The sequence below is a fragment of the Achromobacter sp. DMS1 genome, from assembly GCF_001270295.1.
Window position 1 is genome coordinate 1 of record NZ_LHSJ01000002.1, and the last position, 56,108, is coordinate 56,108.

The window sequence follows — 56,108 nt, forward strand, 5'->3', positions numbered from 1 at the left end:
CCTCGTGCGCGTCGGTGTCGCGCGGCACGTCGAGCTGCACGTCCTTGGGCATGTCCACCAGCACGGGGCCGGGCCGGCCCTGGCGCGTCAGCGTGAACGCCCGGCCCACCACCTCGGCCACGTCGTCCACGCTGCGCACCTGCGCATTCCATTTGGTAACGGACCGGGAAATGCCGATGGCGTCGCACTCCTGGAAAGCGTCGGTGCCGATGGCGCTGGTGGCGACCTGGCCGCTGATGCAGAGCACGGGAATCGAATCGCACATGGCGTCCAGCAGGCCGGAGGTGGTGTTGGCCATGCCCGGGCCGGAGGTCACGAACACCACGCCGGTGCGGCCGGTGCTGCGGGCATAGCCTTCGGCGGCATGCACCGCCGCCTGTTCATGGCGCACCAGCACGTGCCGCAGGCGCGGTTCCGCATACAGGGCATCATAGAGGGGCAGAACCGCGCCCCCCGGATAGCCGAACACCGTGTCCACGCCGTGCGCGATCAGGGTATCCAGCAGGATTTTCGCCCCGTTGCCGGCGGGACGGTCTGTGGCGGGAAGGGCGGCGAGGGCGGCGGAGTGGAGGCGGTCGTTCATGTTATCTATCTTAGGCGCAGGTCCGCAGAATATTTATCTTCTTTTCCACACAATCCCGGGAAACGCAGTAAATTCATCTGCGTTCTAAAGGAATTTTGGAAAATGAACCTGGACAWCGAGCGGGTGGGCCTGGACGCCCTGGGCTGGGCCGCCGCCGCCATCGTCGGCGCGGCCGTCGTGCTGTCCCTGTTTATGATGAGCGTCACGCGGCCCGCCCGCGCCAAGACCGCCTGCGCCGATACGGCATGAGTCCGAAAATTCGCGCAATCTATCGCGTTTGAGCGTACAATAGCCTTACTTGGGGCCGATCCGGATTCGACGTGGGTCGCGAAACAACTCAGGGCATGCCGAGCACCAGTAAGCTCGTAAATCCACTGGAACACTACAAACGCCAACGACGAGCGTTTCGCTCTCGCCGCTTAATCGGTGAGCCGCTGCACTGATCTGTCCTTGGGTCAGGCGGGGGAAGGCAACTTCCCAGGGGGGCAACCCTCGAACCGCAGCAGCGACATTTACAAGGAATCGGTCTGCGCTGGGGTCACACGGTTCAGGCTTAAATTACGTGAATCGCCCTGGTCCGGCCTGTCGGTTGGCTAAGTCCAGGGTTAAATCCAAATAGGCCGACTACGCATGTAGAACTGGTTGCGGAGGGCTTGCGGACGGGGGTTCAATTCCCCCCGGCTCCACCAATACCTGAAAACCCAACCCTTATCGGTTGGGTTTTTTTCTGCCCGCTGCGCCAGTGTTGGCGCGGTTCCGGGCGCTGGGCTCTTTAGCGGCATCCCTCTGGCGGTGCCCATTTCCGGGCCGTTTGGCCCCGTTTTCTCTCTCTGTTCTCTGTCCGGCTCTTTACCGAAAAGCGCCCAAACCCTGCAAAAACGCGGGTTTGCACGCGCCCGGTTGCGTTTTTCGTCTGCTGGAGGCGATGCGACCGAGAATGCAACGGACGTAAAAAAACCGCCCGGAGGCGGCGCGCGGTGGGGGTGTTGGTCATGTGTTTCTGGCCTGGATCATCCTGCGTTGCTGTTGCCAGTCCAGCGGCAGGCTGCCGTTGCGGATCAGGTGCTCCAGCGCGATCCCGCTGTCGCCGGTCAGGCAGGCCTCGACGACGTCCGGAGCCAGATGCACCAGCCGTGCAATGATGCTGACCCGCCCGGGGTTGAGTCCTTCGGCCTGCGCGATCTCGGTCATCGAGGTAAAGCGCCCGTCGTCGAGGAGGCGCTGCCAGTGGTGCGCCAGCCCCAACGCCCGCACCAAGGCACTGTCCTGTGCTGCGATTCGGGCCTCGCGTTCCTGTGCAGACTCATCCGCGAACGCCTGTGGCGCATCGAGCGGCGTGATGATCTTGCGTCGCACACCGCGCTTGACCAGCGTCCACGGAATGAACGTCTCCATCTTCACCCCGCCAGCCGGATTGGGGATCTGGAAGGTGACGGCCTCGCCGGTGAATTTGCCGATGTCTTTCTTGGCCATGTGCTGTCTCCTACGCGAAGGACTGGATGATCTGGCGCTGCTGCTGCCAGTCGACCGGAATGGGGTTGCGCTGAAACCAGATCAGCGTGAGTCGTCGGGGTTGGCGACCTGCGAGCAGTTGTTCGACGATGTCGGGAGCCAGCAGGGTCAGGCGCAGGAGTTCATTGACGGTGCTGTGGTGCAGACCCTCGGCCCGTGCAATGGCCGAACCGCTTTCAAACTCGCCCGCGTCCAGCAGGTGCTGCCAGTGGAAAGCCCGCGCCACCGCCTCAATGAGGGTTGGGTCGTGCGCCACCGCGCCGGTGTCGGCCAGACGCCGGATGCCCCGGCGCTTGAACACCAGCGGCACGAAGGTTTCGAGGGGGCCGGAATCGTTCATTGCGCCTCCGCCTCGACCAGTTCTGCGCCGATGCTGTCCGGGGCAAATTCGCCAATCAGCGCCTTCCAGCCCAGTTCGCGCCAACGCACTTTCAGGCCACCGGGGACGAGATCCACGCGCTCGACCATCAGGTTGACGATGCGGTGGCGCTCTGCCGGATACAGCCTCTCCCACACATCGCCCAAGCGGTGCATGGCCATCACCGCAACGTCCTCGGTGATCTGTGCGCCGTTGCGCTGGATGAATTGGCAGACCGCCGTGATCGCCTCAGGGCTGGCCAGCACGGATTTGATTTGCGCGACGACCGCAGCCTCTACTTCGTCAGCCGGGATACGCTCGTAGGTCTTGCCGCCCGCCCCGTAGCGCACTTCCGACTTCGACACGTAGTAGCGGTACTTGTGCCCGTTCTTGCGCGAGTAGGTCGGGTACATCCGCTCACCGGTCGGCGCGTACAGCAGGCCGCGCAGCAAGGCATCGGTGCGCGAGCGGATCTTGGTTTCCACCGACCGTGCGTGGCCGTCCTTGGCCAGCAGTTCATGCACCTTGCCCCACAGGCCGTGGTCGATGATGGCCGGGTGCGCGCCGGGGTACCACGTGCCCTTGTGCGACAACTCACCAAGGTAGATGCGGTTGCGCAGCAGCTTGTGCAGGTACTTCTTGTCGATGCGGGCACCGTTGCGTGTGCGCCCGTCCTGCGTCGTCCAGGCCTTGGTGGTGATGCCTTCCTGCGTCAGACGGGCGGCGATCTGGGTGGGCGAGCCGATGGTCAGCATCTCCTCGAAGATGCGCCTCACCACCGCCGCCTCGGTTTCGTTGATAACCAGCAGGCGGTTCTCGACGTCATAGCCCAAGGGCGGCACGCCGCCCATCCACATGCCTTTGCGCTTGGCCGCCGCGATCTTGTCGCGGATACGCTCGCCGGTGACCTCACGTTCGAACTGGGCGAAGGACAGCAGGACGTTGAGCATCAAGCGCCCCATCGATGTGGTGGTGTTGAACTGCTGGGTGACCGACACGAAGGACACGCCGTGGCGCTCGAACACCTCGACCATCTTCGAGAAGTCGGCCAGGCTGCGCGTCAGGCGGTCGATCTTGTAGACCACCACGATGTCGATCAGGCCGCGCTCGATGTCCGCCATCAGGCGCTTCAAACCCGGGCGATCGGTGTTGCCGCCGGAGAATCCGGGGTCGTCGTAATCGTCGGCTACCGGTATCCAGCCTTCGGCGCGTTGGCTGGCGACGTAGGCATGGCCCGCTTCCTTCTGCGCGTCGATGGAGTTGAACTCCTGGTCGAGCCGCTCGTCCGAGGACACCCGGCAGTAGACGGCGCATCGCTGGCGCGGCTTGCTGTGGGGAGTGTCGTTCATTCGTAACCCTCCCCGGCGCGGCGCAGGCCAAAGAACAATGGCCCCGACCACGGGCTGCCCGCGATGTGGCGCGCGACGGCGGACAGACTTTTGAACTGCTTTCCTTCGTACTCGAAGGTGCCGTCAGCGGTGACCCGGACGTGGTGATCGCGGTCACCCCATTCGCGCACCAGCACGGTGCCAGGGGCTAGCGTAATGTCCCTGGCCTTGCGTGGCTGCTTGATCTTGGAGTGGCGCACGCCGATATTGACCAGTCGCCTACGAGTCTCAGGATCAAGCCCGCCGAAAGCTTCTTCCTGTAATTTGTAGGCGATGCGGGATTCCAGATAGACGCGATTGGTCTTGTCCGGGCGACGCGGGAAAAAGCGATCCCAAAGCGCCCAGACCTCGGCCATCGTCAAGGATGGCAAAGCCGCCACCTGCGCGGCCACTGATGTGTGTTGGTCGTTCATCACAACTGCTCCTCTTGATAGGGGGTTGTATGAACGCGCTGGTCGGGCAGGAAGCCAAGGCCAACTACTCTCTGTTTCGGCTCGTCTGCGACGAGTGTGCGGACGATGGCGGCCGCAAGGATGGTGGTGATTTCGCCAGTGCGGGCGCTGGCGGACATCTCCGAGGGAGATGCAAGTTCGAGGTTCTTCATGACGGCTCCGGGGAATAGCAACCGTCAGGGATAGTGAGCCTGATCTTCCGAAGCGGATGGCAATTCCGGGTAATCGGTGACCAAAATTTTGTGTTAACTAAACAGTTGACGACCCTGCGGCGGGGAGGTACGATCACTCCATTAACCAATCACGCAACTAGGAAACACACATGCCTTTCGGAGCCTTCATTCGCAAGAAGCGCGAAGAGAAAGAGATCCAGATGAACGAGTTCGCGCGCAAACTCGAGATTTCGCCTGCTTACTGGTCGCGCATTGAGCGCGACATGGAAAAACCCCCCAAAGACGAGCTGATCCGCAAGGCGGCTGAGCTTCTGGGGATCAATCCGGACGACGCCTTCGTCGAAGCCAGTCGCCTGCCGCCCGATATGCGCGATGACGTGGCCAGCGTGGTGCGGATGTACCGCCGGGAAGTAACGGAGAAAAAGTGAATGCCGGTTCTGACTCTCGACTACCGGCATTGCGACCGCAAGCGCCCCAAATACGTCAAGCACATCGAAATTGAAGGCATCGCCGCGCAAGCTCGTCAGCAACTGGTTGGCCCGGACGTCGATGCCATCCCCTTCAGCACGCTGTGTGAGATCAATCGTCTGAAGATCAACGGCATCGACTTCTCGCTTGAAGTCAGCACGGATTTCGACGTACATGACGACGAGGGCAACCACGTCTTCGGCATCTGTGAGTACGACCCCGGTATTCCGGACACCGCGATGGTGTGCGTCTCTCCGGTCGGGGAAAAACTCAGCGAACTTCTGGCACTCAGTACCCTGGCCCACGAACTGGGTCACGCAGTGTTCGATGCGCCAGGCTGGATCGTCGATGGCAGCAAAGGGCCTGGGTTGTTCGATGTTCTGGAACCGACTGTGCAACGTGCGTATCGCACCACCACTCCGAACAGCGACCACCTGACGAAGACGCCCGCAACTCCGGCGCAGACGGCATTGGCCCCGGAAATTCACTTCGCCGAGCTGCGCGCCAATGAGTTCATGGGTTCGCTACTGGTGCCGCGCCAGCACTTGAACGCAGCGGTTGAGGAGCTTGCCCCGGATTTCGACATTGCGCTGCACCGTGGCCCATCCCTCAACCCGGAGGTTCCCGGCACCAGCCTGCATCTCTCATCCAGTGACGCAGGCGATCTGGAGTTCTTCGAGAAGGCGCTCGCCGCTCGCTTTGGCGTCAATCCTCGGTTCGTGCAAGTGCGTCTGCAACGCTACGGTCTCATCCGTCCGGAGGGGGGTGTGCGCTGACCTTTCCTGTCCTGCCACGCCGACTCTGCGTCGGCGTTTTTTTGAATTCTCAATTAACAAATCGCGCAATCGCGCACTTTCAAAGGAAACTGCCCATGCCTACCAGCCAAACCACCACCGCCAAGAAGAAGAAATCGATCACCCCGAAGCCGCCCAGCAAGCGTGTGCGTGATCCGCAGGCTGACAACGGCCCAGTCATCGTGCCCGGGATGGAGCATTTCGTCGATCTGGTGCGCAAGGTCAAGCACCCGACACTGGTGGTGCGCCTGCTTGAACGAGCCAGCGGAGGCACGTTCCCAGATCTGATGGATCTGGTCGACGCCGCCAAGGGCAAGTTGGCGGCCGATTCCCGGCAAGCATTCTTTCACTGCGCAGCCAAACTGGATGCCGCCACTCGGCAACGTATCGAAAACGCCGTGGAACGGGTCATGCTGCTCGGTGACGACTATGGCGCGCAGGCCGTTCAGTCGCTACTCGACGAGCGGCGCGAAGACGATGCCGTCATTCTTGGAATGCCCTGCGACCGCTTCAGCCGCGCACTGCACCTGTGCATCCTTCAGGAGTTTCCTGAGGCTGGAGCACGCCGTGAAGCTCGCTTTGATCAGGCCGAGCACGAGCAGGTCATGCATCGCCAGTGGAAAAGCGAGCAGTTCTCCAGCCACTACCTTGGCCCCAAGGGGGTGGAGCCAACGAACAGCAACGACATTCAGGAAACACTGCGCACCCGCATTGCCGAACTGTTCCCGAAAGTGCCGAAGGATCAAATCCTGATCGAGCAGTTTGTGCGGCACGGGTTGTCGCATGCGCAGCGCGACGATGATGAGGATGCAGAGGAGGAACCCCAGACCCTGTTGCACACCGTATGCGCCACCTTCAATGGTTCGACTGCGCACTTCCAGCAAGTCGAAGATGGTCATGTGGTCGACCACGAGGAGCCTGCAGCGATGTCGGTGCGATTCTCATGGGAACCGGCCACCGGCGCGCTGACCGTGTTTTGCGAAGACCGTGAAAAGCGGCGTGAACTTGCCACCGTATTCCGAGACGTGGTGCTGGCGCACGAAGGGGATATTGATGACATGCCGATTCGTCAATTCGATCTGCATGGCTTTTCCACCTCAGACATGCTCAAACGGCTGGAAAAGGATCGCATCGCAGATGTCGAGCGCATCGAGATCTTGCAGATCAAAGTAGCCAAGCCCTTTGAACAATCGCAGGAGTTGAGCGGCAAGCCGGTCGTCCGCCAACTGGCGAGCAAGATGGAAATAACCCGTGACCGGCGCGATGGCCGCACCATCTATCAGGTCGCCTACGAGGATTACAGCGTCGATGATTTGACGCAGTACACACTGGCACAGGTCAAGTTGGTGATGCGCATGGCCAAGCAGCCCCACCGCAAGGCACACAACGTTGCTGTCCAGATCACCGCCCCCAACGGCCTGAATGACAAGAGCAGAACCGAAGACGACCGCAAGCGTGTACTGGAGCAGTTGATCCGCATTGGCGTATTGAGCGAATTCTGAGGGGATGCCGACGATGCCGATTCATCTGCGTTTCCTTGCCGCCATCGACCATCTGATGAACCTGGATACGCCCGTGTTGGCCTCCAGGTTCGGCCGCGATTGGCTCCAGTTCCGGCAGCGGGGATGGATTACCGAGGAAGGCTATCTCACGCACGTGATGGTGCCGTTCCTTGACTCTGAATGCGAGGTCGAAGTCGAGGCCGATCCGGATGCTCGCTGCTACCGCTACAGCAGCCCGTTGGACGGCAGAACCGTCGTGCAACCACTGCAGGAGATCGCACTCTGTGGCATTCAGATCGATCCGTGGTTGTCGGATCTGGCTTCATTGATTGGCATCGAGGATCGACGGCGATCACACCGGCCTTGCAGAACGCCCAACCATCTCTGGCATCTGGGCGATATGCGCATCAGCGGGACACATGACTTCGCGCCGATGTTTGTAGGTCGAGCATGGGCACGTGCGCCAAGCGCTGATATCTCCGCAGTGCTGGCTGATCCGGTGTGGCCGCGCGCTGGCGTGGTGCTGCTGGTGCAACGATCAGATGCAGCCTTGCCTCGAGATCATGTGCTGCGCGGACTGAATGAGTTCATCAACACGTCCAATGGCACGGAGAACTTCGATGCCGATGCTCTTGATCGGGTGCTGCGCGGCCACATCACGCCAAATGGCGAGCCTGAGCCTGCGCAATTTCTGCAAGGCAACCGCGTGAAGCTGCCTCACTTTGCATCATCGCGGCTGGTGAGCGACACGCGGGCAGCAATTCTGAAGGTGATGTGGGGTGTGGAGGGCAAGACTCCACCAGCCATGAAATGGGTCGAAGTCAAGACGAAAGTTCATTCTGCCGCCAGGTCATTTGACGAGGCCTTCGGTGACAAGAAAACGCGGGAGGATTTCCTCGCGCTCGTAAAAGCTGGCGGTTACTACCAAGTCCGACGTCAGTGAAAGTCGTAGTTTTTTCCGTAGTGCAATCCGGATTCAGTCCGTAGTTCCATGCGGAGACTTCGATGTGCCCATTTCATCTAGGAGGCACATCGAAATGCAAACCCAAGTTCCAACAACCCAAACTGGTCAGAAATCCTTCCGACCCAATTCCGGCGGTGCCGTGCGTATCGCCCTCGACGAGAACGAGCTTTCCATCCGCTGGGGACTCTCCGTCAAGACGCTTCGCCGCTGGCGGCAAGAGCAGCTTGGCCCGATTTACTGCAAGCTCGGTCGTCGGGTCACCTATCTCCTGCACGAAATCGAAGCCTTTGAGCGGCGCGTCTCACGCCACTCCAGCTTCACTCGTGCGTACCAGTGAGGAGAGCAGCCATGAAAGAACTGACTCTCTACCCCGCTGACCTCGCGAGCATGACCGTCGCCCAGCTTGTGATGCTGTCGATCACCGATTTCGTCGTTTCCGAGCGCAATGTCGATGAAGCCATCGCCTACCTCAAGCAGCTTCGCGTCAAGCTGGATGCCGCCAAGCTCCAGCGTTTCGGCGAACAAGCCCGTGCCGCGCTGCGTGAATCCGGCCGCGACTTCGGTACTGCCCACGTCAACGATGGCGCGCTGCACGTCAAGTACGAACTCCCCAAGAAGGTGACCTGGAATCAGGCCATCCTCAAGGAGATGGCCGAACGCATCGCGGCTTCCGGCGAAAAGGTCGAGGACTACATCGACGTCAAGCTGTCGGTGTCCGAGTCCCGCTACTCCAACTGGCCCACGACGCTGCGCGAGCAGTTCGCCGCCGCACGCACGGTGGAGGAAGGCAAACCCTCCATCACGCTCACGCTGGATGGAGGTGCCGCATGAGCCTGCCCATCATCTCCGCACAGCAGCGCATGGCCGAGCGCAAGGGCGTGAAACTTTTGATGCTCGGCAAATCGGGCATCGGCAAAACCTCCCGGCTCAAAGACCTCGATCCGGCCACCACGCTGTTTCTCGACGTCGAGGCCGGTGATCTGGCGGTGGCGGACTGGCCCGGTGACACCATCCGTCCGACTTCGTGGCCGGAGTCACGCGATTTGTTCGTTTTCCTCGCGGGCCCGGACAAGTCACTGCCGCCGGAGTCTGCCTTCTCGCAGGCGCACTACGACCACGTCATCGAGAAGTTTGGCGATCCGGCGCAACTGGGCCGCTACCAGACCTTCTTCGTCGACTCGATCACGCAGCTGTCCCGCCAGTGCTTCGCGTGGTGCAAGACGCAGCCCGGGGCCATCAGCGACCGCTCTGGCAAGCCTGATCTGCGCGCGGCCTACGGCCTGCTTGGGCAGGAAATGATCGGTGCGCTCACCCACCTTCAGCACGCTCGCGGCAAGAACGTGGTGTTCGTGGCCATCCTCGATGAACGCCTTGATGACTACAACCGCAAGGTGTTCGTGCCGCAGATCGAAGGTAGCAAGACTGCTCTGGAGCTACCCGGCATCGTTGATGAGGTCGTGACGCTGGCCGAAATCAAGGCTGAGGACGGCAGCGCATATCGCGCCTTCGTCACCAACACCCTCAATCCCTATGGCTTTCCAGCCAAAGACCGCAGCGGTCGCCTCGACCTGCTGGAGCCACCTGATCTCGGCGCACTGATCGCCAAGTGCGCAGGCGCAGCCAACACGCCTGCCGACGCCGCCACCCCGAACACCACCGAATCCAAGGAATAACCGCCATGTCGTCAAACTATTTCGATTTTCAGGATGCCGATCCCCAACAGTCAGGCTTCGACCTGATCCCCAAAGGCACGCTGGCCACGGTGCGCATGACGTTCAAGCCTGGTGGCTATGACGACCTGTCGCAAGGCTGGAGCGGCGGCTACGCCACCGAGTCTTTTGAGACTGGCTCCATCTATCTGGCGGCCGAGTTCGTGGTCACGGCGGGCGACTACGCCAAACGCAAGATGTGGTCGAACATCGGCCTGCACTCCAAGAAAGGCCCGACCTGGGGCCAGATGGGGCGCAGCTTCATTCGCGCCGTGCTCAACAGCGCCCGCAACGTTCACCCGCAGGACAACAGCCCGCAGGCCGCCTCTGCGCGTCGCATCCAGGGCTTCCACGAACTGGATGGCATCGAGTTTCTCGCCCGTATCGACATCGAAAAAGACGCCAAGGGCCAGGATCGCAATGTGATCAAGGTGGCGGTCGAACCTGACCACCCCGACTACGCCAAGTGGATGGGTGTGCCGCCCAAGACTTCCGGCGGCGGCACGTCCGGCGCTCCGGCGCAGGCAGCGCCTGCGTATCAGGCCCCGGCTCCGCAGCGCGCACCCGTGACAGGCAAGCCGTCGTGGGCTCAGTGAGGAGGTCGCCATGAATGCATCCATTCTCACTGCCAGCCACTACGGCGTTGTGCAATTTGGTGATCTCGATTGCGAGGCCGTCGTGCTCACCACTGGCGAGCGCGGCTACGTCCGTCGCCAGCTCATGAAGTTGCTGGGGTTTGCCGAGCGCCAAAGGGGTGACCGTTTTGCCAGCTTTCTGCGGGAATTTGCGCCTAACTCATTGTCATCATTGAACAAAAAAGAGGCGACAATTTTGCTGCCGTCGGGCCAAAAGGCTCAGTTCTTCCCCGCTGGCATCATTGCCGACGTCACATCAGCGGTCGTCAAAGCCGCCATCGACGGCACGCTGCACAAAGCGCGGCGGGGCATTGTCTCGAACTGCATGAAGATCATGCGGGCGCTGGCCACCACGGGCGAGGTCGCGCTGATCGACGAGGCCACCGGCTACCAGCACCACCGGGCACCGGATGCGCTGCAGGAGTTGATCTCCAAACTGCTGCGCCAGTCCTGTGCATCTTGGGAGCGACGCTTTCACCCGGACTACTACCGCGCCATCTACCGCTTGTTCGGCTGGAAGTACCAAGGCCACGACCAGAACCCGCCACACGTTGTTGGCCAGATCACGCTTCGCTGGGTCTATGGGCCGGTGCTGCCGGAGGACTTACTGAACGAGATCCGCAGTCGCAAGGGCATCTCGCAGAAGCACCACCAGTGGCTCTCCGATCAGGGCCTGGCACATCTGGAATCGCAGATTCACGCGGTCACGGCGATTGCACGCAGCTCGACGAACTACGCCGACTTCAAACGCCGCTGTGAGGCCGCCTTTGCTGGGGCTGCCCTGCAGTTGGGTCTGCTGCTCGATGAAATCGAGGAGGGAGCGTGAAATGCTGGGTCTGCAAACGACAGGCCCGGGGCTACGGCCACACCGACAACCGTCACGGTGTGGGCGATCCCCGGCGCTACCCCCTCGATTGGGTGTTCTGCTCTCGCCGCTGTCAAGACGCTTTTCACGCGCTGTACGGCAACTGGCAGCGTGCCAAGGAAGGCCGCATCGACAAAACGGAGGTCGCCATGATCAATCCGTCTGATGTCGAACGGGCTGCGATGCGCCAGTGCCTCAAGGCTTTTGGTGGGGCGGCGGGCGAGATTGGCTTTGACAAGCCACTGGGTGACTACTCGGAAAGCGAGGCGCTGCGCGTCATCGACGCCATCGTTACCTGCTGGTCGGAGGCGATGGTTTCCCACCACGAGGCCACCAAGTTCCCGCCCGTGCGGGGCTTGCCTGCGACGCCTGACCCGCTGGCACCTGAGGCCGCCAATCCGTTCGCGGATTTCAACGATGACATTCCGTTCTGAGGTGACTGCGATGCTGGATTTCAACTCATCTTCAAGCCTCTCGGATCGCGTCATGGCGCTGGTCGATGCCGGGATGCAGCAGGCCCGAGAACGTCAGTCTGCACGCCAGTACCTCGGGGCCTCACGTCTTGGCGTGGCCTGCGAGCGGGCGCTGCAGTTCGAGTACGCCAAGGCTCCCGTCGACCACGGACGCGGCACTCAAGGGCGGCTGTTGCGCATCTTCGAGCGCGGCCACGTCATGGAGGACTGCATGGTGGCGTGGCTGCGGGCTGCCGGTTTTGACCTGCGCACCCGCAAGGCAGACGGCGAGCAGTTCGGCTTCTCGGTGGCCGAAGGCCGCCTGCAAGGCCACGTCGACGGCGTCATCGTCGCTGGCCCCGAGGGCTTTGCTTATCCCGCGCTCTGGGAGTGCAAGTGTCTGGGCAGCAAGTCCTGGAGCGAACTGCAGAAAAAGGGCCTGGCCGTTTCCAAGCCGATCTACGCGGCGCAAGTGGCGATCTATCAAGCCTATCTCGAACTGCACGAGCACCCGGCGATCTTCACGGCGCTCAACGCCGACACGATGGAGATCTACACCGAGCTTGTGCCCTTTGACGCGGCACTGGCCCAGCGCATGTCGGACCGGGCGGTAAAGGTCATCACGGCCACCGAAGCAGGCGAGCTTCTGCCACGCGCCTTTCACGACCCGACCCACTTCGAATGCCGGATGTGCGCGTGGCAAGACCGCTGCTGGAGGACGTCATGACTGACAAGCACGCTTTGATGAATACCGTCGATCCCATGATTGATGCCAAGCAGGCTGCGGCTGCATTGCGCTTGCCGTACTACTGGTTCGCCGATCACGCGATGCGCAACAAGTACCGGATTCCGCATTACCTCATGGGCGGGCTGGTGCGCTATCGCTTGTCCGAACTGTCCGCATGGGCGGCACGCAGCGCTGCCGTCAAGAAGCGGGATGAGGAACAGGTCGCAGGATCGGGCAAGGAAGGTGTCGATGCTTGACTTCAACGACACCCAACAACCTGTCCAGTCCCGGCGCATCTTCGATGACAGCGAACGCGAGGCGCTGCGGGCAGGCTTGATCGCCGGTTTGCCCTCGGTGCTGGCCACCCTGTTTCCGGCGGGCAAGAAGCGCCGGGGCAAGTTCCTGATCGGCGACGTGCTGGGCAGCCCGGGCGACAGCCTTGAGGTGGTGCTCGATGGCGAGAAGGCGGGACTGTGGACGGATCGCGCCACAGGCGACGGCGGCGACATCTTCAATCTCATTGCCGGACATTGGGCGCTCAATATCCACACCGACTTCAACCGGGTGCTGGACGCGGCGGCCGAACTGCTCGGTCGCGCCCGTGAAATGCCGGTGCGTCGATCTGGCAAGAAAGAAATGCCCGTCGACGAGCTTGGCCCCGCCACGGCGAAGTGGGACTACCTGGATGCGAGCGGCAAGCTGATCGCGGTGGTTTACCGCTACGACCCGCCCGGGCAGAAGAAGCAGTTCCGCCCGTGGGACGCCAAGCGGCGCAAGATGACGCCACCCGATCCGCGTCCGCTCTACAACCAGCCGGGAATGGCCAGCGCCGCGCAGGTGGTGCTGGTCGAAGGCGAGAAATGCGCACAGACCCTGATCGACGCGGGCATCGTTGCCACCACGGCCATGCACGGCGCGAACGCCCCGGTCGACAAGACCGACTGGTCGCCGCTGTCCGGCAAGGCCGTCCTGATCTGGCCCGACCGCGACAAACCGGGCTGGGAGTACGCCACGCACGCGGCGCAGGCCATCCTGTCGGCAGGGGCCAAGTCCTGCCACATCCTGTACCCGCCCGAGGAGGCTGCCGAGGGCTGGGACGCGGCGGACGCCATCGCCGAGGGTTTCGATGTCGCCACCTTCCTCACCCACGGGCCGCGCCTGCAGATGCACGACGTGACCGATGAGGCCGAGCCGGTGGTCAGCAGCGACGAATCCGTCTGGGGTACCGAGGACGCGCTGGCGCTGTCCTTCACCCGGCGCTACCACCGCGACTGGCGCTATGTGGCCACCTGGGGGCGATGGCTGGTGTGGGACGGGCAACGCTGGCGCACCGAGGACACGCTCGCCGCCACCGACCTGATCCGCAGCGTCTGCCGCCAGGCCGCCGTGCGTGCCGACAACCCCAAGGTCGCCGTCAAGCTGGCCAGTGCCAGTACGGTCGGTGGCGTCGAACGGCTGGCGCGTGCGGATCGCAGGCACGCGGCCATCACCGATGAATGGGACGCCGATCCGTGGCTGCTCAACACGCCCGGTGGTGTGGTCGATCTCAAGACGGGCCGGATGCGCCCACACGAACGTGCCGACCGGATGACCAAGATCACCACCGCCACGCCCAGCGGTGACTGTCCGACGTGGAAGCAGTTCATCGACGAAGTCACTGGCGGCGACAAGGCGCTTCAGGCCTACCTGCAACGGATGGTCGGCTACGCGCTGACCGGATCGACGCAAGAGCACGCACTGTTTTTCCTGTACGGCACGGGCGCAAACGGCAAGTCGGTGTTCGTCAACACGCTGGCCACCATCCTGGGCGACTACGCCACCAACGCGCCCATGGACACCTTCATGGAAACGCGCACCGACCGGCACCCGACCGATATGGCCGGACTGCGCGGTGCACGTTTCGTGGCGGCCATCGAAACCGAACAGGGCAAACGCTGGGCCGAATCCAAGCTCAAAAACCTGACCGGTGGCGACAAGATCTCCGCACGCTTCATGCGCCAGGACTTCTTCGAGTTCTTCCCTCAGTTCAAGTTGTTCGTGGCAGGCAACCACAAGCCTGCCATCCGCAACATCGACGAGGCCATGAAGCGCAGGCTGCATCTGATCCCGTTCACGATCACCGTGCCGCCCGAGCGCCGCGACAAGAACCTGCAGCAAAAACTGCTGGCCGAGCGCGACGGCATCCTCGCATGGGCCGTGCAGGGCTGCCTGGACTGGCTGCGTCACGGTCGGCTTGATCCGCCGCAGCGCGTGGTGGAGGCCACCGAGGAGTACTTCGAGGCCGAGGACGCCTTGGGTCGCTGGCTGGACGAACGCTGCATTCGCACCCCGAACGCCAGATCGTTGACCGCCGAACTGTTCTCCGATTGGAAACAGTGGGCCGACGCAGCGGGTGAGTTCACCGGATCGCAGAAGCGTTTTGCCGACCTGCTGCTCAACCGGGGGCTGGACAAATGGCGCAACGGCATGGGCTTGCGCGGGTTTCAGGGCATTGGTCTGAAGTACCCGCCTGCACCTGCCTACACCCCTTACGCCGATAACTGAAACAACCGCGTCTGACGGATCGGACGGACTATGTCGTAACTCCTACACGTGCGCGTGCGCGCGCGCCTCATGGAGACTTTCGATATCACCCGTCCGATCCGTCAGACCCGCCAAAAAACGAGGACTGACACCATGACCACGACCATTCTTGCCCTGGATCTGGGCACCACCACCGGCTGGGCGCTGCGCGGCAGCGACGGCCACATCACCAGCGGTGCGGAGAGCTTCCGTCCGCAGCGGTTTGAAGGCGGCGGCATGCGCTTTCTGCGCTTCAAACGCTGGCTCACCGAGATCAAGCAATCCTGCGACGGCATCGACTGCCTGCACTTCGAGGAAGTCCGCCGTCACGTTTCGACCGATGCGGCCCACGCCTATGGCGGGTTTCTCGCCACGCTCACCGCGTGGTGCGAGCACCACCAGATCCCGTATCAGGGCGTGCCGGTCGGCACCATCAAAAAGCACGTCACAGGCAAAGGCAACGCGGGCAAGGAGGACGTGATCGCTGCTATCCGGGTGCGTGGCCACGCCCCCGTGGACGACAACGAGGCCGACGCACTGGCGCTGCTGCACTGGGCCATCCAGCACCACGACGTGGAACAGGAGGTGTGAGGTGACCCGCAAACACTGGACGATTGACGAGGTGGCCGCGCGCTACGAAGAAGCAGCCCGTACTGGACGACGCCTGCCGCCCGTGCGGGTGCAGGGCTACTTCAACGTCTGGCCCATCATCGTGCGCCAGCAGTGGGAGCGTCTGTCGGCAGACGAACAGCCGCGCCACTACTTCCCGCCCAGCCCTGAGGCGGTTGACCGGATGCTGGAGACGATGCGCTGGATGCAGTGGCTGGACGTGGAGCAGCGTCATCTGGTGTGGATGCGCAGCGACCACCAGCCCTGGCGGAAGATCTGTGGGCGCTTCGGCTGTGACCGCACGACGGCGTGGCGGCGCTGGCAGAAAGCCTTGCAGACGGTGGCTGACCAGCTCAACGCAGGCGTTGTCCCACGGCACGCGCAATCCAAAAACGTGGGCAATTTAGGGTAATGCTTGGGGTGTTTGTCCCCGGTTTGCTGCGTTTGTCCTTTTGACGGTCTTTCGAGGGTGCAACAAAAACCGGCTTTTGGGGCTAGGATTCACTCCATGCTCGGGATCAGTGACTTTGAGTCGACAGTGACTTCAAAGCCACAGTGGCTCCGAAGCGACAGTGGCTTCACAGCCACGCTTCCCCAAGGGAAAACGGGCCCTTCCTGCCCAAAATCCCATGCGGGGGGCGCGAGCGCGACGCTTTTTTAGCGTCAGGGCGCGGGCAAGGTTACCAGTCGGCAGGTTACCGGCTCCGGTTACCACCCCCAGGCGCAGTTACCACCCCACCAGAATCTTCATTCACTCAACCCGCCCGGCGGCAACGCTCGGCGGGTTTTGCTTTTGGGACTTCCACTTTGAACACGCTCAACGTCGAGTACCGCAAGGTCGAGGCGCTGATTCCCTACGCCCGCAATCCGCGCACGCACGCCGAAAGCCAGATCGCCAAGATCGCGGCCAGCATCGTCGAGTACGGCTGGACGAATCCCATCCTGGTCGACGGCGACAACGGCATCATCGCCGGACACGGGCGTTTGGCCGCTGCGCGCAAACTCGGCCTGGATCAGGTGCCGGTGATCGAACTGGCCCACCTGACCGTCGCGCAAAAGCGGGCACTGGTGATTGCCGACAACCGACTGGCACTGGATGCAGGCTGGGACGAAGAGATGCTGGCCCTGGAGCTGGCCGAGTTGTCCGACGCTGGATACGACCTCGCTCTGACCGGCTTCGAGGAAGCCGAGATCGAGGCACTGCTCACCGGCGCGGTGGCCGTCGCGGATGATGAATCAGAGTCTGAAGCCGACGAGTCTGACGCGGCCGACGACGTGCCGGAAGTACCCGTCATGGCGGTATCCCGCCCCGATGATGTCTGGGCGATTGGCCCGCACCGCCTGATCTGTGGCGACGCCACCGACCGGAACGTGGTCGCTGCGCTGATGCAGGGTGACCTCTCTCGCCTGTGCTTCACCTCGCCGCCCTACGGCAACCAGCGCGACTACACCTCGGGCGGCATTTCCGATTGGGACGGCCTGATGCGCGGCGTGTTCGCGCACCTGCCGATGGCAGGCGACGGTCAGGTGCTGGTCAACCTCGGCCTCATCCACCGCGACAACGAGGTGATCCCGTATTGGGACGGTTGGCTATCTTGGATGCGCCAGCAGGGCTGGCGGCGCTTTGCGTGGTACGTCTGGGATCAGGGGCCGGGGATGCCCGGCGACTGGGCAGGCCGCTTCGCGCCGAGCTTCGAGTTCGTATTCCACTTCAACCGGGAGAGCCGAAAGCCGAACAAGATCGTGCCCTGCAAACACGCAGGCCAGGAATCCCACCTGCGCGCCGACGGGTCGTCCACGGCAATGCGCGGTAAGGATGGCGAGGTGGGCGGCTGGACACACAAGGGGCTGCCGACGCAAGACACCCGCATCCCCGACTCTGTGATCCGCGTGATGCGCCACAAGGGCAAGATCGGGCAGGACATCGACCACCCGGCCGTGTTCCCAGTGGCGCTGCCGGAGTTCGTCATCGAGGCTTACACGGACGCGGGCGACATCGTGTTTGAGCCCTTCGGCGGCAGCGGCACGACGATGCTGGCCGCCGAGCGCACCGGTCGGATCTGCTGCAGCGTGGAGATCGCCCCGCAGTACGTGGACGTGGCCATCAAGCGCTTCCAGCAGAACCACCCCGGTGTGCCGGTCACGCTGCTGGCAACAGGCCAATCGTTCGAACAGGTCGCCGCCGAACGCGTCGCCACCTCTGATGCCGAGGTGATGGCATGAACTGGCTGGCCGACAAGATCGAACAGTGGCCGACCGCCAAGTTGCTGCCCTACGCCCACAACGCGCGCACCCATTCCCAGGAACAGGTGGCGCAGATCGCCGCCAGCATTGCGGAGTTTGGATTCACCAATCCGATCCTGGCGGGCAGCGACGGCATCATCGTCGCTGGCCACGGTCGTCTCGCCGCCGCCCAGAAGCTGGGTCTGGAACGGGTACCGGTGGTCGTGCTCGATCACCTGACGTCGACCCAGCGCCGTGCCCTGGTCATCGCGGACAACCGCATCGCGGAGAACGCGGGCTGGGACGATGCGATGCTGAGGATCGAACTGGAAGCCTTGCAACTCGAAGGCTTCGACCTGGACATCACCGGCTTCGACGCCGACGCGCTGGCCGAACTGATCGCGGGCGACGAGCCGGACAACGAAGGCCAGACCGATGAGGATGCAGTGCCCGAGGTCAGCGAGACGCCCATCTCGCGTCCGGGCGACGTCTGGATCATGGGCCAGCACCGGCTGCTGTGTGGCGACTCGACCGTGGCCGAGAGCTACGAGCGGTTGATGCAGGGCGACCTGGCGGACATGGTCTTCACCGACCCGCCGTATAACGTGAACTACGCCAACAGCGCCAAGGACAAGATGCGCGGCAAGGATCGCGCGATCCTGAACGACAACCTGGGGGACGGCTTCTACGACTTCCTGCTGGCAGCGCTGACGCCCACCGTCAGGCATTGCCGGGGCGGTATCTATGTGGCGATGTCCTCCAGCGAACTGGATGTGCTGCAGGCCGCCTTCCGCGCCGCCGGTGGCAAATGGTCGACCTTCATCATCTGGGCCAAGAACACCTTCACCCTAGGGCGCGCCGACTACCAGCGCCAGTACGAGCCGATCCTCTACGGATGGCCCGAGGGGGCGACACGCCACTGGTGTGGTGACCGCGACCAGGGGGATGTCTGGAGCATCAAGAAGCCGCAGAAGAACGATCTGCATCCGACCATGAAACCGGTCGAGCTGGTCGAGCGGGCGATCCGCAATTCGAGCCGCCCGGGCAACGTGGTGCTCGACCCGTTCGGTGGCTCTGGAACCACGCTGATTGCTGCCGAGAAGTCAGGCCGCTCTGCGCGACTGATCGAACTCGACCCGAAGTACGTGGACGTGATCGTGCGTCGGTGGGAGGACTTCACCGGGAAGCAGGCCACCCGCGAGGCGGATGGCGCGTTGCTTGATCAGGCGGCGAGCGACTCGTCGACGATCTCGCAGTGAATCACGAAGCCCGTCAGGTAAGGCAGGCCGCGCGGGATGCCGTATTGCTTGCTGGTCTGGCTGCCAATCGTCCAGCCCATCCAGCGTTGGGTGGCTGCGTTGATCGCGTCCGCCAGGGCCTTGCCTTCGTAAAGCCCGTTCTGGACGTCGTCGGCAAAGTGGCGTCCGTGGCGGCTGTCGAGGAAGACCCGTACCGATTCGAGGGGCTGGCCGGTGGCGTCCGAGATGGCGGTCATCGCCAGGGGCCATGCGGCGCTGGCGTGTTCGTTCATCGTGCCCCAAAAGCCCCAGGCTTCGTTCTGGGTGGCGGGGATCTGCGTGGTGGTGTTCATCTCTGGCTCCTTCGGGTTGATCGTTGCGACACCCGTAGTAACGCGCTGTTCGATTGAGAAGCCAAGCGCCGCTTGGCCTCTTTCTCGATCATTCTGATCAGGCGATGCGGTACACCCGCTCGCCGCCCTGCGGCTTGTCCGACACGATGGTCAGGCCCAGCTTCTTCTTGAAGGCCCCGGCAAAGGTGCCGCGCACCGTGTGTGCCTGCCAACCGGTGGCGGTGCAGATCTGGCTGATGGTTGCGCCTTCGGGGCGTTGCAGCATCCGGATCACTTCGGCTTGCTTGCTGTTGTCGCGGGTGCGCGGCTTGGCCCACGTTGCTTCGGCGGCGTTTACGGCGGCTTCCAGTTCGGGATCGCTCGCGGCGGCTGACGCGCCTTCAGCGTTGGCGATGATCTGGTCGAGATTGGCTTCGAATTGCCCGATGCCCGTCTTGTTCACGCTGGGACGCGGCATTCCCAGGGCGTCGTAGCCCTCGGCGGCGACGCGCCAGCCCTCGCCATCGGGCGTGATCAGGGCGCGTTTGAACATCCCGTCGAGCACTTTCTGGCGGGCACCGCCTTTGATGTGCTCGGGAAACCACTCGATCTTGCCGTCGGTGTGGTGGACGGCATAGGCGAGGATGGCGTGTTGGGCCGGGGTCAGTGGGATGGGGGACATGTCTTGCTCCTTTGCAAGGGTTGATCGGGTGACGTGATGAACGCGCTGTTCGGCGGTGAAGCCAAGCGTTTCTTGCTTGGCTTCGTTGCTTTCCAATCAGTCCTTGGCGATATCCGCTTCCGTGGCCTTCTGGCTCGACGCGCCGAGTTCGACGCCCGCTTTGAAGGCCGCTTCCAGCGCGTCCTTGAGGCACCACACCGCCACGTCGTGGAAGTCGAGGCTGTCGGCGTGTCGGGTTTGCAGGGTGTCGATGCCCAGGTGCTTGCGTGCGATCAGGGTGAGGACGGTGTCGATCTGGTTCATGGCGTTTCCTTTCGGGGATGGTTGGCGTGACGTGATGAACGCGCTGTTCCCGATGGAAGCCAAGCTCAATTCGCAGATTGACGAACAGATGATTGAAGAAGGTGACGATGGGACTGTCCATTCGCGCCTACGCGCGCCACCGTGGCGTGTCGCACGTGGCCGTGAAGAAGGCCATCGACACCGGGCGGATCACGCCGCTGCCGGACGGCACGATTGACCCGGATGCGGCGGACGCGCAGTGGGCACAGAACACATTGCAACCACGACGCGCCGCCACGCAGCAAAAGATCAGCACGCCGCAGACGCGACGTGCACCAGCCGAAGCAATACCGCAGCGCGATGCCATCGACGCCAGCACAGCGCCGATGTCGGCGGGCGGCACCTCGCTGCTGCAGGCGCGCACGGTCAACGAGGTGCTCAAGGCCAAGCTCAACAACCTGGAGCTGGCCCACCGCAAAAAGGAACTGGTGGATCGGGCGCAGGCCGTCGCGCACGTGTTCAAGCTTGCCCGCATCGAGCGCGATGCTTGGTTGAACTGGCCCGCCCGGATCTCCGGCCAGATGGCTTCCGCGCTTGGCGTCGATGCGCACCGGATGCACGTGGTCCTGGAGACAGCCGTGCGTGAGCACCTGATCGAACTTGGCGAGCTGCGTCCACGGGTGGACTGATGGAATTCGAGTACGAAGGCGCGGCCGAGATCGAACGGGCCTGGCGCGAGGGACTGACGCCCGATCCGCTGCTCACGGTGTCCGAGTGGTCGGACCGCCACCGGGTGCTCTCCAGCAAGGCGTCCGCCGAGCCGGGGCGCTGGCGCACCAGCCGCACGCCGTACCTGAAGGCGATCATGGATTGCCTGTCGCCGACCTCGCCCATCGAGCGGGTGGTGTTCATGAAGGCCGCCCAGCTCGGCGCGACCGAAATGGGCTCGAACTGGATCGGCTACGTGATTCACCACGCGCCGGGGCCGATGATGGCCGTGTGGCCGACGGTGGAGATGGCCAAGCGCAACTCCAAGCAGCGCATCGACCCCTTGATCGAGGAGTCACCGGTGCTCTCCGAACTGATCGCACCGGCCAGGAGCCGGGACTCGGGCAACACCATCCTGGCCAAGGAGTTTCGGGGCGGCGTGCTGGTGATGACCGGGGCCAACAGCGCCGTGGGTTTGCGCTCGATGCCGGTGCGCTATCTCTTCCTCGACGAGGTGGACGGCTATCCGTTGGACGTCGAGGGCGAAGGCGATGCGATCTCGCTGGCCGAGGCCCGCACGCGCACCTTTGCGCGGCGCAAGATCTTCATCGTCTCAACACCGACGATCTCGGGCGCATCGGCTATCGAGCGCGAGTATGAGGCCAGCGACCAGCGGCGCTACTTCGTGCCCTGCCCGCATTGCTCGCACCGCCAGTGGCTACGCTTTGAGCAGCTGCGCTGGGACAAGGGCAAGCCCGAGACGGCCGCCTACGTCTGCGAGGCGTGCGACACCGCGATTGCCGAGCACCACAAGACGTGGATGCTCGAACACGGCGAGTGGCGGGCGATGATCGGCGACGGCTCGGGCAAGACGGCGGGGTTCCACCTGTCGTCGCTGTACAGCCCGGTGGGCTGGCGCAGTTGGCGCGACATCGCCGCCGCCTGGGAGAGCGCCGTCAACAAGGAATCGGGGTCGGCGGCCGCCATCAAGACCTTCAAGAACACCGAGCTGGGCGAGACCTGGGTCGAGGAAGGCGAAGCGCCCGACTGGCAACGGCTGGTCGAGCGCCGCGAGGACTACCGGATCGGCACCGTGCCGCCCGGTGGGCTGCTCCTGGTGGGCGCTGCCGACGTGCAGAAGGATCGTATCGAGGCGTCCATCTGGGCCTTTGGGCGCGGCAAGGAGTCCTGGCTCATCGAGCACCGAGTCCTGATGGGCGATACCGCACGGGATGCGGTGTGGAAGGCGCTGGCCGCGATGCTGGCCGAGAACTGGACGCACGCCTCGGGGGTGGCGATGCCACTGGCGCGCTTCGCGCTGGACACCGGCTTTGCCACGCAGGAGGCTTACGCCTTCGTGCGAGCCTGCCACGATCCGCGCGTGATGGCGGTCAAGGGCGTGCCGCGCGGTGCCGCACTGATCGGCACACCGACAGCCATCGATGTGTCGCAGGGTGGCAAGAAACTGCGCCGAGGCATCAAGGTGTTCACGGTGGCGGTCGGCATCGCCAAGCTGGAGTTCTACAACAACCTGCGCAAGAGCGCGGATGTGAGCGAGGACGGCTCGACCCCGGTGTATCCGGCCGGGTTCGTCCATCTGCCCAAGACCGATGCCGAGTTCATCCAGCAGCTCTGCGCAGAGCAACTGATCACCCGCCGCGACCGCAACGGCTTCCCGGTGCGCGAGTGGCAAAAGATGCGAGAGCGAAATGAAGCGCTCGACTGCTACGTCTACGCCCGCGCGGCTGCATCGGCGGCGGGACTGGATCGCTTCGAGGAACGTCACTGGCGGGAGTTGGAGCGGCAACTTGGGGTAGCGCCCCCACCGGATGAGCCACCGCCCATCCAAGACATCGAATTGAACGAGGCCACCCATAGCGGTGGCCTCGCTGTTTCTGGCAACCGCAATTCTGGCAGGCGTGTGATCAAAAGCCGCTGGCTGACGAGATGAGGACACCGTGAGCTACACCACTACCCAACTCGATGCGCTGAAACGTGCCCTCGCCACCGGCGAGCGCCGCGTGAGCTTCGGCGACAAGACGGTCGAGTACCGGAGCGTCGAAGAACTGCACGCTGCAATCCGCACGGTCGAAGCAGAGATCGCACGCAACACAGGTGCGAGCCCGAAACGCCAGATCCGCGTCACGACTGCGAAGGGCTTCTGATGGCTTGGTACTCGAAAATTCGCGGCCTATTTGGGCAGCCGCCCGTTCACGAGGCGGCCGGTCGTGGTCGTCGCGCACTGGCGTGGATGCCTGGCAACCCCGGTGCGGTCGCGGCAATGCTGGCGACCAGCTCTGAACTACGAATCAAGAGCCGTGACCTCGTCCGTCGCAATGCCTGGGCGCAGGCCGGCATCGAGGCCTTCGTGGCCAATGCGGTGGGTACCGGCATCAAGCCGCAGAGCCTGGCTGCCGACGAGCGCTTCAAGACCGAGGTGCAGGCGCTGTGGCGTGACTGGACGGAGGAAGCCGACGCCGCTGGGCAGACCGACTTCTACGGCCTGCAGGCGCTGGCCTGCCGCGCGATGCTCGAAGGCGGCGAATGCCTGATCCGGTTGCGGCCGCGTCGCCCGGAGGATGGCCTGGTCGTGCCCCTGCAGCTTCAGTTGCTGGAGCCCGAGCACCTGCCGATCAGCCTCAACACCGATCTGCCCTCGGGCAACGTGGTGCGCTCGGGCATCGAGTTCGACGGGCTCGGGCGACGCGTGGCCTACCACCTATACCGTTCGCATCCCGAGGACGGGCGTCTGGCGCCGATGTCGGGCCAGGGCGGGATGGACACGGTGCGCATCGACGCGCGCGAAATCATCCACCTGTTCCGCGTCCTGCGCCCGGGCCAGATCCGGGGTGAACCGTGGTTGTCGCGGGCGCTGGTCAAGCTCAACGAACTCGACCAGTACGACGACGCCGAGCTGGTGCGCAAGAAGACCGCCGCGATGTTCGCCGGGTTCGTGACGCGGCAGAACCCCGAGGACAACCTGATGGGCGAAGGCGCCGCCGATAGCGAGGGCATCGCGCTCGCCGGGCTGGAGCCGGGCACGCTGCAGATTCTGGAGCCCGGTGAGGACATCAAGTTCTCCGACCCGGCGGACGTCGGCGGCTCGTACTCCGAATTCCTGCGCACCCAGTTCCGCGCAGTCGCCGCCGCCATCGGTATCACCTACGAGCAACTGACCGGCGATCTGACCGGCGTGAACTACTCGTCCATCCGCGCGGGCCTGCTGGAGTTCCGGCGTCGCTGCGAGATGGTGCAGCACGCCGTGCTCGTCCATCAGCTGTGCCGCCCGGTCTGGGCCGCGTGGATGAAGCAGGCCGTGCTCGCGGGTGCGCTCGAAGCCCCGGGTTTCGCACGTGGCGGGCCAGCGCGCCGTCGCCAGTACTTGCAGGCGAAGTGGATTCCGCAGGGCTGGCAATGGGTCGATCCGGAGAAGGAGTTCAAGGCAATGCTGCTGGCCATTCGCGCCGGCCTGATGAGCCGCTCGGAGGCCATCTCGGCCTTCGGCTACGACGCCGAGGACGTCGACCGCGAGATCGCCGCCGACAACCAGCGCGCCGACGACCTCGGCCTGATCTTCGACTCCGACCCTCGTCGCACGTCCAAGGACGGCGGCAGTGCCGAGCCGAACAAGAACGCTGCCGACGCCACACAAACCGGCAACTCGCCACCTGCCTGAAGGTTTCCCATGACCCTGCTTCCCCATTTGGCGGCACGCCTCTTTGGTGTGCCGCTGGCGATCCATCGCCCAAAACTTGACGTGATCCTGGCCGTGCTCGGCCCCCGGGTCGGTCTGGCAGATCTGGCCGCACCGACCGGCTTCACGCCGCCCACGCGCACCGCGGCCACCGAGACGCCGAAGGTCGCGGTCATCCCGATCCACGGCACGCTGGTGCGGCGCACCGTGGGGCTGGAAGCCGAATCGGGCCTGACCAGCTACGCGGGGCTCACCGTCCAGCTCGACGCCGCCCTGGCCAGCCCGGATGTCGCCGCGATCCTGCTCGACATCGATTCGCCCGGTGGCGAGTCGGGCGGCGTGTTCGACCTGGCGGACCGCATCCGTGCCGCGTCCGCTGTGAAGCCCGTGTGGGCGGTGGCCAACGACATGGCCTTCTCGGCGGCCTACGCACTGGCTTCGGCCGCCAACAAGGTGTTCGTGTCGCGCACCGGCGGCGTCGGCTCGATTGGCGTCATTGCGATGCACATCGACCAGTCGGAGAAGGACGCCCAGGACGGCGTCCGCTACACGGCGGTGTTCGCCGGCGACCGCAAGAACGACCTCAACCCGCACGAGCCGATTTCGAGCGAGGCCCACGCCTTCCTCAAGGCCGAGGTGAATCGCGTCTATGGCTTGTTCGTCGAGACGGTGGCCCGCCACCGGGGCATCGAGCCGTCCGCCGTGCGGGACACCGAAGCCGGGCTGTTCTTCGGGCAGGCCGCCGTCGCCATGGGCCTTGCCGATGCCGTCGGCACCTTCGACGACGCGCTGGCGCAGCTGCTCGCATCACTTTCCCCCAACCCGACTCCGGTGGCCGTGGCCGCGCGGGCGGGCTTTCTCAGCAACCACCCCAAGGAGTCATTGATGAATGATCGAACCGACCCCGCTGCTCTTGATCGGCCTCTTGCTGATTCTGCTGGCAGTCCTCCTCAATCGCACGCCGCCACGTTGAGCGTGGCCGATGCCGTTGAGATCGCGCAGACCTGCCAGCTTGCAGGCCGCGCCGACCTGATCGCGGGCTTTCTCGAGGTCAACGCCGCACCTGCCAAGGTCCGCAGCCAACTTCTCTCGGCCAAGGCCGAAGCCAGCCCAGAGATCGTCAGCCGCATCGCGCCCGACGCCTCTCGCCCCGCACCCGCCAATCCACTGCTCGAGGCCGCCAGAAATCTCGCGATGCAGTCGTCCGCCTTGAAGAAGGAGATCTGAGATGCCCACTGTGTTCACCGAATCGATGAACTTGGGCGACCTGCTCAAGTACGAGGCCCCGAACCTTTACTCGCGTGACCGCGTCACGGTGGCCGCTGGCCAGACCCTGCCGCTGGGCGCGGTCGTCGGGATGGTCACCGCCACCGGCAAGGTCAAGCGGATCGACCCCTCGGCCACCGACGGCAGTCAGGTCGCCGCTGGCGTGCTGATGCAGGCCGTCGATGCTGCCCTGGCCGAACGTCCGGACGGCCTGATGGTGACGCGTCACGCCATCGTCTCCGACCACGCACTCTCGTGGCCCACCGGTATCACCACCGCCGAGCAGCAGGCCGCCATTGCCCAGCTCAAGGCGCTGGGTGTCCTCGTTCGCCAAGGAGTCTGACCATGCAGAACATCTTCGAAAACCCCGCCTTCTCGATGTCGGCGCTGACTGCCGCCATCAACCTGCTGCCGAACAACTACGACCGCCTGGGCGCGATGGGCCTGTTCGTCGACAAGCCGCAGCGCTTCCGCTCGGTGATCGTCGAAGAGCAGAACGGCGTGCTCACGCTGTTGCCGACGATGCCCCCGGGCTCGCCCGGCACCGTAGGCGTGCGCGGCAAGCGCAAGGTGCGCTCGTTCACCATCCCCCACATCCCGCACGACGACGTGATCCTGCCCGAGGAAGTCCAGGGCATCCGCGCCTTCGGCTCGGAAACCGAACTGCAGACCGTCGCGGGGGTGATGGCGCAGCACCTGCAGACGATGCGCAACAAGCACGCGATCACGCTGGAGCATCTGCGCTTCGGGGCGTTGAAGGGCCAGATCCTCGACGCTGATGGCAGCGTCATCTACGACCTCTACAACGAGTTCGGGATCACGCCCAAGACCTTCACCTTCAACATTTCCAATCCGGCCAACGGCTGGGATGTGAAGAAGGCCTGCCTGGATGTCGTCCGCTACGTCGAGGACAACCTGCAGGGCGAACGGATGAGCGGCCTGCATGCCTTCGTTGGCGAGGATTTCTTCGACGCGCTCACCGGCCACGATGAGGTCAAGGCCGCCTACGACCGCTGGCAGGATGGCCAGGCACTGCGCACCGATATGCGCGCGGGCTTCACCTTCGCCGGGGTCACCTTCGAGGAGCATCGCGGCCGCGCGGTTGCACCGGGCAGTGCCGTGCGCCGCTTCGTCGAGGCCGACGAGGGCCACATCCTGCCGCTGGGCACGATGGACACCTTCGCCACCTACTACGCGCCGGCCGACTTCAACGAGACGGCCAACACGGTGGCGCTGCCGCTGTACGCCAAGCAGGAGCCGCGCAAATTCGACCGGGGCACCGATCTGCACACGCAGGCCAATCCGCTGCCGCTGTGCCACCGCCCGGCGCTGCTGGTCAAGCTGGTGATGGCCTGATGGGGCTGATCGAACGGCTCTACGAGGCCGCTGATCGTGCCGGTCTGCTGGTGATCGCCGATGTCGAGGGAAGAAGCGTTGCAGTGGATTTTTCTTCGGCCGATGAAACCGTGCTTGATGGTCTGCTTCGCGCGGCCGACTACACGATTCGCTTTCCTGCGTCCGCGCTGCCGGAACTTGCCACAGGCCACACGCTTTCCATTGCCGGCGTCACCTACCAGGTGCGCGATGTCCGCAGCATCGGCGATGGCAGCGAGCGTCGCGCCGACCTCTCCCGTCTCTGAGGACCCACAGCATGAACTCCATCCGCGAGCGCATCCTGCGCGAGGTCGTGGCACGTCTGTCGGACGCCGTCGCGCCTATGCCGGTGCTGCGCCATCCGACCATACCCATCACCCGCGAAGCCAGCCCCGCGCTGCTCGTCTTTGCCGAAAGCGACAGCATCGCCGGCCACGCGAATCACCTTGTGGATCGAGCCCTCACCCTGCGTCTCACCGTGGTGACGCGCGGCGAGGACGCGTTCGACCAGGCCGATCAGACGCTGGTGGCTGTCCACGTGGCACTGATGCGCGACGCGAGCCTCGGCGGCCTTTCGCTCCTGCTCCACGAAATCGACTGCGAATGGGACGCCGAGGACGCCGATGCCGGCGCCGTCGCAATGCCCGCCCGCTACGAGATTCGCTACCGCACCCACGCCCTGGACCTGACCAAAAACGGATGACTTTCCATGACTCTTGAACTGCTGAAACCCCACACGCACGCCGGGGTGCTTCACTCCCCCGGCACCCACCTCGAGCTCGACGAGGCCACTGCCCGCTGGCTCATCGAGCACGGCGTCGCCCAGCCTGCGCCCCCGGAGGCCGATAGCAAACCCAACACCACTTCCCGCAAAGGAGACTGACCATGCCGTACTTTTCTGGACAAGGCCGCGTCTACATCGGCGCCCGCGACACTGCCGGCAACCCGCAAGGCCTGAGTTTTGTCGGCAACGTGCCCGAGCTCAAGGTATCGCTGTCAGTGGAGACGTTGGAGCACCAGGAGTCCACCAGCGGACAACGCCTGACGGACCTCCAGCTGATCAAGACCAAGAAGGGCGAATTCGCCTGCACGCTGGAAGAGCTGATCGCGGTGAATCTGGGCCTGGCACTCTACGGCACGACCATCGAACAGGTCAGCGGCACGGTGACGGCCGAGGCACTGCCCAACCCGGTCACGGCAGGAAGCCTGTACCTGCTCGCCAAGCAGAACGTCTCCTCGGTGGTGGTCAAGGACGCCTCGGGCACGCCCAAGACGCTGCCCGTCGCCCAGTACAGCCTCAATGCCAAGCACGGATCGCTGGTCATCAACGACAAGACGACGGGCGGCCCCTACGTGGAGCCGTTCAAGGTCGACTACGCCTACAGCGCGGCGCAAACGACCGCGTTGTTCACGCAGCCGCTGCCGGAGCGCTGGGTGCGTTTCGAAGGCCTGAACACCGCCGACAGCAACCGCGAGGTGGTGATCGACCTGTACCGCGTGGCGATCAACCCGGCCAAGGAACTGTCGGTGATCACCGACGAACTGCTGAAGTTCGAGCTTTCCGGACAGGTGCTGGCGGACACGCTCAAGCCCGCTGCCGGCGACCTCGGCCAGTTCGGCCGCATCGTGCTGCTGTGAGGAGTACACGATGACCACCTCTGACCTGGATGTTCTCGTCCCGCAAACCCAATCCCTGGAGATCGCCGGGCAGCGCCTGACGATCAGTCCGCTGGTGATCGGCGAGCTGCCCGCGATGCTCAAGGCCGTGCGGCCCTTTGCCGAACAGCTGACCGGCGAGCCGGACTGGCTGGCTTTGCTCTGCGAGCACGGCGACGCCTTGCTGGCTGCGCTCTCCCTGGCCAGCCGACGCCCGCGTGAATGGGTAGACGCGCTGGCGCTCGACGACGCGATCACGCTGGCCGCCACGGTGTTCGAGGTGAATGTCGATTTTTTCGTGCACCGGGTCGCGCCGAAGGTCAGCACGCTCGCGCAGTCTCTGAGCGGACGGTTGGCTGGAGCGACGCCATCGCCCGCCTGATCCGCAGTGGCCACCGCTACCCGGACATCCTCGGCTACACGCTGGGCCAGCTGAACGCGTTTCTGGCCGCCGACAGCCGTCTCGAGCACGAACGGCTCTCCACCCAGCTCGCGGTCATGACCACCGCCGCCCAGGGCAACCGCGAAGGCATCCGTCAGCTCCAGGCCGAACTCCAACAGGGAATGCGCGATGAAGATCGATCTGGTCGCTGAGGGCTTGCTGGATCGTCGTCGCTTCAACGCCTGGCAAACCGATACCCACAAAACGATCCATTCCGCAGTCGCCCGCGCGATGCGGGATTCCGGCAAAGAGATGGCCGAGCGGGTGCGGGGCGAAATGCGATCCAGCTTCAACGCCGTGAAGCCCAAGTTCCTCCGGTCGATGCACGCCAAGGTGTACGACCGTAAAGCCTCGGAATTTCCGGCGCTCTACATCGGCTCGAAGGTGCCCTGGCTGGGCCTGCACGAACAGGGAGGAACGATCCGGAGACGAATGCTGATCCCGCTGCTGCCGCAACACCGGCGTATCGGACGCAAGGCGTTTGCCCGGGTGATCGATGCGCTGATGCGATCCGGCAATGCCTGGTTCGTCGAAAAGAACGGCCAGCAGATCCTGATGGCCGAGAACATCGCCGAGAACGCCCGGCCGCTGGCGCGTTTCCGTCGCGCCGAGCGCGAGCGCACCGGGGCAAAGCGCATCAAGCGCGGCCAGGAGATTCCCATGGCCGTGCTGGTGCGGCGCGTGAGCTTGAGAAAACGTTTCGATCTCAACCGTTCGGTGCGGGTCGATCTTCCCCGCCTGACGGCGGCCATCCGCAAGGCAATGTCGAAGGTTTGAGCAATGGCGAATAATCGCGCGCAGATCCTCATCACCGCCGTCGATGAGACGCGACGCGCCTTCCAGTCCGTCCAGGGCAGCCTCTCGCGCCTGCGCAGCGAAGCAGGCCAGGTGGGAGAAGTCCTGTCCCGCATCGGCAGTGCCATCGGTGTGGGACTGGGTGTGCGCGAACTGGTGGAGGTGGCCGACCAGTACAAGAACCTGCAGGCCCGGCTCCGGCTCGCGGTCACCTCTCAGGAGGAATTCAACCGCGCCGACGCGGCGTTGTTCGAGATCGCGCAGCGCAACCGCGCGCCGCTCGCCGAGACCGTCACGCTCTACGCGCGGCTGGCGCCCTCGGTGCAGGCGCTGGGGCGTTCGCAGGCGGACGTGCTGGCGGCCACCGATGCCATCGGCCAGGCGGTGTCGCTTTCCGGCGCGTCCAGCGAGGCGGCAGCCGGGGCGCTATTGCAGCTCGGGCAGGCCTTCGCCTCGGGACAATTGCGCGGCGAGGAGTTCAATTCGGTCATCGAGCAGACGCCGCGACTGGCGCAGGCCATCGCCGACGGGATGGGTGTGCCGCTGGGCTCGCTGCGGGCCCTGGCGCAGGAAGGCAAGATCACCTCGTCAGCGGTGCTCGATGCCTTGCTCAAGCAGCGTGGGCGCCTCGCCGAGGAATACGCGAGCCTGCCCGATACGGTCTCGGGCGCGCTCACCCGTCTGAAGAATGCCTTCCAGCGTGCCTTCGGCGAGCGCGACACGAGCTCCGGCCTGACCGCAGGTCTGGCGCAGGCGATCCAACTCGTCGCCCAGCATCTCGAACTGCTGATCGATCTGGCTGGCGTCGCGCTGGTCGCCGCCTTCGGCCGGATGGCAGGTGCCTTTGCAACCAGCATTGCCGCCGCCCGCGCCGAAGCGGCGGCGCGGCTTGCCAACCTGCGCACGCTCGAAGCCGAGGCGCTGGCTCGGGTGCGCGTGGCCGATGCCGCCCTGGCCCAGGCGCGGGCGCAAGGCATTGCCACCAGCGCACTGGTCGCCGACGCGGCCAAGGCTCGGCTGCAGGCCACCGCCGCCACCGGTGTCCTGACGCAGGCCGTGGCCTCCACGTCGCTGCTCGGTCGCGCAGCGGGTTTGTTGCGAGGTGCGCTGGCACTCCTGGGCGGCCCCATCGGCGTGATCGTGACCACGGTGACGCTTTTGGCCGGGGCCCTCTATTCGGCGCGCAACGCCGTGGTCGAGTTCGGCGGCAAGACCGCGTCGATCAAGCAGATCATCGTGGCCACCTGGGACCTGGTGGTCGGGAAGGTCGGCGAAGTCGTCAGCGCCCTGGGACGGCTGGTCGGGGTCAACAACCTGAGCTGGGACCGAGTGCGCGAGGTGATGCTCGATGCGCTCAGAGCTATCGGCACGGCCATCCGGTCGCTGGTCAATGTCGTTATCGGCGCCTTCAACGCGGTCGGCAGTGTCGCGGGCATCACGGCAGCCTTCTTGGTCGAGCGTTTCCGAAACGCCTTCTCGGACATCGGGGAGTTGGCGCAGGCCTTGGGCCAAGACGTGGCTGCCGCCTTCAGCGGCGACTTCTCGATGCAGTCGCTGCGTAGCGTCCTCGGCCGCCGACTTGGTGAGATGCGCGACTTCGGCAAGGAGCTCGCGACGACCGTGCGTGATGCCGTCACCCGCGACTATGTCGGGGAAGCTGCCCAGGCCATCGCCGGTCGCATCCGCCCCGATAAGAACAAGTCGGACGTATTCGGCCGCCCGCAACCACCGGCCAAGCCGACACCCGACAAGGGTATCGAGGCCGCCAAGCTGGCCCTGGTGCAGGCGCAGGCCGAGGCGGAACTCAAAATTCTGAAAGATGCGCTGGATCGCCAGGCGCGCGAACTGGACGCGGCGCTCGAAGACCGGCTGATTTCGCTGAAAGACTACTACGCGGCCAAGACCCGGATCGAACAGCAGGAGATCGATGCGGAAATCCGGCGCCTGCAGGTGTCGCTCTCGCAGCAGCAGCGCCTGGAAAAGACGGGCAAGGACGAGCCCGCACGCCTCAAAGCGAAAGGAGAAGTCGCCAAGCTCGAAGCGGAGCTCACGGTCCTCAACAACAAGCGTGCCGACGCCGAGGTCGCCAATGCCCGCAAAGCGGTCCAGGCCGAGCGCGATTTGCGCGAGGAACTCGCCAAGGTTCGCGACGAATTGCTCGATCTCACCGGTGCCGCGACCAGTCAGGATCGCCGCGCGGCCATCGAGCGCCAGTACCAGAGCCTGATTGCGCGGCTGCGCGCCGAGGGTGACACCGAGGGCGTGGCCACCGTCGGGAGGCTGATCGACGTCAAAGCGGCGGCGGCCGATCTTGCCGACTACGAGCGCCAGTTCAACGACACGCTCGCGCGGATGCGCGCGTCTGAGGAGTCGATCAATCTGCAGCGTCAGTCCGGGCTCCTCACGGAATCGCAGGCCCGCCAGCAGATCCTTGCGCTGCACCGGCAAACCGGTCAGTCGCTCGACGCGCTGCTGCCGCAGCTGGAGGCCGCCGCCGCTGCCATCGGGCCGGATGCCGTCGCCCGGGTCCAGGACTGGAAGAACGAGATCGCGCAGGTGAAGTTGGTCGTCGACGACGTGGCCGTCGCCATCGACGGCGCGGTCCAGGATGGTTTCGCCCAACTGTTCCAGGACATCGGCAGCGGCGCGAAGTCGGCGAAGGACGCATTCGCGGATTTCGGTCGATCCGTGCTGCAGACGATCAACCGCATCGCCTCGCAGAAGCTGGCCGAAGCCTTGTTCGGAAGCCTGATGGGCGGCGGCACGGCAGGCAGTGCTGGAGGCTTGGGCGCGTTGATCTCGTCGTTTTTCGGCTTCGCGTCGGGGGGCTACGTGACCGGTCCCGGCACCTCGACCAGCGACTCCATCCCGGCGCGCCTCTCCCACGGCGAGTACGTGGTCAATGCCCGCGCGGTGAGCCGGCTCGGGTTGTCGTTCCTGGACGCCATCAACGGCCTGTCTGCCGGGCCCCGTGTGGCTGGCGGTCGCCTGGCCTTTGCCGCTGGTGGCCTGGTGCCCGAAGTCCCGGCGCCACCGGCCCCGGGCCAGAACATCCGCATTGTCAATGTCATCGACCCGGCGATGGCGGCCGATTACCTCAACAGCAGCGCCGGCGAGCGCACGGTGATGAACCTCATCCAGCGCAACGCCGCGTCGGTGCGCAACATCCTGGGACGCTGAACATGGCCTGGACTTCCGGCACGGCAACGAATGCCGCCGATCTATTCAACAAGATGATCACCTTTTTGACCGCCGACGCGACGCTGGTTGCCGGGGGCGAAGCCTGGACGCTATTGCGCCGAGACACCTTCACGCTTGACCCCAAACGCGATCTGGTCGAGCTGCGTGGCCCCGGCTCCTCGGCAGGCGATGCGATCTACGTACAGATCTGCCTGTTCGCCGACGCGGCGGCTCCCGCGTATTCGATCCGGGTTTTCGGCTCGCAATCGTGGCAAAGCGCCATCTCGATCAGCACGCCGGAAGGCCAACCAGGCAGTTTGCTCTCGGGGGCCGGTTCGCTCGGCATCCTCCCCCGGATGCCAGTGTTCAACAGCTCGATCAGTTACTGGTTCGTTGCCAACGGCCGCCGCTTCATCGTAGTGGCGAAGTCCTCGGCCTACTGGGGGGCGCTCTACGCGGGGTTTTTCCTGCCCTACGGCACGCCGTCGCAGTACCCGTATCCGCTCTTCATCGGCGCCAACACCTCGCGCGGCGACAACTATCAAAGTTCGGATCTCGATATCGCGGGCAGCGCGTTCTGGCGCAACGATGGTGAGTACGGCAGCTACAGCGCAGCTATCCTGCAGCCGAGCGGCGGCTGGGTCGGCACCAACCGCTTCGATACGAGCTACACCGGTCGCGCCTGGCCCTGGGCAATGTCGCAGGAGACCAGGAGGAACAGCGTAGGGCGCTACGACATGGGCAACCTCACGCAGTTGCCGAACGGCGCCAGTCCGCTGCTGCCGGCGATCCTTTATGACTGCGCGACGACTCGTCCGTTCTCGATATGGGGCGAGCTGCAAGGCGTGTTTGCCGTGCCGGGCTTCGGAGTGGCTGCCGGCGACACCGTGACCGTAGGCGGCAAATCCCATCTGGTCGTCCAGGCGGCGACTTCCACCAACGCGGCGCGCTTTGCCGCCATCCAACTCGCTTGAGGCGATTCAATGGCTTACATCACCGGCGCGTCGGCGGACATCAACACGCTGCTGACGGCGATCAAGAATTTTGCGGTCGCCAATGGCTGGACGGCCAACGCTACCGACACCTTTACGCTGACGTTTCCGACCTATGGATCGACTGGTGGTGCGACCCACGCCGGCACGACGTCGATGATTTCCTCGGTCAGCGGCTCTGATGCGTACCGGAACCAGTCGGAAACGAGCCTGACGGCGAACCGGGTCGTGTTGTCCAAGAACGGCGTGTCCTACCAGCTGTTCGGAGTAAACAAAAAGCTCTACAAGAACGGCGTCAACGGCACCTACGCCTGCTTGGAGGCCTGGGTGTGCGACGGCTATTCCGCAGGCGTGGCGGCCAACCTGCAGACGAACAATCGCAAGTTCGTGATGGTCGGGCCGATGGCGACCTCGCTCTATGCCTACCACTTGTTCTCCAACGGTGACTTCGTGCACGTGGTGATCGAGGAGACGCCGGGCCGGTTCCGCCACCTGTCGTTCGGCTTCATCAACAAATATGGCGCCTTTGCCGGGGGGCAGTATCTGACCGCAGGTTGCCCCGTCGAGTCGTTCACGACTACGCCCTATGCGTTCAACACCTCGAATCACTCGATTCCTTTCGGCGCGAACGCGCAGGGACCTTCGCGTGCGTCGCTTGCATCGAACGGCTATCCGGGTAGTTATGTCAGAGCCGACATCGATGGTTGGACGGTCGGTTGGCGGCTGATCTCGACCGGCTCGTACACGACGGAACAGTTGGACGCCTACGGGTGCTCAAGCTACGCCAATGCGACCAACAACCGCGCGGGCTACATCGGGTCCGGGACCCAGAACTCCCTCAACACCCTGGCGCACGATCTGGCTTACCACTGCTCGCCGCAAAGCTACAACGGTCTGGCGCCGATGTTGCCGTGCTATGTGGGCGTCAATCGCACGCCCTACGTCGGCACTTGGACGCTGCTCGGCGAGTTCCCCGATGTGCGCTTCCTGAACATCTCGAACTTCAACCCGGGCGACGAACTGATCCTCGGCACCGACGTGTGGAAGATCTTCCCACTGTGGAACAAGGCCTACACGCTCGGGGCGGAACCGATCAGCTACGACTACGGCCTGGCCTACCGCAAGGTGATGTAAATGCCCGACTTCGCCGGAGCCTTCACGTCAAACATCCTGGGCGGCGCAGTGGCCACCGGGATGAACAGCCTGTGGGACGATGGTCGACCTGCGTACTACGCACCGACCACGGTCATCGCGGCGATTGCTGGTGCGGTCGGTGTCATCGACAGCGGCCAGCCGTCGCCCGAGGCACTGATCGCGCGGACTGGCGCACACTGTGGTTCTTTCTCGGACGACTACTACCACCGGATCTACCTGCAGCCGTCCAGGATCGAGTTCGGCAATCTCGTCATTCCCACAACCCGTACCGTCGAAGTCTGGAATGCGTTCCTGGACCCGGTGACGATTTTCCAGCTAGACGGCGACACCGAGGGCTTGTCCCTGGGGTTCTTCCCGCCAACAAGGATGCGGGGGCTGGAGGACATCTTCTACGAGGTCACGGCCACTCTCGATGGCCCAAGCTTCGTCGATACGCTGCTGACGCTGCATTTCTCGGCTGGCGGCACACGGGATCTGGCGATCAGCTATGGCCGCGTGCTGGTCATGGGCCTGCTGCACGATTGGCAAGGCGGCTTCACCGAACGGCTGGAATGGCTCACCGACGTGCTGACGATGCGTGACGGTGGGGAGCAGCGGGTGCGGCTGCGGACCGATCCCCGGCGCTCGTTCGAGTTCGACGTGCTGGAGTACGGCAACGGCGGGCAGCTTGATCTCTTGATGAACGTCTGGCAGTCGCGCGTCTATGCCGTGCCGGTGTGGACCGACAAGGCTTGGCTTGCGGCCGCCATCCATCCCGGCGACACGGTGCTGGCCGTGAGTACCACGGACCTGGACTATCACGCCGGTGGGCTGGCCATCGTCGGCTCAAGCGCTGGCGCCAGCGAGGCACTGGAAGTCCTGTCCCTGACCGCCGGGACGATCACGCTCAAGCGCCCGGCCTTGGGGAACTGGCCCGCAGGCTCCTGGATCGCCCCGGCCCGGCTAGGACGGTTACCCGCCCAGCAGACCGTGACCCGGCCAACGGCGGCGATCTCCCAGGCCAAATTGCGCTTCGAGCTGGAGGACCTGGCTTCGCCAGTGGCGGCGACGAGTTCACCGATTCAGTACCGAGGCTACGACACGCTGCTGCTGCATCCAAACCGGGTCGAGGACGTCAGCATCGACTATCAGCGACTCGCCGATGTGTTCGACGTTGAGACCGGCACGCCTGCGGTGATCGACAGCCCGAACCGGCCCTTTATCGTGCGCCGCCACCAGTACCTGCTGCCAGACCGCACCCGGCTCACTGCGATGCGAGGCTGGCTCGCGGCCCGTGCAGGTCGTCAGGTGCCTTTCTGGGTGCCGACGTGGGAGCGTGGTCTCGAGGTCGCCCAGCCCTTTGCCTTGGATGCAACGGAAATTTTGGTCCAGGCCCGGGGCTTTTCGACGTACTACCAGGCGATGCCCGGCCGTCAGGACGTGGCCTTTCTGCACAACAACGGCACCTGGTTCTTGCGACGGATCACCGCTTTCGAGTTCGTGGACGGGGTCGTCGAGCGGATGCGGATCGAGGCCGCGCTGGGCGTGGCCTGCGCGCCGTCCGATTTCCGGATCGTCTGTTTCCTGGAACTGGCCCGACTGGAGAGCGATGCCGTGGAATTTTTCTTCGAAACGGATCGTGTGGTTCGGGTGACTTTGCCTATTCGGAGCATCAACGGATGACCTATCAGAACCAAGAAAACAGCCTCCATGCCGGCCAGCCGGTCGAGTTGTATCGCTTCGCGCTGGGGACCACCGTCTGGCGCTACACGTCGGCACAGAGCGCCGTGACCTACAACGCCGAGAAATACATCCCGGCGCCGATACGGCGCTCGGAGATCGAGCAGACGCAGGAGTTCGGCCGCGCAATGCTGAATCTGGAAGCGGCACTCGACATCACCGTGGTGCAGTCCTTCATCGTGACCCCGCCCGATGGCGTGCTGTCGCTCACGATCTTCCGCCAGCATCTGACTGACCCGAACGCTGAGTTCATCACCTGGTGGAAAGGCCGTGTCGTGTCGGTGGTGTTCAGTGGCGTGACGGTGCAGATGCGTTGCGAGCCAATCTTCACGACGCTCAAGCGCTCGGGACGGCGGGCGAACTACCAGATCAACTGTCGCCACCCGCTGTACCACGGCGGCTGCAAGGTCAACGCGGCCGACTACAAGACGGCTGGCATCGTCGAGAGCGTGGCGGGGCTGGAGGTGACCGCCTCCGTCTTCCTGCCCAAGCCGATTGCCTGGTTCGTCGGCGGCCGGCTGATGGCCGCTGGGGCGCAACGGATGATCGTCGCCAGCTCCGGCGGTGCGGTAACCCTTTCGGCGCCGATTCCGGGCCTGAAGGCCGGTGATGCGTTCGAGGCGTATCCGGGTTGCGACCACACGCTCGCGACCTGCGCCGCCAAGTTCGGCAACCAGCTGAACTACGGCGGTTTCCCCTACATCCCGGTGAAGAACCCCTTCACTGGCGATGCCATCGTTTGAGGCTTTCCCATGTGGCAATACCTGATCGTGTGGGTGATCACGACGGTCCTGTCGTCGCTGCTTGCCCCCAAGCCAAAAACCACCACGCCGCAACCCGGCGATGTTGATGCGCCGGTCGCCGCGACCGACAGTCCGATCCCGGTGCTGTTTGGCACGCGGACGATCAAGCAGCCGAACTGCGTCTGGTTCGGCGATGTGCGGACAACGCCGATCAAGACCAAAGGAGGCGGCAAGAAATGAGCGAACAGCGCAGCAACCTTCAGATCGCCACTCACCTTGATGCCAAGGCTCTGGGCTATTGCAATGCTGGCCTGCGCCGCTGGTTTCCGCGCGACGGCGTGACTTTCGATGATTTTCGCCAGCAGGGCGTGAGCACCGCCTGGCTGCGGGCTACCGGGGATGCGATGGCGATTCGGCTGGCAGAGCACGTCGAGCAGCAAGCCATATCTGAAACGAATGAGGGAGTCAAGGCATGAGCGGCGGCGGCAAAGGCAGCAAAAGTGTCACCGTCGGCTACCGCTACTACGCGGGAATGCATCTGGCGCTGTGCCACGGCCCGGTCGATTCGCTCAACAAGATCGTGGTCGGCGAGCGCACGGCGTGGTCGGGATCGATGACGTCCAGCGGCCAGATCACCATCAATCAGCCCGACCTGTTCGGCGGCGACGACCGCGAGGGCGGCATCGTCGGCGCCGTCGATCTGGTGATGGGCAACGCCTCGGACGGTCAGAACGACTACCTCGCCTCCAAGCTCGGCGCCAACGTACCGGCCTTCCGGGGAGTAGTGTCACTGGTGTTGCGTCAGCCGCAACTGTCGGCGATGAACCCTTACATCAAGCCGTGGAGCGCCGAGCTCACGCGGATCATCCGGCGATCCGACGGCTCGCCGCAGTGGTATTCGGACAAGGCGGCCATCGCCGGTGACATGAACCCGGCGCACATCATTTACGAGTGCCTGACCGACCGGACCTGGGGCCGGGGCTACAGCTCGGCCGAGATCGACGATGCGTCGTTTCGCGCTGCCGCCGACACGCTCTACGCCGAGAGCTTCGGCCTGTCGATCCTGTGGGACCAGCAGCAGGACATCGAGGCTTTCATCGAGCGCATCCTGCAGCACATCGACGGCTCGATTTATGTGAGCCCACGCACTGGGCTGTTCACGCTCAAATTGACCCGCGATGACTACGACCCGGCAACGCTGCTGGAGCTGAACCAGACCAACGTGATCCGGCTGGAGTCGTTCGAGCGCACCTTGCCCGAGGAGCTGATCAATCAGGTCACGCTGTCCTACCACGACCGCACGACCGACAAGAGCGTCTCGATCTCGGTGCAGGACATCGCCGGCATCGAGCGATCCCTGGGCGAAATCAAGGACGCCAAGGTCAGCTACGAGGGCGCGGCCAATGGCGCGCTGGCTGCGCGCCTGGCCATGCGGGATCTGCGGCAACTGTCCTCCACCCTGGCGAAGATCACGCTGGTGGCCAACCGCACCGCCGCCTGCCTCAACATCGGTGACGTGTTCAGATTCTCCTGGCCCGAGCTGCGGATCGAGCAGTTGATCTTGCGGGTGGCGCAGATCAGTTACGGGACACTGGCCGATGGCCGGGTGCGGATCACCTGCGTCGAGGATGTATTCGGCCTGCCCGATGCCGTTTATCTGGCGCCCGCCGAGAGTGGCTGGGTCGATCCACGTCAAGCGCCCATCGCAGCGAACTTCGTGTCGGTGAGCGAACTGCCGTACTGGACGATTGTTCATGAGATGACGGGCGAGTCGGCCGCCGCTCAGGCCGAAATCGATCCGAATGGCGGGTTCCTGTCCGTTTCAACCGTTCGGCCCTCGGGTGCAGCGATCAACTACGCGGTGCTGACGCGGCAGGGATCGGCGGCCTTCGAGAAGATCGGCGTCGGTGACTTCATCCCGTCCTGCGTGCTGGCGAACGACATCGGGCAAACCGAGACGGTGCTGAACGTGCTCTACGGGGTCGATCTGGATCTGGTCACGCTCAACTCCTACGCGCAGCTCGATGGCGAGCTGGTCGCCGTGAAAGCGGTCAATGTGGCCGCCGGCACGGTGACGGTGGATCGGGGCGTGCTGGACACGGTGCCGGCGAAGCATTCGGCGGGTGCGCGGCTGTACTTCGTCGAGGACGGGCAGTTCTACAACACGAGCCAGTATCTGAGCAGCGAAACGGTGCAGGCCAAGGTGCTGCCCGCCACTGGTATGGGTGTTCTCGCCGAGCCGTCAGCACCCGCGATCAGCTACACGTTCGCCAAGCGGCAGATCCGGCCCTATCCGCCCGGCAAGCTCCGGGTCAACAACCTCGACTACAGCGTGAGCTACATCACCGGGGAGGTGACGGTCAGCTGGGCGCACCGCAGCCGGGTGCTGCAGACCGCCTATCTGGTGACGCAATCCGAATCCAACATCGGGCCGGAACCCGGGACGACCTACACCGTGCGGATCTATGGCGAGGCGGGGACGCTCAAGCACACCGAAACGGGGCTGACCGGCACGAGTTGGACCTATCCGATGGCCGCCGAGATTTCCGAGAGCGGCCTGAATCGACCGAATGAGAAACTGACCGTCAAGGTCGAGGCCTCGCGCGACGGCTACACCAGCTGGCAGGCCCAGCAAATCGACATCCCCGAGTGCCGTGGCTACGGCATGTTCTACGGGGCAACCTACGGAGAATGAGATGGCTGCACTGATTGGCCCGAACCTGGGCGTGAATTACGGGTGGACCGCCCGCGAATCGGGCTGGAACGCGGGGATGGATGCCAACCTGAAACTGCTCGATGCCGTGCTGCAGTTGTCGGTGAAGTCACGTGTGCAAGGCACACCACCGGCAACGCCCGCCAACGGCGACCGCTACATCGTGGCGGCGAGTCCTACCGGTGCCTGGACCGGAAAAGCCGGCCAGATCGCCGTGCGCATCGAGGCCGGGTGGTCTTTCTTCGTGCCGAAGATCGGCTGGACCTGCTTCATCGAGGACGAGAGTGTGCTCTCAGCCTACAAAGCCACTGGCTGGAGCACCGGCGTCGCCATCTGATCATTACCTTCGCCACCCCCTGAAACCCGCCCACGAGGCGGGTTTCGCATTTCTGGAGACCACCCATGACTGAATCTGACAGCAAACCAGCGCTCGTCGAGAACATGCTCCTGCTGCGCAAGGAGGACTTCGACGATCTGCTCGACCGTGCCGCCGAACGTGGAGCCGAGCGCGTACTCGCCCATCTTGGGTTGGAGAACGGCAGTGCCGCGAAGGACATCCGCGAACTGCGCGACCTGCTGGAAGCGTGGCGCGATGCGCGCCGCACCGCATGGCAGACCACCATCAAGGTCGTGACCACCGGCATCCTGGCCGCGCTGCTGGTGGGGGCCGCCATCAAGTTGAAGCTGATGGGAGGCGTCCAATGACCGCCAAGCCGAAGATCTGCCTTCTAGACGACTGGCGGCGCGTGCTGCGACGCGCCTGGAGCATCCGCTTGTCGCTGCTGGCCGCTGCCTTCACAGCGGCGGAAGTCGTGGTGCCGCTGTTCGGGGATGTGCTGCCACGTGGTGCGTTCGTGCTGTTGGCCTTTGCCGCCAGCATCGGCGCAACCGTTGCTCGCATCGTGGCCCAGCCGGAGATGCACCGATGACCCGCCCACCATCGCCGGTGATGCGCAGAACGGTGGCCGGCCTGACGCTGTCCGCCGCAGCCCTAGTCGGCATCGTGCTGCACGAGGGGTACACCGACCGTGCAGTGATCCCCGTCAAGGGCGATGTGCCGACCATTGGTTTCGGTACCACCACCGGAGTGAAGCTGGGCGACACCACTACGCCGCCGAAAGCGCTGGCTCGGGCGCTCACCGACGTGCAGCAGTTCGAGGGTGCACTGAAGCAATGCGTCACCGTGCCCCTGGCCCAGCACGAGTACGACGCGCTGGTGAGCTTTTCCTACAACGTCGGCAGCCGCGCGTTCTGCCAGTCCACGCTGGTCAGAAAACTCAACGCCGAGGACTACGCGGGAGCCTGTGCCGAGCTGCTGCGTTGGCGCTTCTTCCAGGGCAAGGACTGCTCGCTGCCTGCCAACGCGCGGCTATGCGGCGGGCTGGCTACACGGAGAGAAGCCGAATACCGGCAGTGCATCGGGGAGGCGTCGTGAGCGTGATTCCGTGGCCATACCGGCTGCTGGCCCTGGCGGTGCTCGGCGTCGCCCTGGTCGGGTTCGGCTGGATCAAGGGTGCGAGCCACGTTCGAGCGCAATGGGATGCCGCCATCCAGCAACAAGCCCTACAGACCGCCGCCGCCCGCGAGCGGCACGCACAAGCCACCGTCAAGGTCGTCACCCAGTACATCGACCGCGTCCGCGTCGTCCGCGAGAAGGGCGACACCATCTTCAAGAAGGTTCCCGTCTATGTGCCCGTTCAAGCCGATGCTGTTTGCACAATCAACCGTGGCTTTGTGCGCCTGCACGACGCTGCCGTCGCCGGTGAGCTGCCCGAGCCCGCCCGAGATGCTGATGCGGCCGCCGCAGGCATTGCGCTCTCTACCGTCGCCGGAACCGTCGCCGCCAACTACCAGACCTGCCACGAGAATGCCGAGCAACTGAGGGCGTTGCAGGCGTGGGTCAGGGATGTGCAAACGACTACGGAGTGACCTGACTGTGGTCAATGCGCAGTAACCATTCAACCTGACGTCGAGCAGAGGCAATCACTTGACTGAAGATTCGAGCGTCGACATTCGGCTCGCGATTTTCTTTCCGCGGAAAATCAGACGACAGACGCCCCCCAATCAAAAGCACATGTATCGGCGAGGTGATATGCTTGGCGAAGTCGTGCCGGTACTCGATGGCTTGCTTATAGTCATCGTAATTTAAGCTGTGATCGGGCCGTTTGAATTCGATCAACAGATACTCGTCGTTGAGATTCTGGTTCAGCAGCAAGTCCGGGCGTTTGTCAGCATTTTTCCCCTTGTATGTCGTGTTGAGGACATCTTCAATCTGCCTCTTCAACGTGATGTTTGAGCTGAAGAGTGAATACTCTGGACCGAACACCCACAGACTCAACTCCAGCGATTTGTGCATCGCAGCTTCGGTCGTGGCGGGATCGCGAGCTAATGCTTCCAGTTGGTCAAGAAACTCCTGCCGCGCAGCTGCTTGGGCGACAAGAAAGGCCATTTCAGCTAGCCCGAAATTGTTCAAGCGATCCGCAATTGTCGCCACTTCACCCTGTGATGCATCGGCTATGTGTTCCAGCAAGATGCGGTAGTCGGATCGCTCCAATGCATCCAGCAACACGCCGACGATGGGTTCAACCTTGCTTGGCGGCTCATCGTAATAACGTTCCAGAATTTTCTTGATCGATTTGTCGGCGAAACTCCGCTTGTGTTCTGGCAGGCTTGCCAAGCGTTGCTGAATGGTCTTCTGCATTCGCGCTTGCGCGAGCTGGAGTTCCATCCCGTACTTTTCTTTCGCCGCCGAAATGAGGATCGGCTGAACGAAGGCTTCTACTGCTTTCAGTTTTTCGCTGTTCTCTACCAGTGAATCCCATCCGGCGGTGACGTGGTCAAGCAGCCCGTCTGCATCCACTTCACCGTACATCTTCTTCAACAGCTTCGGTGGAAAATACTCGTGTGCTTCCAGGCCGAAGAAGCTGGGCGAGCCGACCGCTTTGCCACCAACGCGCAGTGTGATTCCGGGCTGGCGTAAGCCCGCTTTTCCGTCGAAGATCGATAGTCGCAGTTTGACGTCGCCAACGTCAGGCAGTGTCGTCTGGTGTTCCGAGTAGCTACCTTGGACGTCATCGACATCAAGTCGCTTACCATCGACGAACACGGCAAAGTCGTCATGCCTCCCGTAGTCCTGAAGTAGTACTTGCCGCAGGCGATTAGCGTCGGGATAAGTCAATCCCTGATGCAATTCGCTCAACGTGATGACCGTGCCGTGGTCGGTCGGATCACAGTCTTCGCTGTGAAGAGCTATGTCGAGATGTTCGATATCCTCCACCTTGCCTATGGCATCCAGTCGCAGGGCGATACGGCACAGCTTCCCCCTCGTGCGCGTCTCCAAGGTCATCACTGACGCGGCCATGAATCCGGCAAACTTGCCGATCCCTTTGCGCCCTTTTACCTGACGATTCTTTCCCGCAGTCCGTTCCCCTCGCACTGAGCGGCGATCTTTGGCAATAGTGAGGTAGTGCCGCCGGAGCTCCTCTTCTGTCATTCCAGTGCCATCGTCCCGGATAACGATTGGCTCGCCACTCAGGGGTTTTGGCAGCAAGATGCTGACCTGATCCGCATCAGCATCCCAAGCGTTGTCCACCAATTCCTTCAGCGCACGCTCGGTTGATGTGTACTCCTGGCTCAGCAGCGTGGCGAGACGGGAATCGACTTGGAATCGAAGCTTGGCAGCGCTCATGGGGGCTCCTATAGCAACATCCGGAAATGTCGCTTGTCCGCATCGGATGACTTGAGGATTCGGTACTCCATCCCGCTGGCCACCGCGATTTGCTGGGCGAAGTCCTTCTTGGCCTGCACAACGGCGTCCTCGATCTGGTTGTCGGCCTTCACCTCGACGATGACGTACTTCAGGCTGCCATCCGGCTCTTCGCGCTGGAAGATGAAGTCGGGGTAGTAGCTGCGCACGGTGCGCGAATCGGGGTCGATGTACTGGATGAAGAAGTCTGACTGGCCGTGGGTCAGCATCCCGGTGAAGTAGATCTTCTTCACCCGCTGCTCGCGCAGCAGATCCCAGAACAGCCAGTTCTCCGAGCCAGAGTCGAAGCAGTAGGTGTCGAGGTGGAAGCTCTTGGCCCGCTCTTCGTCCTTGATCTGCGGGTCGTGCATCCGGACGATCTTGTCCTTCGCCGCCGACACCTCGTAGTAGCCGTTCGGGGGCATCTTGATCAGCTCGACCTCGTGTTCTTCGGTCTGTTGTGACTCGTCAAGGTCGTAGAGCTGGCGGAACAGGCGCGGGATGATCTCGTCGTAGAGCAGCTCGTTGAACTCATTGGTGATGGCCACGAGCTCGTCGGCACCTTCCTTGGTCGCGTCGAGTAGATCCTCGATCTCCAAAGGGCTGCGATTGAGATAGCGTGACACCTCGGCCACCAGCGATAGCCGCGAGAAGGTCCGCTTTTCCCGGCGCGCCGTCAGATCGAAGGTGCGACTTGCAGAAGCGCGCGCCGCGTCGGCGGCGGTCAGGCCGTCCTGCTGGGTTTCGATGAGGCGGTACTTCTCGACCAACTCCCCCCACTTCTGCGGGTCAGCGCGTTCGGGCATCAACGCTTGCCCGGTCACCAACTGCTTCTCGCGCATCTGGTACTGCTTGCGCACGCGCACCAGCTTGATCTTGACCGGCGGCTCGACCACGCGCACCTCGACGCGCTCTTTGTCCTTGCCGGTCTTCTGCAGCTCGTCCGCACTGATGCGGAAGTTCTGCTGCAGCTCGTCGTTCAGCGTGTTGAGGTTGTCGTCCGAGAGGAAGACGTGGCCGGTGTGCTGGGCCTGGCCGATGGCGCGCAGGCAGCGCATCGTGGCCTGCAGGACGAAGACCTTGGACTTGGGTTCGCGGAACAAGCCAACGCCGAACAGTGAGCGGCAGTTCCAGCCTTCGCGCCCCTTGTTGACCAGCAGGATGAACTGCTTTTCCGATCCTTCGGTGTCCAGGCGGTTGAACTCGCGGATGTCGTCGTTGGTGGTGAGCTTGTCGTCGCCCACGTTGACCAAGATGCGCGAGGTGGGGATGCCGTGCTTGAGGAGCACACGCTCCACAGCGGGTCGCAGTTCTCCGGTCAGCTCGTCGATGGTGGATGCGAAGAAGGCCAGCTTGGGCAGAAGCCCTTCCGGCCGCAGTCCTTCGGTTTCCTTGAGGAAGGTCTCGATGGCGATGTCGACAAACTCGTCGGTGCGGGTGTTGGCGTAGCCGTGCAGGGTCACCTTCTTGAGGAAACCCTTGTCGATGGCCTCCTTGAGGCCGTAGGCGTAGACCACCTCGGGCAACACCTCGCGCCCCACGTAGGGCGTGCCGGTGTAGTTGTAGCAGGCCACCACCCGCGTGCCCGCCGCGTTCAGGCTGGCGGCGAGGATGTCGATGGTGGTGCGCAGGCTGGTGTCGGTTTCCTTGGTGCCCAGGCCCATGTCCTTGGCCAGCGCCTTGCCGAAGGCGTGGTGCGCCTCGTCCACGTAGATACCCAGCTGCTCCAAGCGACGCAGTTTCTCAAAGCGCTGGTTAGTGGTCAGCTCGCCTTCCTCTTCCGGCTGGTCGAAGTTGTAGAGGTCGGCGGCTTCGGCATAGACACCGGTGGCGGCCAGGGTTTCGCCGGTCGCGCCGAACAGCTTGTCGACGGAGGTCTTTTCCTTGCGCTGGCGCTTGAGGATGATCTTCTGCGTGTTGGAGACGATGATGTTGAAGCGCGAGCGATCCAGCGTGTCGAGTGAGGTGCCCGCCTCCTCGAGGTAGTGGAAGCGCAGGTGGGTGGTGAGGAAGTTGACGTACTCCGGCGGCACCACGCGGGTCAGGTCGAACGACTCGATCTCCTTCAGCGACTGCAGCACGGTCTTGTCCGGGGCGAACACCAGCGCGTTGTGGCAGTAGCGCGGATCTTTCTCGAACTTGTTGCCCAGCAGGAACTCGTAGAAGATGCAGGTGGCCATGAGGATGGTTTTGCCCGTCCCCATCGTCAGCGCGAAGATGTAGTTCGGGTAGGCGCGCGAGTTCTTGCGCATCTTCTCGAACAGCCGCTTGTACGAATCCAGTTCCAGCTCGTCCGTTTCGCCGAACTGGAACATCTCCTGACCGGCGGTGCCGAGGAAGGAGCCGAACTTGCGGCCCTCGAACTTGCCGCTGCGCTCGTACCACGCCTTGAAGATCTCCTCGACCTTGGCGTTGTCGAGGAACTCCTTGAGAAAAACGTAGGTTTCCAGCGCCTCGAACTGCGGCTGGCGCAGGAAGGCCTTGGGGTTCTTTTCCGGGTTGTTGAAGTCGAGGAACTTGCGCGTTAGCTCTTTGTAGTGCGAGCGGATCGCCCCCCGGTTGTCCTGGTGGAACTGCCACAGGAAGCGAAAGAAGGCGAAATCCAGCGACGCGCCGGACGAGCTGGCCTTGGCCGAGGTGGCTGTGCGTTTAGTCGCCATGGGCCACGCTCCCTTCCCAGGACTCCGACAGCAGGTCGGTGATCTTGACCCGGATGGTGCCTGCATCCTCCGGCACCTTGTACCTGCCCTTGACCATCTCGTTCTTGCCCGGAATGTCCACCACCGCCGGTTGCAGTACTGCGCCGTCGTAGTTCCAGTCGATCAGCACCGACTCGACCAGCTCCTTCCAGTCCTCCACCGACTCCTTCTGCAGAGAGAGCTTCTGCAGCAGGTTCATCGGGTAGAAGCGCTCGATGACCAGCTCGCCGTTCTTCACCACGACCTTGGCCTCGGAGTCGCGCTTGAACTCCAGATTGGCCTTGTCGCGCAGGATGTCCACCACCTCGACGTCGATCTTGAAGGGCTTGGCGGCCAGCTCCAGCTGCGCGGCCAAGTCCGGCTCATGGCCCATGCAGACGAGGGTGATCTTCTCGACGGGCCGGTTCGGGCTCTCGTTTTGCTTGCGCTCCCAGGCCTTGTAGTCGAAGCCCGCGATCAGCTCGTTCAGGTCGGCGCGCGTGGCGATGCGGTTGACCGGCATGATCTTGATCATGCGCCCGTCCTTCTCGCCGTCGAACACGGTGCTGAACTCCAGCTTCTGTACCTCCAGCGCCTCCAGCAGGAGCTCCTTGGCCTGCACCGGGTTGCGGAAGATGTCGTAGTGGTTGACGTTGTAGACCTCGAAGCCGGTGTAGTACTTGGTGTCGGGGTTGAGCGGCTTCTGGCGCAATTCCTCGGCCACCTTGATCAGCCGCTTGGTGGTCGTCTGGATCGCGCCGAGGTTGATGTCTGCGCCGATGAAGCGGCGACCGAGCTTCATGGCAACTGCCTGAGTTGTGCCTGAGCCCATAAAGCAGTCGAATACAAGCTGACCAGGATTCGAACACGTGCGGACAATTCGCTCTAGAAGCTCCTCGGGCTTTTGTGTCGGGTATCCGGTCCGCTCTGCACCAACGCCCGCGATAATTGAAATATCCCATACGTCTCGCATGGGCATCCCTTTGGTGTCTTCCTCCGATGTAATCTTCCTCGTACCGCTCTCGGCGTCGAGTATTTGGGTCTTGCCGCCGAATCGCTTCATGTAGCTCTCAGATGCTTCTTCGTACTCTTTGTTGAAGACCCGGTTACTGTCCTTCTTTTTGGCGTACCAAAATAGGTTGTCATGCATCTGTTGAAAGTTTTTCGAGTTGCTTGGCCAGCGACGATAGCTCCAGATGATTTCGTTAATGAAGTTCTTGTCGCCAAACAGTTCGTCCAATATGCACCGAATATGATGTCCCTTTGTTGAATCGCAGTGCAGAATGATCGTCCCATCTTCCGACAGCAACTCCCTGATTAAGGCAAGCCGTTCGTAGATGAATTGGAGAAACTCATCGTTCGTCCAAATATCTGAGTACTGCTTTTCCTCGATAGCACTCGAATCCCCGGCATATTTCTGCCCCTTAACCTTAATTTTGAGCTTGTAATCAGCCTTGGAATCAAAAGGTGGGTCGATGTAAACAAGGTCAACCTTCCCCCTGAACTGCTTCAGCAAGTGACTCATCACCTGCAGGTTGTCACCCCAGAAGATCTTGTTGCGCCAGCCGTCCACCTCTTCGCCGTGGATTTCCTTCAGCTGCGCGGGGTAGTACTGCGTCGAGGTGAACGGGCGCTTGCCGCGCCAGTTGAGCATCGGGTAGCCCTTGATTGGCTCGAACTCGTATTTCTCGACGTGGGTGGTGCCACCATCGGGCGTGGCCAGTTGCAGGGACTCCTGCGCAGGGGTGTTCTTGCTCATTGGTCGTTTTTCCTGAATTTCCAGTTCTTGTTGTCGCAGTAGGCGCGCATGTCGCAGCTCTGGCACAGCTTGGCCGGGCGTGCGGCCATGCGATAGTCCTGCCGCTCGATGCGCGCCACGATGTCGTCGAACCGCGCGATGGTTTTGCCGATGGCGCGGTCGTCCTTGGTGAAGGAGACGTAAGGGTTGCCGCCGTCCTCACCGGTGTAGTACAGATGCATCCGGCTGACCTTCTGGCCGGTGCGCTCTTCCACCAGGTGGGCGTACACCTCCAGCTGGTGCTGATACTGGCGCAGCCGCTCCCGGTCCTTCTCCATGTCGGGCTTCTTCTCCGACTTGAAGTCGATGATCTCGACCGTGTCGTTCTCGCCCCGGATCAGGTCGACGCTGCCCTTGAGGATGTACTGATCCTTGACCAGCGATATCTCGACCTCGGCCTCTTTGATGCGGTCCCAGTTGCCGTTCTCGCGCTCGTAGTAGCGCAGCACGTGCAGCAGCGCCGCCTGCTGTGAGGAGGGCGCGAGGTAGACGCGCTCTTTCTTGGAAAGCATCGCGTAGTTGGCCGAGAACCAGCCCCGGATGGCGTCCAGGGTGATGGTGTGCTCTTCGCCGCGCAGGACGGTCTTGTGGATGTCCTCGATGGTCTGGTGCACCAGAGTACCGAAGAGCATCGGGCTCTCGCGGATGGGCGCGAACTCCAGATCCTTGAAGAAGCGGTACTGCTCGGCGCAGTTCTCGAACACGGTGATGTGCGAGGTGAACGAGTACTCGCGCTTGAGGTTGATCTGCTTGACGGCCTCGAAGGTCAGCGCCGACAGATCGATGTCGCGCCAGCTGGGCAGCTCGTAGAACAAGCGCTCGAAATACTTCGAGGGCGACTTGCCCAGGCCACGGCCATTGCGCTCCTGCGCGGCCAGCACCAGCAGGTTCTGGGCGCGGGAGAAGGCAGTATAGAAAAGCCGCCGGAAATCGAAGTGCTTGATGTGCTCCAGCGGCTCGAAGCGGGGTTTCGACAAGTACCCGCCATCTTCCAGCAGCTCGTCGAGCGCGGTGTGCTGCTTGCGCGGCACCGCCTCCAGCGAGCCGCACACCACCACCGGGAACTCCAGCCCTTTGGACTGGTGGATGGTCAGGAACGAGACGCAGCCCTTGGGCGCGTACTCAGCCTCATCCTCGTATTCGCCGATGCCGCCCTCGTAGAGGAAGCGCAGGAACTGGTTGAACAGGTCACGGAGGTTCTTTTTCAGGAAGTCCGGGTTCAGCACGCTGACGAAATGCAGGTACTCGAACTTGGTGAGCAGCTTGGAGAAGGTGCCGAGGTTACGCGCCGCGCGGCCCTTGTCCACGCCCTGCGTCGCCTCTTCGGTGAGGAAGCGCGAGAACAGCGGGAACTGCAGCAGTTGGTAGAACAGGCCGGAGAAGGCGTAGTCGGTGTTCTGCGCAAGCACTGCGTGGCGCTTGGCCAGCGGGCGCGCCCAATCCAGCAGGGGCTTGTTTTCCGGCTTGCGCAGCTCGTCGGTGAAGGGCTTGAAGCACTGGTGGTCGTAGTAGTCCCAGATGTCCAGATGCACGCCGTCGGCCCACGCCCGCACCTTGGAGAATTGCGGGAACAGGAAAATCAGCGCGCCGATCATCAGGCGGATCTCCTCCCGCTCGAAAAACATGTTCGAGCGGGGCGAGAACACGGGCACGCCCTGCGCTTCGAGGAAGCGCGCCAGCGCCACCACCTTGTCATTCTTGACGGAGCGGAAGAGGAAGGCTACCTGGTTCCAGTCCGCGAGCTGACCGGATGCCTTCAACCCATTGAGGAAGGCCAGCACCTCCGCGTGCCAGTTGGTGGTGTCGTCCTTGTCGTCACTGGCCGCCAACCGCACCACCGTCGGCACGTCGGGGAAGACGTCGTCGCGTGGGACGATCTGCTTGGCGAAACGGAAGACGCGCGTTCCGTCGTCCCAGGTTTGTTCGCGCATCCACTCGTTGTAAAAGCGGATGATGTCCGGGTGCGAGCGATAGTTGACGGTCAACTTGACCTGCTTGCACTGGCCGTCGTCGAACAGCGCGGGGAACTCCAAGATGTTGCGGATGGTGGCCCCGCGAAAGCGATACAAGCCCTGGTCGTCGTCACCCACCACGCAGAGATTGCAGCGCTCGCCGGCGAGCAGGAGGAGGATGCGCTCCTGGATGGTGTTGGTGTCCTGATACTCGTCCACCATCAGGTAGGTGAGCTTGTCGCGCAGCTGCGCCAACACCTCGGGGCGCTTTTCCAGCAGTTGCAGCGCCTCGTACTGGATGCCGGAGAAGTCCAGTGAGTTGTGCTCATGAAGCAGCTCTTGGTACTTCACAAAGCAGGTGGCCAGGGCACGGATTTCAGGCTCGGGGGCAGCCGCTAGCGTGGAGGCATCGAGCGCCTCCTCGCTGACCTTGTTGAGCCACTTGAGCAGGTTCTCCGACTGCGCCCAGCGCCCCGTCTGGTCATCACCCATGACGAGCTGAGCGTCTGGCAGTTCACGGAAGTCCTTGATGTGCTGGTAGAGAAAGTATTGCTGGTCGAACTGGTCGAACAGCGTGAAGCTGCGCTTGAGCCTGGTGAACTCGCGGAAGTCCTCCAGCAGCCGCAGGCAGATGGAGTGGAAGGTACCCAGGTACATCTCGTTCAAGTTGAACTTGATGCCGAGCTCGCTGAGACGGTTGGAGATGCGCGTGGTCAGCTCACGCGCGGCCTTGTCGGTGAATGTGACGACAAACAGCGACTCGGGCGCGACGCCTTTGTGGGTGATGAGGTAGACGATGCGCTCGACCAGCGTGAAGGTCTTGCCCGACCCTGGGCCCGCGATGATGAGCACCGGCCCCTCGGTGGCCAGAATGGCTTCCAGCTGCTGGGGGTTGGCCTTGGACTGGAGGGGGGTGGCGCTGGATGTCATTCCGCCCCCTCGCCGTCATCCACCATCGCCTTGACGATGCGGCTGGCGATCCACTGGTCCAGATCGCGGCGGCGGAAGCGCCACGTGCCACCCAGCTTGAAGGCGGGGAGCTTGCCGCTGGCGGCCAGTCGATAGACCGTGCGCTTGCCAGCCTTGAGGTAGGCAGCTACCTCGTCAATCGTGAGGATTTCATCCGGCTGGTCGCTCATCGGCTTTCCCGTGTCATCTGTGCTGTGCTTGGTTTACGGCCATGTCTCGTCATAATATTCCACAAATGTGCAAACTTGGGCAAACCTGGCATCAAACAGGTTCCATGACACGGAGAGGGAGCGGCAGTGGCGTCCAACTACGAGGCAATTTGTAAGGAGAACCGGGAAAGCTACGGCACCAAGGGCGCCCAGAAATCCGGCAGCCTAGCCGCGGGGCTGTATGACGACCGCACGCACTTCATCTTCGAACTGCTGCAAAACGCGGAGGACGCGCTCGGCCGGCGTGGCGAGTGGCACGGATCACGCAAGGTTTCGTTCACCCTGAGCGCGACTCGCCTGACGCTCTCGCACTTCGGCAAGCCTTTTGATGAGGCCGATGTCCGCAGCGTCTGCGACATCGCCGAGAGCACCAAAAACGAGTCCTCCATTGGCCGCTTCGGCCTTGGCTTCAAGTCCGTCTACACCGTCACCGATCTCCCGGAGATCCACTCCGGCGATGAGGACTTCGCCATTGAGAACTACGTCTTCCCCAAGCGGCTGGAACGCTCCGCACGCGCCCCGGATGAGACGCAGATCATCCTGCCCCTGAAACCGCAGGACACGACGGCGGCGCAGGAGATCACGGCAGGGTTCCGACACTTGGGCCCGGGCGCGCTGCTGTTCCTGCGTCACATCGACGAAATCAACTGGAGCGTCGAGGATGGCCCCTCCGGCTTCTACCTGCGCAACACCCCCGAAACGCTGGGGCCCAACGTGCAGCGCGTCACGGTGATCGGCCAAGAGAGTGGGCAGCCCGAGGTCGATCAGAACTGGCTGGTATTCCGCCGCGACGTGTTTTCTGCTGAGGGAAAAAAGGTCGGGCGGGTTGAGATCGCCTTTTCGGTGGTCGCGGTCAAGGACGCCCCGGGGCGCTGGGCCGTACAGCCGCTGGCCAGGTCGCCGCTGGTGGTGTTCTTCCCGACCGTGGTCGAGAGCCACCTTGGTTTTCTCGTGCAGGGGCCCTACCGCACCACGCCCAGCCGCGACAACATCCCTCCCGGCGATCCGTGGAACCAGCATCTGGTCAAGGAAACATCGAGCCTGCTGGTGGAAGCACTGCGCTGGATGCGGGACGAGGCGATGCTGGATATCTCGGTGCTGCGCTGCCTGCCGCTTGACCGCGAAAAGTTCCCGAAGGATTCGCGGTTCGCGCCGATGTTCGATGCCGTCAGGCAGTCCTTTCAGGAGGAGCCGCTGCTTCCGGCTTTCGACGGCAAGTACGTCGCCGCCTACCAGGCCAAGCTGGCGCGCACGCAAGAGCTGCGCGAGCTGTTCAGCCCGGAGCAGCTTGCAGCGCTGTTCGGATCGGAAGTTGCCGCATGGCTGTCTGACGACATCACCGAGGTTAAGACGCCTGAGATCCGAAAGTATCTGATGCGCGAGCTCGATATCGACGAGATCAGGCCAGAGAGGATCATGCCCCACTTGAGCACGGCTTTTCTTCAAGCGCAGCCTGACGAGTGGATATCACGGCTGTACGAGTTCTTGAATAGCCAAGGGAGGGCTGTACGTGCTCACCTCGACACCATCCCGCTCATCCGTCTGGAGGACGGCTCGCACGTTGTCGCCCGCGAAAACGGGAAAGCCAAGGCCTTTCTTCCCAGCGCCATCGCCACCAGCTTTCCGACCGTTCGCCGCGCGGTATGTACGACGCCCGAGGTACGCCTGTTCCTGAGCTCGCTGGGCATCACCGAACCCGACCCGGTAGACGATGTGATCTGGAACATCCTGCCGAAGTACCAGCAGGCAGAGGTGGACGTGGACGACGATGTCTACGCAGCCGACATCGAGCGCATCCGCACCGCCTTCAGTACCGACTCAACCGCGCAGAAAGAAAAGCTGCGGTCAGCCCTGCGCGATACCACCTTTGTGAAGGTGGTCGACACCGGCGATGGCAAAGCGCGCGTCGCCAAGCCCGGCGAGGCCTACATCGCAACTGAGCGCCTGCAACAACTCTTCGCAGGCGTACCCAACATCTTGATCGTCGACAACGAGTACGATTGCCTGCGCGGTGACGAGATCCGTGACCTGCTAGTGTCGTGCGGGGCAAGCCGCTACCTCATTCCGGAAGCAGTACCGTCGAGTCTGGGGCATTCGGAGAAAGAGCGAATCCGCAGAGAAGCTGGTCTTGAGCGCGCAAGCTGGGAAAACCCGCCAGAAGATTTCACCCTTCGCGGCCTGACAGCGCTGCTGGAGTTCTTACGCACACTAAAACCCGCGGAGGCAGCAGCCAGGGCGAAGGTGCTGTGGGAAGCACTGACCGATCTTGAAACGCGCAACACTGCCGCGTTCTACGGTTCGTATAGATGGGGCTATTCCCACGAGACAAAGACCGCCCGATTCGACGCTGCCTTCGTCCGCACGCTCAATCAGGTCGCCTGGGTGCCGAATGCCGACGGCGAACTCGTGCCTCCTGGGCTCGTCGTGTTCGACACCCTCGGCTGGAAGCCAAACCCGTTCCTGCAGACCAGGATCGCCTTCAAGCCGCCAATCATCGACCAGCTTGCTAAAGAGGCAGGCATTGATCCGGCGATTCTCGATCTGCTACGAAGAGACCCCGCTATCGTCGCCGAGCTGACGTCCCGACTGAGCGCAAGCCCAGCGCTACAGACTGAGCCATCGGCAGCGCCCGAACCGAAGACCGGCGAGCCGTCCGATGGCGACGTGTACGACGGTGCGAAAGATCTGTATGGCGACCTGCCGGATATTCCGTCCGGCACTCCTGATCCGGACGGCGGTGATGACGTGGGCACGGGTGCGGGACGTGGCGGCCAAGACCGCTCTGGCACCGGGACTTCGCGCGGCGGTGGCCAGGGCAATGGAGGCGCGAACAGCGGCTCAGGTGGCCACGGCAGTTCGGGTGACAAGGGCAGTGGCAGCGAGAAAGGCGGCGGTCAAGGAAAGAGGACGCCAGACCACGCGGTGGGGCGGCCATTCATTTCCTACGTCGGCACGCATCCCGATGATGAGGGCCCCGATCCCGATGGCCTCGATCAGGCTGAACGGATGCAGATCGAGGCACATGCAATCGACCTGATCATTGGCCTTGAGCCAGCGCTGCGCCGTACCCCGGAAGGCAATCCAGGCTTTGACCTCTTCGAGGTCGACAGTGATGGCAGGCAAACCCGATGGGTCGAAGTGAAGTCCATGACTGGCACTTTGGAAGATCGTCCGGTGGGGCTGTCACACACGCAATTCGAGTTCGCACGCGAAAAGGGCGATGCGTACTGGTTGTACGTGGTCGAGCACGCGACCGATCCGGCAAAAGCGCGCGTGCTCAGAATCCAGAATCCCGTCGGTCACGCTCGCACATTCACGTTCGATCGTGGCTGGAGCGAGATTGCTCGAACTGACCCGCCCTGTTGATGAACAACTTGGTCAAATCGTCGAATCCGCGCCCTCAAGGCCAAAGCATTGTTATCTGGTTCTGAAAGCGGACGCGGGTTCAGTTCCGTGTTCCGCCACCAATACCCAAAATCCCAACCCTCATCGGTTGGGATTTTTTTTGGCTCATCGAGCATTACCGGGGAATGCGGCACGGATTTCCAGGAAGCAGTATTCGCGGACGTATCCATAGGCCAAGCACTCGACCCGGACGAGTCCGACTCACGCACCAAGGCTGGCTGGCCTTGTCCAGGGTCTGGACCGTGAGCCACCCCAGATCGAAGAACCTCGCCACCGCTTGCACATTGCTCGATCGCGGCAACTGGCCGCAAGCCTGTGCCCGGCGCGCTCCGCGGCTGGCGATGTCGATCACGAAACGGTACTTCACGCCGCCTTTGAGCATGCGCTCGTAGGCCTGGTTGACCT

The 56,108-nt window shown here is 63.3% G+C and carries 59 protein-coding genes, 1 other RNA gene and 1 pseudogene (1 of these 61 running past the window's edge); 46 read left to right on the plus strand and 15 right to left on the minus strand.

Annotated elements, in window-relative coordinates; genetic code table 11:
- The coding region (locus AD428_RS00355) for a thiamine pyrophosphate-binding protein (RefSeq protein ID WP_255352160.1) at positions 1–592 on the minus strand (592 nt) is incomplete at its 3' end.
- Between the two features lie 93 nt (positions 593–685).
- Between AD428_RS00355 and AD428_RS26625 the strand changes: the two genes are divergently transcribed.
- Together AD428_RS26625 and ssrA are read left to right on the plus strand one after the other, a co-directional pair.
- Positions 686–832 carry a hypothetical protein gene (locus AD428_RS26625; RefSeq protein WP_160318532.1) on the plus strand — a complete coding sequence of 49 codons (147 nt, stop codon included), beginning with the start codon at positions 686–688 and terminating at the stop codon, positions 830–832.
- A 51-nt stretch (positions 833–883) separates the two neighbouring features.
- Positions 884–1,272, plus strand: a transfer-messenger RNA (tmRNA) gene (gene ssrA / locus AD428_RS24115).
- A gap of 301 nt (positions 1,273–1,573) precedes the next feature.
- Here the strand turns inward: ssrA and AD428_RS00360 are convergent.
- Genes AD428_RS00360 through AD428_RS00380 form a run of 5 tightly spaced genes read right to left on the minus strand, consistent with a single transcriptional unit; the run spans position 1,574 to position 4,445 of the window.
- Positions 1,574–2,056, minus strand: a complete 483-nt coding sequence (locus tag AD428_RS00360; RefSeq protein ID WP_053243698.1) for a hypothetical protein — start codon at positions 2,054–2,056, stop codon at positions 1,574–1,576.
- 10 nt (positions 2,057–2,066) lie between these two features.
- Entirely contained in the window at positions 2,067–2,435 is a 369-nt protein-coding gene (locus AD428_RS00365) for a hypothetical protein (protein ID WP_053243699.1), read from the minus strand.
- The gene (locus AD428_RS00370) at positions 2,432–3,802 is read right to left on the minus strand and encodes a recombinase family protein (protein WP_053243700.1); all 1,371 of its coding nucleotides are present in this window, start codon (positions 3,800–3,802) and stop codon (positions 2,432–2,434) included. Before AD428_RS00370 ends, AD428_RS00365 begins: the two co-directional genes overlap by 4 nt.
- The gene (locus AD428_RS00375; RefSeq protein WP_053243701.1) at positions 3,799–4,254 is read right to left on the minus strand and encodes a DUF2924 domain-containing protein; all 456 of its coding nucleotides are present in this window, start codon (positions 4,252–4,254) and stop codon (positions 3,799–3,801) included. Before AD428_RS00375 ends, AD428_RS00370 begins: the two co-directional genes overlap by 4 nt.
- Positions 4,254–4,445 (minus strand): hypothetical protein, encoded by a 192-nt coding sequence (locus tag AD428_RS00380; protein WP_053243702.1) that lies wholly within the window; start codon positions 4,443–4,445, stop codon positions 4,254–4,256. Before AD428_RS00380 ends, AD428_RS00375 begins: the two co-directional genes overlap by 1 nt.
- Before the next feature lie 170 nt (positions 4,446–4,615).
- Between AD428_RS00380 and AD428_RS00385 the strand changes: the two genes are divergently transcribed.
- From AD428_RS00385 to AD428_RS00465, 17 genes are all read left to right on the plus strand, one after another.
- Positions 4,616–4,894: a helix-turn-helix domain-containing protein gene (locus AD428_RS00385; RefSeq protein ID WP_053243703.1), complete on the plus strand. Its 279-nt coding sequence runs from the start codon at positions 4,616–4,618 to the stop codon at positions 4,892–4,894.
- Positions 4,895–5,710 carry a hypothetical protein gene (locus AD428_RS00390; RefSeq protein WP_053243704.1) on the plus strand — a complete coding sequence of 272 codons (816 nt, stop codon included), beginning with the start codon at positions 4,895–4,897 and terminating at the stop codon, positions 5,708–5,710.
- Positions 5,711–5,805: 95 nt separating this feature from the next.
- Entirely contained in the window at positions 5,806–7,230 is a 1,425-nt protein-coding gene (locus AD428_RS00395; RefSeq protein WP_053243705.1) for a hypothetical protein, read from the plus strand.
- A 13-nt stretch (positions 7,231–7,243) separates the two neighbouring features.
- Positions 7,244–8,173 (plus strand): hypothetical protein, encoded by a 930-nt coding sequence (locus AD428_RS00400; protein WP_082308188.1) that lies wholly within the window; start codon positions 7,244–7,246, stop codon positions 8,171–8,173.
- Positions 8,174–8,267: 94 nt separating this feature from the next.
- A complete protein-coding gene (locus AD428_RS00405; protein WP_053243707.1) occupies positions 8,268–8,531 on the plus strand; it encodes a helix-turn-helix transcriptional regulator in 264 nt (87 codons plus the stop codon).
- An 11-nt stretch (positions 8,532–8,542) separates the two neighbouring features.
- On the plus strand, positions 8,543–9,025 hold the full coding sequence (locus tag AD428_RS00410; RefSeq protein ID WP_053243708.1) for a hypothetical protein: 483 nt from the start codon (positions 8,543–8,545) through the stop codon (positions 9,023–9,025).
- Positions 9,022–9,867, plus strand: coding sequence for an ATP-binding protein (locus tag AD428_RS00415; RefSeq protein WP_053243709.1), 846 nt, complete (start codon positions 9,022–9,024; stop codon positions 9,865–9,867). Before AD428_RS00410 ends, AD428_RS00415 begins: the two co-directional genes overlap by 4 nt.
- Positions 9,868–9,872: 5 nt before the next feature.
- Positions 9,873–10,499, plus strand: coding sequence for a hypothetical protein (locus tag AD428_RS00420; protein WP_053243710.1), 627 nt, complete (start codon positions 9,873–9,875; stop codon positions 10,497–10,499).
- Positions 10,500–10,509: 10 nt separating this feature from the next.
- Positions 10,510–11,364: a P63C domain-containing protein gene (locus AD428_RS00425; protein WP_053243711.1), complete on the plus strand. Its 855-nt coding sequence runs from the start codon at positions 10,510–10,512 to the stop codon at positions 11,362–11,364.
- Positions 11,361–11,837 (plus strand): DUF6511 domain-containing protein, encoded by a 477-nt coding sequence (locus AD428_RS00430; protein ID WP_053243712.1) that lies wholly within the window; start codon positions 11,361–11,363, stop codon positions 11,835–11,837. The genes AD428_RS00425 and AD428_RS00430 overlap by 4 nt, the downstream gene beginning before the upstream one ends.
- Before the next feature lie 10 nt (positions 11,838–11,847).
- Positions 11,848–12,582, plus strand: coding sequence for an isoleucyl-tRNA synthetase (locus AD428_RS00435; protein ID WP_053243713.1), 735 nt, complete (start codon positions 11,848–11,850; stop codon positions 12,580–12,582).
- Positions 12,579–12,839, plus strand: coding sequence for a hypothetical protein (locus tag AD428_RS00440; RefSeq protein ID WP_053243714.1), 261 nt, complete (start codon positions 12,579–12,581; stop codon positions 12,837–12,839). The genes AD428_RS00435 and AD428_RS00440 overlap by 4 nt, the downstream gene beginning before the upstream one ends.
- Positions 12,832–15,126 carry a phage/plasmid primase, P4 family gene (locus AD428_RS00445; protein ID WP_053243715.1) on the plus strand — a complete coding sequence of 765 codons (2,295 nt, stop codon included), beginning with the start codon at positions 12,832–12,834 and terminating at the stop codon, positions 15,124–15,126. Before AD428_RS00440 ends, AD428_RS00445 begins: the two co-directional genes overlap by 8 nt.
- Positions 15,127–15,258: 132 nt before the next feature.
- Complete coding sequence (locus AD428_RS00450; protein WP_053243716.1) at positions 15,259–15,735, plus strand: crossover junction endodeoxyribonuclease RuvC; 477 nt, start codon at positions 15,259–15,261, stop codon at positions 15,733–15,735.
- A gap of 1 nt (position 15,736) precedes the next feature.
- Positions 15,737–16,165, plus strand: coding sequence for a DUF6362 family protein (locus AD428_RS00455; RefSeq protein WP_053243717.1), 429 nt, complete (start codon positions 15,737–15,739; stop codon positions 16,163–16,165).
- Between the two features lie 395 nt (positions 16,166–16,560).
- Positions 16,561–17,976 (plus strand): site-specific DNA-methyltransferase, encoded by a 1,416-nt coding sequence (locus AD428_RS00460; RefSeq protein ID WP_053243718.1) that lies wholly within the window; start codon positions 16,561–16,563, stop codon positions 17,974–17,976.
- A complete protein-coding gene (locus AD428_RS00465; RefSeq protein WP_053243719.1) occupies positions 17,973–19,235 on the plus strand; it encodes a site-specific DNA-methyltransferase in 1,263 nt (420 codons plus the stop codon). The genes AD428_RS00460 and AD428_RS00465 overlap by 4 nt, the downstream gene beginning before the upstream one ends.
- On the opposite strand, the gene AD428_RS00470 is transcribed toward AD428_RS00465, so the two are convergent.
- The 3 genes from AD428_RS00470 to AD428_RS00480 all read right to left on the minus strand — a co-directional run bounded on the left by AD428_RS00470 (position 19,199) and on the right by AD428_RS00480 (position 20,531).
- Positions 19,199–19,567, minus strand: a complete 369-nt coding sequence (locus tag AD428_RS00470; protein ID WP_053243720.1) for a hypothetical protein — start codon at positions 19,565–19,567, stop codon at positions 19,199–19,201. The genes AD428_RS00465 and AD428_RS00470 overlap by 37 nt on opposite strands.
- Before the next feature lie 97 nt (positions 19,568–19,664).
- Positions 19,665–20,228 carry a DUF3489 domain-containing protein gene (locus tag AD428_RS00475; RefSeq protein ID WP_053243721.1) on the minus strand — a complete coding sequence of 188 codons (564 nt, stop codon included), beginning with the start codon at positions 20,226–20,228 and terminating at the stop codon, positions 19,665–19,667.
- 96 nt (positions 20,229–20,324) lie between these two features.
- A complete protein-coding gene (locus tag AD428_RS00480; RefSeq protein ID WP_053243722.1) occupies positions 20,325–20,531 on the minus strand; it encodes a DUF6900 domain-containing protein in 207 nt (68 codons plus the stop codon).
- 107 nt (positions 20,532–20,638) lie between these two features.
- Between AD428_RS00480 and AD428_RS00485 the strand changes: the two genes are divergently transcribed.
- From AD428_RS00485 to AD428_RS00605, 26 genes are all read left to right on the plus strand, one after another.
- The gene (locus AD428_RS00485) at positions 20,639–21,199 is read left to right on the plus strand and encodes a hypothetical protein (protein ID WP_053243753.1); all 561 of its coding nucleotides are present in this window, start codon (positions 20,639–20,641) and stop codon (positions 21,197–21,199) included.
- A complete protein-coding gene (locus AD428_RS00490; protein WP_053243723.1) occupies positions 21,199–23,169 on the plus strand; it encodes a phage terminase large subunit family protein in 1,971 nt (656 codons plus the stop codon). The genes AD428_RS00485 and AD428_RS00490 overlap by 1 nt, the downstream gene beginning before the upstream one ends.
- Before the next feature lie 7 nt (positions 23,170–23,176).
- Positions 23,177–23,383, plus strand: a complete 207-nt coding sequence (locus AD428_RS00495; protein ID WP_053243724.1) for a phage head-tail joining protein — start codon at positions 23,177–23,179, stop codon at positions 23,381–23,383.
- Positions 23,383–24,894: a phage portal protein gene (locus AD428_RS00500; protein WP_053243725.1), complete on the plus strand. Its 1,512-nt coding sequence runs from the start codon at positions 23,383–23,385 to the stop codon at positions 24,892–24,894. Before AD428_RS00495 ends, AD428_RS00500 begins: the two co-directional genes overlap by 1 nt.
- A gap of 9 nt (positions 24,895–24,903) precedes the next feature.
- The gene (locus tag AD428_RS00505; RefSeq protein ID WP_053243726.1) at positions 24,904–26,139 is read left to right on the plus strand and encodes a S49 family peptidase; all 1,236 of its coding nucleotides are present in this window, start codon (positions 24,904–24,906) and stop codon (positions 26,137–26,139) included.
- 1 nt (position 26,140) lies between these two features.
- Positions 26,141–26,521: a head decoration protein gene (locus AD428_RS00510; RefSeq protein ID WP_053243727.1), complete on the plus strand. Its 381-nt coding sequence runs from the start codon at positions 26,141–26,143 to the stop codon at positions 26,519–26,521.
- A 2-nt stretch (positions 26,522–26,523) separates the two neighbouring features.
- Complete coding sequence (locus tag AD428_RS00515; protein WP_053243728.1) at positions 26,524–27,534, plus strand: major capsid protein; 1,011 nt, start codon at positions 26,524–26,526, stop codon at positions 27,532–27,534.
- Positions 27,534–27,818, plus strand: coding sequence for a head-tail joining protein (locus tag AD428_RS00520; RefSeq protein ID WP_009521784.1), 285 nt, complete (start codon positions 27,534–27,536; stop codon positions 27,816–27,818). Before AD428_RS00515 ends, AD428_RS00520 begins: the two co-directional genes overlap by 1 nt.
- A gap of 11 nt (positions 27,819–27,829) precedes the next feature.
- A complete protein-coding gene (locus AD428_RS00525) occupies positions 27,830–28,255 on the plus strand; it encodes a hypothetical protein (protein ID WP_053243729.1) in 426 nt (141 codons plus the stop codon).
- Positions 28,256–28,261: 6 nt separating this feature from the next.
- The gene (locus AD428_RS28705; protein ID WP_009521782.1) at positions 28,262–28,435 is read left to right on the plus strand and encodes a DUF7210 family protein; all 174 of its coding nucleotides are present in this window, start codon (positions 28,262–28,264) and stop codon (positions 28,433–28,435) included.
- A gap of 2 nt (positions 28,436–28,437) precedes the next feature.
- Positions 28,438–29,190, plus strand: a complete 753-nt coding sequence (locus AD428_RS00530) for a hypothetical protein (RefSeq protein WP_053243730.1) — start codon at positions 28,438–28,440, stop codon at positions 29,188–29,190.
- 10 nt (positions 29,191–29,200) lie between these two features.
- Positions 29,201–29,590 carry a DUF6631 family protein gene (locus tag AD428_RS00535; RefSeq protein WP_053243731.1) on the plus strand — a complete coding sequence of 130 codons (390 nt, stop codon included), beginning with the start codon at positions 29,201–29,203 and terminating at the stop codon, positions 29,588–29,590.
- A 189-nt stretch (positions 29,591–29,779) separates the two neighbouring features.
- A complete protein-coding gene (locus AD428_RS00540) occupies positions 29,780–30,427 on the plus strand; it encodes a DUF6441 family protein (protein WP_053243732.1) in 648 nt (215 codons plus the stop codon).
- A 3-nt stretch (positions 30,428–30,430) separates the two neighbouring features.
- Entirely contained in the window at positions 30,431–33,625 is a 3,195-nt protein-coding gene (locus AD428_RS00545; RefSeq protein ID WP_053243733.1) for a tape measure protein, read from the plus strand.
- A 2-nt stretch (positions 33,626–33,627) separates the two neighbouring features.
- Positions 33,628–34,599, plus strand: a complete 972-nt coding sequence (locus AD428_RS00550) for a hypothetical protein (protein ID WP_053243734.1) — start codon at positions 33,628–33,630, stop codon at positions 34,597–34,599.
- A gap of 9 nt (positions 34,600–34,608) precedes the next feature.
- Positions 34,609–35,751, plus strand: coding sequence for a hypothetical protein (locus AD428_RS00555; RefSeq protein WP_053243735.1), 1,143 nt, complete (start codon positions 34,609–34,611; stop codon positions 35,749–35,751).
- A complete protein-coding gene (locus AD428_RS00560; protein WP_053243736.1) occupies positions 35,752–37,434 on the plus strand; it encodes a hypothetical protein in 1,683 nt (560 codons plus the stop codon).
- Entirely contained in the window at positions 37,431–38,234 is an 804-nt protein-coding gene (locus tag AD428_RS00565; RefSeq protein ID WP_053243737.1) for a phage BR0599 family protein, read from the plus strand. Before AD428_RS00560 ends, AD428_RS00565 begins: the two co-directional genes overlap by 4 nt.
- A 9-nt stretch (positions 38,235–38,243) precedes the next feature.
- Positions 38,244–38,474, plus strand: coding sequence for a hypothetical protein (locus tag AD428_RS00570; protein WP_009521773.1), 231 nt, complete (start codon positions 38,244–38,246; stop codon positions 38,472–38,474).
- Positions 38,471–38,710: a hypothetical protein gene (locus tag AD428_RS00575; RefSeq protein ID WP_053243738.1), complete on the plus strand. Its 240-nt coding sequence runs from the start codon at positions 38,471–38,473 to the stop codon at positions 38,708–38,710. Before AD428_RS00570 ends, AD428_RS00575 begins: the two co-directional genes overlap by 4 nt.
- Positions 38,707–40,929: a phage tail protein gene (locus AD428_RS00580; protein WP_053243739.1), complete on the plus strand. Its 2,223-nt coding sequence runs from the start codon at positions 38,707–38,709 to the stop codon at positions 40,927–40,929. Before AD428_RS00575 ends, AD428_RS00580 begins: the two co-directional genes overlap by 4 nt.
- Position 40,930: 1 nt before the next feature.
- Entirely contained in the window at positions 40,931–41,284 is a 354-nt protein-coding gene (locus AD428_RS00585) for a DUF2793 domain-containing protein (protein WP_053243740.1), read from the plus strand.
- Positions 41,285–41,349: 65 nt separating this feature from the next.
- Positions 41,350–41,652: a DUF6127 family protein gene (locus AD428_RS00590; protein ID WP_053243741.1), complete on the plus strand. Its 303-nt coding sequence runs from the start codon at positions 41,350–41,352 to the stop codon at positions 41,650–41,652.
- Entirely contained in the window at positions 41,649–41,876 is a 228-nt protein-coding gene (locus tag AD428_RS00595; RefSeq protein WP_053243742.1) for a hypothetical protein, read from the plus strand. The genes AD428_RS00590 and AD428_RS00595 overlap by 4 nt, the downstream gene beginning before the upstream one ends.
- Positions 41,873–42,382 (plus strand): lysozyme, encoded by a 510-nt coding sequence (locus tag AD428_RS00600; protein WP_053243743.1) that lies wholly within the window; start codon positions 41,873–41,875, stop codon positions 42,380–42,382. The genes AD428_RS00595 and AD428_RS00600 overlap by 4 nt, the downstream gene beginning before the upstream one ends.
- Entirely contained in the window at positions 42,379–42,876 is a 498-nt protein-coding gene (locus AD428_RS00605) for a hypothetical protein (RefSeq protein ID WP_053243754.1), read from the plus strand. The genes AD428_RS00600 and AD428_RS00605 overlap by 4 nt, the downstream gene beginning before the upstream one ends.
- On the opposite strand, the gene AD428_RS00610 is transcribed toward AD428_RS00605, so the two are convergent.
- From AD428_RS00610 to mads1, 5 genes are read right to left on the minus strand one after another with little or no spacing between them, the layout of a single operon-like run.
- Complete coding sequence (locus AD428_RS00610; protein ID WP_053243744.1) at positions 42,866–44,635, minus strand: ATP-binding protein; 1,770 nt, start codon at positions 44,633–44,635, stop codon at positions 42,866–42,868. The two genes, AD428_RS00605 and AD428_RS00610, sit on opposite strands and share 11 nt — an antisense overlap.
- A gap of 8 nt (positions 44,636–44,643) precedes the next feature.
- Positions 44,644–47,352, minus strand: coding sequence for a TnsA endonuclease N-terminal domain-containing protein (locus AD428_RS00615; RefSeq protein ID WP_053243745.1), 2,709 nt, complete (start codon positions 47,350–47,352; stop codon positions 44,644–44,646).
- Positions 47,342–49,129, minus strand: a complete 1,788-nt coding sequence (locus AD428_RS00620) for a site-specific DNA-methyltransferase (protein WP_053243746.1) — start codon at positions 49,127–49,129, stop codon at positions 47,342–47,344. The genes AD428_RS00615 and AD428_RS00620 overlap by 11 nt, the downstream gene beginning before the upstream one ends.
- Complete coding sequence (locus AD428_RS00625) at positions 49,126–52,050, minus strand: ATP-dependent helicase (RefSeq protein WP_053243747.1); 2,925 nt, start codon at positions 52,048–52,050, stop codon at positions 49,126–49,128. The genes AD428_RS00620 and AD428_RS00625 overlap by 4 nt, the downstream gene beginning before the upstream one ends.
- The gene (gene mads1, locus AD428_RS00630) at positions 52,047–52,259 is read right to left on the minus strand and encodes a methylation-associated defense system helix-turn-helix domain-containing protein MAD1 (RefSeq protein WP_053243748.1); all 213 of its coding nucleotides are present in this window, start codon (positions 52,257–52,259) and stop codon (positions 52,047–52,049) included. The genes AD428_RS00625 and mads1 overlap by 4 nt, the downstream gene beginning before the upstream one ends.
- 126 nt (positions 52,260–52,385) lie before the next feature.
- On the opposite strand from mads1, the gene AD428_RS29060 reads away from it, so the two are divergent.
- Positions 52,386–55,664: a DUF3883 domain-containing protein gene (locus AD428_RS29060; RefSeq protein ID WP_053243749.1), complete on the plus strand. Its 3,279-nt coding sequence runs from the start codon at positions 52,386–52,388 to the stop codon at positions 55,662–55,664.
- 373 nt (positions 55,665–56,037) lie between these two features.
- On the opposite strand, the pseudogene AD428_RS00640 reads toward AD428_RS29060, so the two are convergent.
- Positions 56,038–56,108, minus strand: a pseudogene (locus AD428_RS00640) (zinc-binding dehydrogenase) (its annotated part continues 534 nt past the right edge of the window); the annotation flags it as partial.

Excerpts from the sequence above, each read along its gene's own strand:
- AD428_RS00580 (WP_053243739.1), top strand. The coding sequence starts at position 38,707 with ATGAGCGGCGGCGGCAAAGGCAGCAAAAGTGTCACCGTCGGCTACCGC.
- AD428_RS28705 (WP_009521782.1), top strand. The coding sequence starts at position 28,262 with ATGACTCTTGAACTGCTGAAACCCCACACGCACGCCGGGGTGCTTCAC.
- AD428_RS00445 (WP_053243715.1), top strand. The coding sequence starts at position 12,832 with ATGCTTGACTTCAACGACACCCAACAACCTGTCCAGTCCCGGCGCATC.
- AD428_RS00420 (WP_053243710.1), top strand. The coding sequence starts at position 9,873 with ATGTCGTCAAACTATTTCGATTTTCAGGATGCCGATCCCCAACAGTCA.
- AD428_RS00380 (WP_053243702.1), bottom strand. The coding sequence starts at position 4,445 with ATGAAGAACCTCGAACTTGCATCTCCCTCGGAGATGTCCGCCAGCGCC.
- AD428_RS00405 (WP_053243707.1), top strand. The coding sequence starts at position 8,268 with ATGCAAACCCAAGTTCCAACAACCCAAACTGGTCAGAAATCCTTCCGA.
- AD428_RS00625 (WP_053243747.1), bottom strand. The coding sequence starts at position 52,050 with ATGACATCCAGCGCCACCCCCCTCCAGTCCAAGGCCAACCCCCAGCAG.
- AD428_RS00375 (WP_053243701.1), bottom strand. The coding sequence starts at position 4,254 with ATGAACGACCAACACACATCAGTGGCCGCGCAGGTGGCGGCTTTGCCA.
- AD428_RS00435 (WP_053243713.1), top strand. The coding sequence starts at position 11,848 with ATGCTGGATTTCAACTCATCTTCAAGCCTCTCGGATCGCGTCATGGCG.
- AD428_RS00370 (WP_053243700.1), bottom strand. The coding sequence starts at position 3,802 with ATGAACGACACTCCCCACAGCAAGCCGCGCCAGCGATGCGCCGTCTAC.
- AD428_RS00485 (WP_053243753.1), top strand. The coding sequence starts at position 20,639 with ATGGGACTGTCCATTCGCGCCTACGCGCGCCACCGTGGCGTGTCGCAC.
- AD428_RS00520 (WP_009521784.1), top strand. The coding sequence starts at position 27,534 with ATGGGGCTGATCGAACGGCTCTACGAGGCCGCTGATCGTGCCGGTCTG.
- AD428_RS00615 (WP_053243745.1), bottom strand. The coding sequence starts at position 47,352 with ATGGCGACTAAACGCACAGCCACCTCGGCCAAGGCCAGCTCGTCCGGC.
- AD428_RS00550 (WP_053243734.1), top strand. The coding sequence starts at position 33,628 with ATGGCCTGGACTTCCGGCACGGCAACGAATGCCGCCGATCTATTCAAC.
- AD428_RS00465 (WP_053243719.1), top strand. The coding sequence starts at position 17,973 with ATGAACTGGCTGGCCGACAAGATCGAACAGTGGCCGACCGCCAAGTTG.
- AD428_RS00395 (WP_053243705.1), top strand. The coding sequence starts at position 5,806 with ATGCCTACCAGCCAAACCACCACCGCCAAGAAGAAGAAATCGATCACC.
- AD428_RS00505 (WP_053243726.1), top strand. The coding sequence starts at position 24,904 with ATGACCCTGCTTCCCCATTTGGCGGCACGCCTCTTTGGTGTGCCGCTG.
- AD428_RS00530 (WP_053243730.1), top strand. The coding sequence starts at position 28,438 with ATGCCGTACTTTTCTGGACAAGGCCGCGTCTACATCGGCGCCCGCGAC.
- AD428_RS00595 (WP_053243742.1), top strand. The coding sequence starts at position 41,649 with ATGACCGCCAAGCCGAAGATCTGCCTTCTAGACGACTGGCGGCGCGTG.
- AD428_RS00490 (WP_053243723.1), top strand. The coding sequence starts at position 21,199 with ATGGAATTCGAGTACGAAGGCGCGGCCGAGATCGAACGGGCCTGGCGC.
- AD428_RS00440 (WP_053243714.1), top strand. The coding sequence starts at position 12,579 with ATGACTGACAAGCACGCTTTGATGAATACCGTCGATCCCATGATTGAT.
- AD428_RS00600 (WP_053243743.1), top strand. The coding sequence starts at position 41,873 with ATGACCCGCCCACCATCGCCGGTGATGCGCAGAACGGTGGCCGGCCTG.
- AD428_RS00510 (WP_053243727.1), top strand. The coding sequence starts at position 26,141 with ATGCCCACTGTGTTCACCGAATCGATGAACTTGGGCGACCTGCTCAAG.
- AD428_RS00555 (WP_053243735.1), top strand. The coding sequence starts at position 34,609 with ATGGCTTACATCACCGGCGCGTCGGCGGACATCAACACGCTGCTGACG.
- AD428_RS00620 (WP_053243746.1), bottom strand. The coding sequence starts at position 49,129 with ATGAGCAAGAACACCCCTGCGCAGGAGTCCCTGCAACTGGCCACGCCC.
- AD428_RS00570 (WP_009521773.1), top strand. The coding sequence starts at position 38,244 with ATGTGGCAATACCTGATCGTGTGGGTGATCACGACGGTCCTGTCGTCG.
- mads1 (WP_053243748.1), bottom strand. The coding sequence starts at position 52,259 with ATGAGCGACCAGCCGGATGAAATCCTCACGATTGACGAGGTAGCTGCC.
- AD428_RS00470 (WP_053243720.1), bottom strand. The coding sequence starts at position 19,567 with ATGAACACCACCACGCAGATCCCCGCCACCCAGAACGAAGCCTGGGGC.
- AD428_RS00590 (WP_053243741.1), top strand. The coding sequence starts at position 41,350 with ATGACTGAATCTGACAGCAAACCAGCGCTCGTCGAGAACATGCTCCTG.
- AD428_RS00500 (WP_053243725.1), top strand. The coding sequence starts at position 23,383 with ATGGCTTGGTACTCGAAAATTCGCGGCCTATTTGGGCAGCCGCCCGTT.
- AD428_RS00565 (WP_053243737.1), top strand. The coding sequence starts at position 37,431 with ATGACCTATCAGAACCAAGAAAACAGCCTCCATGCCGGCCAGCCGGTC.
- AD428_RS00560 (WP_053243736.1), top strand. The coding sequence starts at position 35,752 with ATGCCCGACTTCGCCGGAGCCTTCACGTCAAACATCCTGGGCGGCGCA.
- AD428_RS00480 (WP_053243722.1), bottom strand. The coding sequence starts at position 20,531 with ATGAACCAGATCGACACCGTCCTCACCCTGATCGCACGCAAGCACCTG.
- AD428_RS00415 (WP_053243709.1), top strand. The coding sequence starts at position 9,022 with ATGAGCCTGCCCATCATCTCCGCACAGCAGCGCATGGCCGAGCGCAAG.
- AD428_RS00390 (WP_053243704.1), top strand. The coding sequence starts at position 4,895 with ATGCCGGTTCTGACTCTCGACTACCGGCATTGCGACCGCAAGCGCCCC.
- AD428_RS00525 (WP_053243729.1), top strand. The coding sequence starts at position 27,830 with ATGAACTCCATCCGCGAGCGCATCCTGCGCGAGGTCGTGGCACGTCTG.
- AD428_RS00610 (WP_053243744.1), bottom strand. The coding sequence starts at position 44,635 with ATGAGCGCTGCCAAGCTTCGATTCCAAGTCGATTCCCGTCTCGCCACG.
- AD428_RS00535 (WP_053243731.1), top strand. The coding sequence starts at position 29,201 with ATGACCACCTCTGACCTGGATGTTCTCGTCCCGCAAACCCAATCCCTG.
- AD428_RS00545 (WP_053243733.1), top strand. The coding sequence starts at position 30,431 with ATGGCGAATAATCGCGCGCAGATCCTCATCACCGCCGTCGATGAGACG.
- AD428_RS00585 (WP_053243740.1), top strand. The coding sequence starts at position 40,931 with ATGGCTGCACTGATTGGCCCGAACCTGGGCGTGAATTACGGGTGGACC.
- AD428_RS00575 (WP_053243738.1), top strand. The coding sequence starts at position 38,471 with ATGAGCGAACAGCGCAGCAACCTTCAGATCGCCACTCACCTTGATGCC.
- AD428_RS00410 (WP_053243708.1), top strand. The coding sequence starts at position 8,543 with ATGAAAGAACTGACTCTCTACCCCGCTGACCTCGCGAGCATGACCGTC.
- AD428_RS00385 (WP_053243703.1), top strand. The coding sequence starts at position 4,616 with ATGCCTTTCGGAGCCTTCATTCGCAAGAAGCGCGAAGAGAAAGAGATC.
- AD428_RS00360 (WP_053243698.1), bottom strand. The coding sequence starts at position 2,056 with ATGGCCAAGAAAGACATCGGCAAATTCACCGGCGAGGCCGTCACCTTC.
- AD428_RS00515 (WP_053243728.1), top strand. The coding sequence starts at position 26,524 with ATGCAGAACATCTTCGAAAACCCCGCCTTCTCGATGTCGGCGCTGACT.
- AD428_RS00365 (WP_053243699.1), bottom strand. The coding sequence starts at position 2,435 with ATGAACGATTCCGGCCCCCTCGAAACCTTCGTGCCGCTGGTGTTCAAG.
- AD428_RS00540 (WP_053243732.1), top strand. The coding sequence starts at position 29,780 with ATGAAGATCGATCTGGTCGCTGAGGGCTTGCTGGATCGTCGTCGCTTC.
- AD428_RS00450 (WP_053243716.1), top strand. The coding sequence starts at position 15,259 with ATGACCACGACCATTCTTGCCCTGGATCTGGGCACCACCACCGGCTGG.
- AD428_RS00400 (WP_082308188.1), top strand. The coding sequence starts at position 7,244 with ATGCCGATTCATCTGCGTTTCCTTGCCGCCATCGACCATCTGATGAAC.
- AD428_RS00475 (WP_053243721.1), bottom strand. The coding sequence starts at position 20,228 with ATGTCCCCCATCCCACTGACCCCGGCCCAACACGCCATCCTCGCCTAT.
- AD428_RS00425 (WP_053243711.1), top strand. The coding sequence starts at position 10,510 with ATGAATGCATCCATTCTCACTGCCAGCCACTACGGCGTTGTGCAATTT.